A 54524-nucleotide genomic window follows, 5' to 3' on the forward strand; every position below is an offset into this window, starting at 1 on the left:
CTTGGACTTCGGCGCGCGCAGGTCCAGCGACAGGCACAGCTGCAGGCAGTCGGCCTCGGGCCGCCAGGCGAACCACAGCTCGTAGTCCTTCCAGTCGCCCTTCAGCGCGAAGGCGAGGTCACCGTCCTCGGTGCGATCGAAGGTGAGATTTTCGGCCGACAGCACATGCTCGACGACCTCGAGGGGATCGAGGGCGAGCAGGACTTCGTCGTCTTCCGGTTGGGTGTCCATGAAAACCTATGTCCCCGCCGGCGAAGGCGGGGGTTAGCCCCACCATGAATCGCTCACGTACTGGGGACACTAATCTGCTTCGCGGCGTTCGTCTCAACCCGCTTCACGCCGGAAGCGAGCGACGATTCGCCTATTCTGAGGCCGGAGCCGCCTTTTTGACCGGAGCCTTTTTGGCGCCCTTCAGGGCCGCAACCTCTTCGCGCAGCGCTGCAACCTCGGCTTTCAGGACCTCGAAATCGTCGCGGCGGATCAGGTCGAACTCGGCAGCCAGACGGTCGGCCTGGCTCCGCATCGCGGTCTTCGCCTCCTCGCCGGCCGTCTGGGCGATGCCCATGGCCGCCTGGGTCAGTTTGGCGAATTCGTCGAGGAAGGGGTTCTGGCTGTGCATCGGCTTTCCACACGCCCGCGAATGGGCGAGCCGTCCTTATATGGGAAACAGGAGGTGAAAGCGAAGACCGAACCCTATAGGACTGCGACCATCTGTCCCCAGCGGAGCTTCGCGGCGTGATATTTCCCGATATCGACCCGATCGTTCACATCGGCCCTTGGGCTCTGCAATGGGGCCCCTTGGCCCTGCGCTGGTACGCGCTGGCCTATGTCGCCGGCATCCTCTTGGGCTGGCGCTTCGCCGTCCGTATGACCCGCACGGAGAGCCTGTGGGGCGGCCGCAAGCCCACCGCCACGGCGCTGCAGATCGACGATCTCGTTCTCTGGATCACCCTGGGCATCATCGTCGGCGGCCGTATCGGCTACATTCTCTTCTACATGCTGATGAACGACGACCAGCGCGCCTGGCTGTTCAGCCACCCCTTGGACGTCTTCAAGATCTGGGAGGGCGGCATGTCCTTCCACGGCGGCTTCCTGGGCGTGTGCGCAGCGGTGATCTTCTTCGCCCGCAAGAACGGCATGGACATGCTGAAGCTGGGCGACCTGGTCGCGCCGGTGGCCCCGATAGGCATCTTCTTCGGCCGCATCGCCAACTTCATCAATGGCGAGCTGTGGGGCCGCCAGACCGACCATCCGTTCGGCATCATCTTCTGCAACGACACCATCAAGGCCGCCCACCCGCAGCACCTTTGCCCGGCAGGCCCTTACCCGCGTCACCCCAGCCAGCTCTATGAAGCGGGCCTGGAAGGCGTGCTGCTGTTCGTCATCCTGGCCTTCGCCGTCTATCGCCTGAAGTGGCTGCAGCGCCGCGGCGCGATCGTCGCGACCTTCCTGCTGGCCTATGGCCTGTTCCGACTGTCGCTGGAGAATGTCCGCAATCCTGACGTCGGCATGCCCGAGTTCCCGCTGGGCCTGACCATGGGGATGATGCTGTCGGTCCCGATGATCCTGGTCGGCGGCTGGCTGCTGTGGAAATCGCTGCGCGAGCCTATTCAAACTGATGAGCCTGCTTGATCGCCTGAAGGCGCAGATCGCCCAGGACGGGCCGATCGGCGTTCCGGAGTTCTTCACCCGCTGCCTGCATGACCCGCGCGACGGCTACTACGCCATGCGTCCTGATCTGGGCGCCGGCGGCGACTTCGTCACCGCGCCGCTGGTCAGCCAGATGTTTGGCGAACTGATCGGCCTGTGGGCGATCGAGACCTGGACCCGGCTGGGCCGCCCCGCGCCGGTCCGCCTAGTCGAGATGGGCCCCGGCGACGGCACGCTGATGAGCGACCTGCTGCGGGCTGGGAAGCTGGATCCTGAGTTCCTGGCCGCAGCCGAGGTCTGGCTGGTCGAGGTGTCGGGCCCCTTGCGCGCCCGCCAAGCCGCGCGGCTGGGCGAAGGCCCGCGCTGGGTCGGCCGCCTCGACGAGGTCCCCGGCGGCGCGCCGATGATCCTGGTCGCCAACGAACTGCTGGACTGCCTGCCCGCCCGCCAGTTCGTCCGCACCGAAACCGGCTGGGCCGAGCGCGTGATCGGCCTGGGCGAGGACGGCGAGATGGCGTTCGGGCTGCGCAGTCTGGGCCAGCCGCCCATCGACGCCGAGGCAGAGCCGGGCAGCGTGTGGGAATCCTCTCCCGCCCAGGCCGCCCTGGCGTCCGACATCGCCCACCGCCTGGTCGCCGACGGCGGCGCGGCGCTCTTGATCGACTACGGCCGCGCCCAGCCCGAAGCTGGCGACACTTTGCAGGCGCTGCAGGCGCATAAGAAAGTCGATCCGCTGAAGACCGCGGGCCAGGCCGATCTGACCGTCTGGGCCGACTTTCCTTCGGTCGTCGCCGCCGCCCGCGAAACCGGCGCCAAGGCCGGGCCGATCCTGACGCAAGCCGAGTTCCTGCGCGCCCTGGGCATCGAGCAACGCGCCCAGGCCCTGGCGGCGGCGCGGCCCGATCGCGCCGAGCAGGTCGCAAGACAGCTTGATCGCCTGATCAACGCGGCGCAGATGGGAGACCTGTTCAAGGTCGCCTGCCTCTGCGCGCCCGACCTTTCCCCGCCCCTCTTCGAGGACGCGACCTGATGACCAAGATCGATCTGCCCACCATCCAGTCGCCGCTGCTGGCCAGCCTGCCCGGCGTGCGCCACGCCTTCTTCACCCGCCAGGGCGGGGTGTCGCGCGGCATCTATGACAGCCTGAACGTCGGGCGGGGCAGCAAGGACGAGCCGGCCGACGTAGTCGAGAACCGCGCCCGCGCCGCGGCCTGGTTCGGCGGCGCGCCGGAAGACCTCAACACCTGTTTCCAGATCCACTCGACCATCGCCATCACCGCCGACGGTTCGTGGGGCGACGTGCGGCCCGAGGGCGACGCGGTCGTGACCAAGACGCCCGGCGTGATCTGCGGCGCCCTGGCGGCCGACTGCGCGCCGGTGCTGCTGGTCGATCCCGAGGCCCGGGTCGTGGCCGCCGCCCATGCCGGCTGGCGCGGCGCTCTTGACGGGGTCGTGCAGGCCGCCGTCGACCGCATGGTCGAGCTGGGCGCCAAGCCGGAAAACATCACCGGCGTGGTCGGTCCTTGCATTGGGCCCAAGTCCTACGAGGTCGGGCTGGAGTTCCTGCACAGGTTCGAGGCCGACTGCCCCGGCTCGGGTCGGTTCTTCAAGCCGGGCGCCAGCGACGACAAGCGCTTCTTCGACCTGCCATCGTTCGTGCTGGACCGCCTGGAGACCGCCGGCGTCGAGCGCCGCGAGTGGGTCGGCCGCGACACCCGGATCGAGGAAGAATGGTTCTTCTCCAACCGCCGCGCCTTCCTGAAGGGCGAGGGCGACTACGGCCGCCTGCTGTCGGCGATTTCTCTCGAAGCCTGACCCCTCCACCGCTCATCCCCGCGAAAGCGGGGACCCAAGCGGCGAAGGGAATTGCTCAACGGCTGTCCCCAAACCCGCACGTCAGCTTGGGTCCCCGCTTTCGCGGGGATGAGCGGATGGGGTTGGAAATCGTGAGGCGCAGAGGACACGTCTACGATCCTCCGCGTACGGAAGCGAAAAAGTGTAGCCGTTAACACTTGTGTGCGGGGCGATCGCTGCTAGAAGGCCCCGCATCGGCCGCCCCCCACCCCCGAGATCATCATGAAGCTGCTGTCCGGCAACTCGAACCGCCCCCTGTCTCAGGCGATCGCGGAGTATCTCGACATGCCGCTGACCCGCGCCCAGGTGCGCCGGTTCGCCGACCTCGAGGTGTTCGTCACCATCGACGAGAACGTGCGGGGCGAGGACGTCTTCGTCATCCAGTCGACCAGCTACCCGGCCAACGACAACCTGATGGAGCTGCTGATCTGCATCGACGCCCTGAAGCGCGCGTCGGGCAAGCGGATCACCGCCGTGCTTCCCTACTTCGGCTACGCCCGCCAGGACCGCAAGACCGGCGGCCGCACGCCGATCTCGGCCAAACTGGTCGCCAACCTGATCACCCGTTCGGGCGCCGACCGCGTCCTGACGATGGATCTGCACGCCGGCCAGATCCAGGGCTTCTTCGACATCCCGACCGACAACCTGCTGCCCTCGCGCCTGCTGGCCGACGACATCATCCGCAACTACCCGCTGGGCGACGACCTGATGGTCGTGTCGCCCGACGTCGGCGGCGTGGTGCGCGCCCGCGCCCTGGCCAAGCGCCTGGACGACGCCGACCTGGCCATCGTCGACAAGCGCCGCTCGGGTCCCGGCCAATCGGAAGTCATGAACATCATCGGCGACGTCTCGGGCCGCCGCTGCATCCTGTTCGACGACATCGCCGACTCGGCCGGCACCCTGTGCAACGCCGCCCAGGCCCTGATCAATCACGGCGCCACCTCGGTCAGCGCCTATGTCACCCACGGCGTCCTGTCGGGCGCAGCGGCCGACCGCGTCGCCAACTCGGTCCTGACCGAGCTGGTGGTCACCGACTCGATCGAGGCCTCGGACACCGCCAAGGCCTGCCCGAAGATCCGCTACGTCTCGTGCGCGCCCCTGATCGGCGAGGCCATCCGCCGCATCGCCAACGAGGAGTCGGTGTCGAAGCTGTTCGACTGACCCCTGATCGACTGACGTTAAACATATCTCCGATCGCCCAACACCCGTATCGGGCATGAGGCCAGGCCGTCATCAGACGGCTTGGCCGCTGCGATCCTGTTGATTTTTCTGAATTAAGCGCGCTTCCTAAGTCGCCGAGCCACTCGGCTGGCGGGGGTATTGTCATATCCCCACTCGCCTCTCGCACGGCCCCGCTTGTAAAAGCTTGGTTAACGAGACGACAGTCACAATCTCGCCGACCCGGGCTGCTATCGGCGCCGCCAGACTTGATGGGGAAGTTCCTACAATGCGTTCCTTTTCGCGCACGCGCGCCGTACTGACGACGACCGCCGTCGCCTTTGCCGCGATCGTCGCCGCCTGTAGCGCGCCGGCTCCCCCGCCCGCGCCGGTCGTCCAGGCTCCGCCGCCGCCGCCGCCGATCACCCTGTCGGCCAGCGTTGTCGAGCGCGCCAGCGCCTTCCGCGGCTACATGGCCCGCGCCGGCGCCGTCTCGTCGGCCTTCCAGAACGGCGAGCAGATCCAGACCTCGCTGAAGGTCGCCGCAGCCTACGAATCCAAGTCGTTCATGAACGGCGCCGTGGCCTATGCCGCCGTCCTGGCCCTGCAGGACCCCACCTTCGTCGCCTCGGTGCGCGAAGTGGCCGCCAACCCGACCTCGCGCCAGGAGATGGTCAACAACATCTTCTCCAACCCGTCCTACGCCACCGTGTTTAAGGGCAGCGACAGCGCCGCGGGCCTGATCATCGACCAGATCGGCGGCGACGGCCTGAAGGTCTACATGGCCGGCAAGGCCGTGAAGCAAGCCGCCTATGACGTCCAAAAGGCCTCGTGGTCCAAGGGTTCGGTCGTCGATCGCGACGGTCGCCTGGCCTCGGCCAAGAGCCTGTCGGCCACCCCGGCCCTGGCCGAGAGCGCCGACATCGCCGTGCTGCAGAACGCCTCGACCGGCGGTCAGTCGCTGGGCTTCACGCCGCGCGTGGCACCGGCGCCGTACCAGCCGATCGTCATCCGCGGCCTGGCCGTGGCCGCCCTGGCCGCCCTGGGCGCCGCCGGCGACAACAACCTGACCTCGATCGACGCCCTCAGCGTCGACCCGATGACCAACAGCTGCCTGTCGATGGCCAAGCTGAACCTCTACCAGTGCCTGGCCGTGGCCAAGCCGCACTACGAGGACATCTTCTGCCTGGGCCAGCACATCCTGATGGACACCGGCGCCTGCATCGCCAAGGCCTCGGGCGCGGCCCTGCCGCCCGAACCGCCCCCGCCGCCGAAGATCACCCCGGCCTCGACCAAGAAGATCGTGGCCAAGAAGGCTCCGGCCAAGAAGGCGGTCGCCAAGAAGAGCTGATCTTTCTCTGAAATCCGAGCGAAAGGGCTGGGCGTTGCGTCGCCCGGCCCTTTTGTGTATGTAGCGCGACCCCAAAACGACCGGGCGAGCGTGGCAATACAGCCATAGGCGCTGGGTCCCAGCAGAGAGCATTCGGCTCTCTAGAAAGACAGTACGATGGCTGAGATCATTCTGAACGTTGAAGTCCGTGAAGGCGCCGGCACCGGCGCGGCCCGCGCCGTCCGTCGCGAAGGCAAGGTCCCGGGCGTCCTGTACGGCGGCGGCAAGGAGCCGGTGAACATCGCCGTGCGCGCCAACGAATTCCGCAAGTCGCTGTACACCGGCAAGCTGCTGGGTCACCTGGTGACGCTGCAACACGGCGACGAAAAGCAATCGGTCATCGCCAAGTCGATCCAATTCCACCCGGTCACCGACGAGCCGATCCACTTCGACCTGTATCGCGTCGACGAGCACCAGCTGATCAAGATCGAAGTTCCGGTTCACTTCAAGAACCAGGAAACCTCGGTCGGCCTGAAGAAGGGCGGCACGCTGGAAGTCATCCGTCACACCGTCGAGCTGGCCTGCCCGGCCGACAAGATCCCGGAAGAGCTGGTCATCGACCTGGCCTCGCACGACATCGGCGACGTCATCCGCATCTCGGAAGTGAAGCTGCCGGAAGGCGTGAAGCCGGCCATGGAACGCGATTTCGTCATCGCCAACCTGAAGGCCTCGTCGGCCGCTCAGTCGGACGCCGGCGACACCACGACCGAAGGCTAATCCGCTCGGTCTTCCGACCGAACCGATCTAAAGAGCGGGCGGGCCTCACGGTCCGCCCGTTTTTGTTTGTCCCCTCGAGACCTCCGCGATGCTGATCCTCGCCGGCCTGGGCAATCCCGAGCCCAAGTACGAGAAGAACCGCCACAACGTCGGCTTCATGGCCGTCGACGCGCTCGCACGGAAGTGGGGCACGGCGCCGTGGCGCGCGCGCTTCCAGGGCCTGGCGTGCGAAGGGCAGGTCGCAACGCCCGACGGTCCGGTCAAGCTGCTGCTGCTCAAGCCCAAGACCTATTACAATGAGAGCGGCCGCGCCGTGGGCGAGGCCATGAAGTTCTTCAAGCTGACCCCGGCCGACGTCATCGTCTTCCACGACGAGATCGACATGGCCCCGGGGCGATTCCGCATGAAGGCCGGCGGGGGCGCGGCCGGGAACAACGGCATCCGCTCGGTGACCAGCCAGGTCGGCGACGCCTTCCGCCGGGGCCGCATCGGCGTGGGCCATCCGGGCCACAAGGACGCGGTCATGCACTACGTGCTGGGCGACTTCCACAAGGTCGAGCACCAGTGGCTGGACCCGATGCTGGACGCCCTGGCCGACGCCCTGCCCTTCGCCGCCGTGGGCGACGACGAGCGCTACCAGGCCGAGGTCATGCGCCTGGCCCCCGCGCCCAAGGCCGATCCCAGAAAGCCTGCTTAGGGCAAGCCGGCTTAGGGTAAGCCCGCCTAGAGGCGGACGGCGAAATTCGGTAGAGGTCCAGGCATGTCAGCCCTGTTCTCGCTTCCCCTGCCCCTGCTGGGCCTGTCGCTGCTGTTTTCCATCGGCCTGTGCGTACACGTGGTGCGGACGCACCGCGAGATGTTCTGGCTGTGGATCATCCTGATCTTCCAGCCGCTGGGCGGAATCGTCTACCTGGCCGCCGTGATCGTGCCCGAGCTGCTGGGCGGCAAGACCGCGCGCAATGTCGGCAAGGCCGCCCGCCAGGCGCTGGACCCGCAGCGCGAATATCGCGAAGCCGCCCGCGCCGTCGATGACGCCCCGACCGTCGCCAACCGCGTGCGCATGGCCACCGCCGCCACCGAGCTGGGCAAGCATGCCGAGGCCGAACAGCTCTATGCCGACAGCCTGACGGGCATGTACGCCGACGACGCGCAGCTGCTGCTGGGCCGCGCCAACGCCCTGATCGAGCTGAACCGCCCGGCCGAGGCCCTGCCGCTGCTGGAGAAACTGGGCGAGCAACCCAATGCCGGCCGCACGCCCCACACCATGCTGGCCCTGGGCCGCGTCTATCACGCGCTGGGCCGCGAGGAGCAGGCCGACACGGCGCTGAGCTGGGCCGCCGACCACTATCCGGGCTTCGAGGGCATCGCCCGCTATACCGTCTTCCTGGCCCGCCAGGGCCGCAAGGACGAGGCCCGCGCCAAGTTGGCCGAGATCGACAAGCGCCTGTCCAAGACCCACAGCCACTTTCGCAAGGAAGCCAAGAGTTGGCGCGACCTGGCGGCGTCAGCGGTGGGGTGAGCCTAGCCCGCCGCCGGGCTCAGCAGCGCCACCAGGCGCGGTGATAGGACGGCGTGGCTCGCCGGTGTTGCGCAGGCCACCACCGGCGCCAGGACGCCGATCTCGCTCATCCTGAGGAAGTCGGCGTCGCTGGCGTCGCCGCAGGCCCAGTCATAGATCGCGCCCAGATAGTTGGAATAGATCGCCCGGCCCAGCCGGTCGGGATCGACGGCCGGCGCGATCTGGCCGGCGGCCTGGGCCTGGACCATGGCGCGGACGGCGGGATCGGCCGCATCGCGCCCGATGTGGGTGCCGTCGAACAGCACGCGGGGGATCCGGACCAGCACCTGCCGATAGAGCCCGGCGTCGTCGATATAGAGCTGGGCCGAAACCCGCGCGGCTTCCAGGGCCAGGTCGACGCCGGTCGCGGTCGTCTGGGCCAGCACGGCCTCGACCCGGTTCAGGGCCACGTTGATCACCGCCAGGCCGACAGCGTCCAGGCCACCAATCAGGTTATAGATCGTCTGCGGGGCCACCTCGGCGGCGGCCGCGATCTGGTTCAGCGACACGCTCTCGAACCGATGCTCACGCCACAGCCCCGACGCCGCCGCGACGATGTCGGCATAGCGTCGCGCCTTCCCCCGTTCGCGGAGGGAGCCGACCGATGATGGCTTGAGTTCCATTTTCATTGTGAGATCTATTTTTAGATTGTATTCCAAATTCAAGCGCGACGATAGTCGCGTCCTTATAGGCCGACTCGGAACACGCACTTGGGTCTCTTCAGTTCGCACTCCACCCTGGCGGCGCGTTACGCCGCCGCCCGCACGCAAGGCCAGATGCCGACCGGCGTGGTCATGGACCGGCTGTTGTCGGCTAGCGAAGCCATCATCAACGGCCGCCGGACGGTGACGGTCGGCACGCACAACTATCTGGGCCTGGCCTTCGACGAGACCTGCATCGAGGCGGCAGCCGCTGCCCTCCGCCTGGAGGGCACGGGGACGTGCGGCTCGCGGATCGCCAACGGCTCGTTCTCGGACCATGTAGCGCTGGAGCGCGAACTGGCCGAGTTCCACGGCCTGCGCCACGCCATGGTGTTCTCGACGGGCTACCAGGCCAATCTTGGGATCATCTCGACCCTGGTGGGCGCGGGCGACTTCCTGCTGCTGGACGCCGACAGCCACGCCTCGATCTACGACGCCTGCAAGCAGACCCAGGCCAGCGCCATCCGCTTCAAACACAATGACGCCGCTGACCTGAACAAGCGCCTGGGCCGCCTGGCCGGCGAGCCGGGCAACAAGCTGGTGGTGGTCGAGGGCATCTATTCGATGCTGGGCGACATGGCTCCGCTCAAGGCCATCGTCGAGGTGGTCAAGCGCCACAGCGCCTACATCCTGGTGGACGAGGCCCACTCCATGGGCGTGATCGGCGAGCGCGGTTGCGGCCTGGCCGAGCAGGAAGGCGTGCTGGATCAGGTCGACTTCGTGGTCGGCACCTTCTCCAAGAGCCTGGGCGCGGTCGGCGGCTACTGCGTCTCGAACCACGACGAGTTCGACATCCTGCGGGTGGCCTGCCGCCCCTACATGTTCACCGCCTCGCTGCCGCCGGCGACCGTGGCCTCGGTGCGGGCCGCCCTGGCGGCGGTGCGCGAACGCCCGCAGCTGCGGGCCCGGCTCTGGAGCAATGTCCACCGGCTGTACGACGCTCTGGACGCTGCAGGCTTCCAGCTGGGCGCGACGCCCAGCCCGATCGTCGCGGCCTGCCTGCCGTCCGAGGAGATCACCCTGGCGATGTGGCGCGCCCTGCTGGAGGACGGCTACTACGTCAATGTCGGCCTGCCGCCCGCCACGCCCTCGGGCGAAAGCCTGCTGCGCTGTGCGATCTCGGCGGCGCATTCGGACGCCCAGATCGACGGCCTGGCAGAACGGATGATCGTCAAGGGCCAGGCCTTGGGCGCGCTCTCGACGTCGCGCCGCGTCGCCCGGGCCTGACCGCTCACCCCCAGGGCGCGGCCTGCGCCGGGTCGTAGCTGAACACCGTCAGCGGCGGCCCGCCACGCTTGCGGCGCTTGGCGACCCACAGCTCGGTCGCCTTCAGGACCTGGGCCTGGGCTTCAAGCGGGTCCTGGGCGCGGACCGAGACGAAGACCTCGGACACCGCACCGTCGGCGATCTTCTCAAAGACGTGCTCGTCCTCGTCGCGCAGCGAGTGGCCGAAGACGAATAGGCTGGCGTCTGGGTCGGCGCAGGCGGCGGCCAGGCCGTCGGAGGCGGCAGTCAGATAGGCGCTCTCGGCGATGCGCACGCGCTTTTCCGGCGAAGAACCTTCCGAGATGAACAGCGGCACGTCGTCCCGTTCGATCCGTTGACCGACCGTGTCGACCAGGCGGCCAGGCACGGACAGCTTCTGGGTCACCCCGTCGGCCTCGAACAGATGCAGCGCCCCGTGCAGGTAGAAGATCGCCTGGGTCTCACGCCGCGTCCAGGTCAGCGGCCGGCCGCCGAAGCCGTCGGTGGCCGACAGGCCTTTCACCCGCCGCATCAGGGTCCAGTAGAGCAGCAGGTCGTAGTTGGTGGTGAACACCTGGCCGCGCAGGGGCTTTCGGCGATCGTTGCCGATGAACAGGGCCAGGAAGTCGGCGCAGGCCTCGATCCGGTCGTCCAGCTGGGCCGGCGCAGGCGGATGGATGCGGGTGATGGCCGTGACCAGCAGGCGACGCAGCGCGTGGTAGTCGGCCCCGACCGCGGCGATCAGGGCGGCGGTGTCGTCATGCACCGACAGCACCGCCTGGGTCTCCAGCAGGGCGCGCGCCACCCGCTCGAAGTCCACGGTCTGGAAGCTCATGAACAGCGCCTCCATCCGCGGGTTCTGGCCCGCTACAGTGGTGGCCAGCGCGCCGTACCGGAAGTCCGGCCAGGCCGCGATGCTGAAGCCGTTGCCCAGCAGCAGATGGCGGCGACGCTGGACGGTGCGCGCGAGCGCGTCTTCGAAGGCGATGGGGGTCAAGGCTCACTCCGGAGCCTTGACCCTACAACACCTGGCGGCGCTTAGAACCGCCCGCGCTGGAAGTCCTCGAACGCCTGCACGATCTCCTCGCGCGAGTTCATCACGAACGGGCCGTGCCAGAACACCGGCTCTTCGATCGGACGGCCGGCCAGCAGCAGCACGCGGGCGTCGGTGACGGCCTCGACCTCGACCGTGTCGCCCTTGCCCAGGAACACGCCCGACAGCGCGTCGACCGTCTTGTCGGCCACGCGGACCTGACCTTCGTAGACGGCGAGCATGGCGTTGCGGTCATCGCCCACGGGCTCGGAGAAGCGGGTTCCGGCCGGCAGCACGACGTCGAAATACAGTGCATCGACCGCGCCGCCTCCGATCGGACCGGGTGTGCCGGCATCGGTCGCGCCGGAGATCACCTTGACCGTGACGCCGCCATCGCGGGCTTCGACCGGGATGCTGTCGGCCTCGAACTCTTGATAGCCCGGCGCGGTCATCTTCAGCTTGGCGGGCAGGTTGACCCACAGCTGAAAGCCGCGCATCCGGCCCTCGTTTTGCTCGGGCATTTCGGAGTGGACGATGCCCTTGCCGGCCCGCATCCACTGGATGCCGCCGGGACCGATCACGCCCTCGCGGCCAGTGTTGTCGCGGTGACGCATCCGGCCTTCCAGCATGTAGGTCACGGTCTCGAAGCCGCGATGCGGATGGTCGGGAAAGCCGCCCATATAGTCCGACGCCTGGTCGTTGTCGAAGCAGTCCAGCATCAGGAACGGGTCGAACATCTGGGCTTCCGGGGTGCCCAGCATGCGGGTCAGGCGCACGCCGTCGCCGTCCGAGGCGGGCATGCCCTTCACGATCTTCAGGACGGGTCTAACGCTCATGGGGAAGCTCCTTTCGCGCATTGATATCAGGTCTGGTTGCAGTTCTTGCAAGGGGCGGCTCCGGTTCGCCTTTCGCGGTCATCCGTGCTAATCGCCGCGCCAACGAAATCCACGAGAGTTCCATGGCCCTGAAAGTCGCCATCGTCGGCCTGCCCAACGTCGGCAAGTCCACCCTGTTCAACGCCCTGACCCAGACGGCGTCGGCCCAGGCCGCCAACTATCCGTTCTGCACCATCGAGCCGAACACCGGCGACGTCGCCGTGCCCGAGCCGCGCCTGGACGCCCTGGCCAAGATCGCCGGCTCCAAGGAAATCATCCCGGCCCGCATCACCTTCGTCGACATCGCCGGCCTGGTGCGCGGCGCGTCGAAGGGCGAAGGCCTGGGCAACCAGTTCCTGGCCAACATCCGCGACTGCGACGCCGTGGCCTTCGTGGCCCGCTGCTTCGAGGACGACGACATCACCCACGTCGAGGGCCGCATCGACCCGCTCAGCGATCTCGAGATCATCGAGATGGAGCTGATGCTCGCCGACCTGGAAAGCCTGGAAAAGCGCCTGCCGGCCATCGAGAAGAAGGCCAAGTCGGGCGGCGACAAGGAAGCCGCCAACACCCTGCGCCTGATCAACCTGGCCCTGGCCCAGCTGCGTGAAGGCCGCCCGGCCCGCGCCGCGACCGTGGACAAGGAAGACGAGAAGGCCTGGCACATGCTGCAGCTGCTGACCTCGCTGCCGGCTCTGTATGTCTGCAACGTCGAGGAAGGCAGCGCCGACAAGGGCAACAAGTACAGCGACCTGGTCGCCGAACGCGCCGCCCGCGACAACGCCAAGGCCGTCGTGATCTCGGCCCAGATCGAGAGCGAGATCGCCCTGCTGGACTCTGAGGAGCGCACCGAGTTCCTCGAGACCCTGGGCCTGGAAGAGCCCGGCCTGAACCGTCTGATCCGCGAGGCCTACAACCTCCTGGGCCTGCAGACCTATTTCACGGTCGGCCCCAAGGAAGCCCGCGCCTGGACCATCCACGTCGGCGACACCGGCCCGCAAGCGGCCGGCGTCATCCACACCGACTTCGAGAAGGGCTACATCCGCGCCGAGACGATCGCCTTCGAGGACTTCGTCAAGCTGGGCGGCGAAGCCGGCGCCAAGGAAGCCGGCAAGATGCGGGCCGAAGGCAAGGAATACGTCGTCAAGGATGGCGACGTGATGCACTTCCGCTTCAACGTCTGATCCGAGCCACCCCGGCGCGGCTCGCGCCGGGGTGGTATCTCGACGACGTTCTTAAAAGGTGTAGTCTCGCTTCAGGAGAAGGGGACTACTCATGAAAAAGCTCATTCTGGTCGTCGCCATGGTGATGACCACAGGCCCGGCATGGGCCCAGCAGTACACCGGCCCACGCGCTGTCACGCCCAACTACACCACCGGCGGCTATCAGGCCTCGAACTTGAACGGTCGGTATGCCGAACCGGGCAACCCGCTGCAGCAGCGCGCCGCCGCCAATCTGGCCGCCCAAGCCGGCATCGAGTGCAATATGGCCAGCGCCGCAGTCCTCAAGGAAACCCATAAGGGCGGGATCAACTCGGTAGTCTACGAGATCGCCTGCAAGAACGACTTCGGCTGGATCCTGACCAAGTCCGGCGAAGAGATCACCGCTTACGAATGCGTGGCGCTGGCGGCTTCGGAGAAGGCGGCCAAGGGCAAGCTGGTGACCTGCCGACTGGCCGAGAATGTCCTGGCGGCGAACGCCGGTCTGGCGAAGCTGGCCGGCAAGGCGGGTCTGACCTGCACGCCGGTGCAGGGCAATTATCTGGGCGGCGGCGGCGCTCCGCCGATCTCCCGCTATGAGGTGCTGTGCGACAACGGCGCCGGCTACATCATCGATACGCCTCAACCCAAGTCGAGCGCCTCGGTGATGGCCATGTCTTGCGCCAAGGCCAAGGCCGCCGGCATGGGGACCTGCGCGCTGAAACCCGCCAGGGGTTGAGATCCGGAGCCATCACGTAAAGCGGCCCGCGAACGCTCGCGGGCCGTTTTTCGTTGTTCCTTCGCGCCCGGCGTCTAACCTGCGGCCACCAGCCGGAGACGCACCATGCCCGAGATAATCACCCTGACCGCCGCCCATGACGGTTTCGGCTTCACGGCCCTGCACGCCCAGCCGCAAGGCGCGCGAAAGGGCGGGGTGATCGTGATCCAGGAGATCTTCGGCCTCGATCAATACATCCAGGAAGACGTCGCTCGCTGGGCGGCGCGGGGCTTCGAGGTCTTGGCGCCGTCGATGTTCGACCGTCAGGAGAAGGGCTTCACCGCCGGCCACGACGAGGCCGGTTTCGCGACCGGCGTCACCTACGCCAAGGCCAACGGCCCCGACAACGCCATGGGCGACATCCAGGCCTGCATCGATTTTCTGAAGGACCGCGGGCCGGTGTTCGTGGTCGGCTACTGCTATGGCGGCACCATGGCCTGGCTGGCGGCCGCGCGGCTGCAGGGACTGTCGGCGGCGTCCAGCTACTATGGCGGTCAGGTCGTCGGCATGGCCAAGTTCGAGCTCAAGGCCCCGGTCATCGTCCACCTGGGCGCCAACGACCCGCACATCCCCGCCGAGGAGGTGAAGGCCGCCATCTGGACCGCCCATCCCGAGGTCCCGGTCCACGTCTACGAGAACAGCGGCCACGGCTTCAACAACGACGGCCGGCCCGACAGCGACCTTGCCGACGCCGAACTGGCCCGCGAACGCACCGTCGCGTTCTTTGCCGAGCACGGAGCCGCCTGATGGGAGAGCGCATCGCCCTGGCCTGCCGGGAGGACGGCTCGCCCTTCGCCGTCTGGCATTCGCCGCCTCAGGAAGCCCGTCGCGGCGGCATCGTCATGCTGCACGCCATCTGGGGCGTGACCCCGCACATCCGCGCCCTGTCCGACAGCCTGGCCGAGCAGGGCTATGAGGTCATGGCCCCCGCCCTGCTAGACGCGGCCGACGCCGACTTCCCGGTCGAGGACACCACGCCAGCGATCCTCGACGCGCGCATGGCCCTGGGCAAGGCGACCGGCTGGGGCGTCTCGACCCTGCCCCGCGTCCAGGCCTGCATCGAGGCGATGGAGGGGCCGGTGTCGGTGATGGGCTTCTGCTTCGGCGGCACCACGGCCTGGCTGGCGGCCTGCCGCTGCGAGGGCGTGCAGGCGGTGTCGGCCTTCTATGGCGGCGACATCATCGCCTACAAGGACGAGCCGCCTAAGGTCCCGACCATCCTGCACTTCGGCAAGACCGACCCGATGATCCCCCTGGCCGACGTCGAGGCGATCCGGGACACGCACCCCGAGCTGCCGATCCACCTCTACGAGGCCGGCCACGCCTTCGTGGCCCCCAGCGGCCACCATGCCGACAGCGCCCGGCTGTCCCTGCTGCGGACCCTGCAGCTGTTCCAGCGCTCGGGCGGGCGCAAGGGCGAAGCGTGATGGCCGGCCACCGCATCTACACGACCAGCTTCGCCAGCGTTTATCCGCTGTACGTCGCCAAGGCGGAGAAGAAGGGGCGGAGCAAGGCCGAGGTCGACCAGATCTTGCAGTGGCTGACCGGCTTCAGCCAGGAAGCGCTGGACGCCGAGATCGCGGCCAAGACCGACTTCGAGACCTTCTTCGCGAAGGCCCCGAAGCTCAATCCCGCCCGCGCCGAGATCAAGGGCCTGATCTGCGGCGTGCGCGTGGAAGAGGTCGCCGAGCCGCTGATGCGCGAGATCCGCTACCTGGACAAGCTGATCGACGAACTGGCCAGGGGCAAGGCGATGGACAAGATCATGCGGGGCTGAAGCCTATTTCGGCCCCACCTCGCCCGCGGTGGGCCAGGCGCTGTCGCCCACGCGCTTGAGGTTCATCTCGAAGAACTGCACCGGCGCCTGGCCTGGCACGATCCGCTCACCGATCTCGCGCCAGGCGCCGTCCTTCATCACAGCGGTGTAGCGAATGGTCATCGGTCCGGCCGGGATCTCCCAGGTATAGCCGTCGGCGGTCAGGGCCAGCTTGAAATCGCCGGCCTGGCCCATGGCGTAGGAGCGCATGCTGTACACGCCGGTGTTGGGCTCGAAGGAGATCACGCCCAGGGCATTGAAGCCGGTCGAGCCGTCGGGATTGTAGCCGCGCCCCTCAACCACCTTGACCGAGCCGCCCAGCAGCGGGCCGATGCGTTCGGCCTGGGTGATGTCGTGACGGCCGGTGGGGCCGACGTTCCAGGCCGGGCCGCGCCAGGTTCCGTCCATCCACGAGAGCTTCTTCATCGCCTCGGTCTGGGCGGCGATCCGCACAGCCGGATCCGGCGGCATCTGGGCCTGGGCGGCGCCCGCGACGGCGGCGGAAGCAAGAAGGACGGGCAGCAGGCGTCGCATAGAATTCCCCGGAATGAGTTTCGAGAACCTTGTTACGCGGGCGACGTCCCGTCAACGGGCTGGCGGGCGATCAGCCGCGCGCGCACGCCAATCGCTGCGGGAATGAGCCAGTAGGCGAAACCGGGCAGCCACGGGACCTTGGCGAAAGGCCCCAGCGTCAGGCCAGCCGACAGCAGGCCGCTGGCGGCGGCGATCAGCCAGATCTCGTGGCCGGCCCGGATATCGGCCCGCCGCTCGACCGGCACCTCCAGGCGGTCGGCATGATTTCTGGCGCGGGCATAGAGCGCCGCGAACAGTCCCGCCAGGACCGCGAAGCCGACGCCATAGATCCGGAAAAGGTCGTGCAGATCGCCCGCCGAGCGGATGATCTCGGCGCCCGGCAGCCAACCGCGCGACACCCAATGGAAGCCGGTCTCCAGCAAGATCCTCAGCGGGAAGACGTAGACCAGCACCGTGAAGACGATGGCCAGGGCGTTCAGGGTCGACAGGCCGTCCCGGCGGGGGACCAGGCGGCCATATTCGCGATAGGCCAGCCAGAACATGGCGATCAGGGCGAAGGCGCCCAGCGAGGCGGGGATCCTGCCCAAGGCGCGCCATAGGGCGTCGAGGCTGGTGGTCGGCTCGGCACCGGCGATGATCAGCAGAGTGACGGCGAAGGCGAAGGCCGCGTCGACAAAGGCGTCCAGCCGCTTGCCGGTTTCCAGCTCCGGATCGTGCGCCATGTTCGCCCCCTGCCCCAAGTCGCGCAGCATGACGACGAAGAACAGCGTTTGTCGAGCGCCTCTGTCGCGCGGACCGCACAGCTGCGCTAGGCTGATTGCATGCGTCGTCGCACCGCTCCTCTCGCCCTGGCGTTCTCGTTGTCCCTGACGGCCGCCGCGCACGCCGGCGAGACCGCCTGCTGGTTCGAGAACGGCGCGGTCGTGGCCCCGGCCGTGATCGGCGACATGGCCGGCGACTACGTCATCGACCTCTCCGCGCCCCGCACCCTGCTGCACGAGACCAAGGCCCAGATGGCCGGCATCGTGGAGCCCGAGCTAATCCTGCCCGTCCAAGTCGCCGGGCTGAAGGCGCCGTCGGTGTCGGTGGCGATCGCCGACCTGGACGCGCGCGGGGCTGGCTTCGTCACCCCGATCGCCGGCGTCATCGGCATGGACGTGCTGGCCGGCCACAGCATCGAGATCGACTTCGCCGCCTGCCAGGTGCGGATCGACCGTCCCTGGCGCGCCCGGACGCAGGCCGTGCTGCCCGTGGAGGTGGTCGACGGCCTGCCCACCGTGGTCGCCAGCGTCAGCGACGGCCCTCGTGTGCTGCGCGGCGCCTTTGCCATCGACACCGCCTCGCGGGCCATGGTGCGCCTCTCCAGCCGCGACGGGGCGGCCAGCGGCAAGCTGGATCCCAAGGCCCGCCACAAGGCGCCCGCGTCCTTGCGCGCCCTGTCGCTGGGCGGGGTGCTGGCCGAGAACGTGCCCGCCACCCTCGCCGAGGACCTGCCCGCGGGCGTGGCCGGAACCCTGGGCGCGGGCCTGTGGGCCCGCCACCGCCTGCATCTGGCCGCCGACGCCCGCACGCTGTCGGTCGCCCCCTGATGCTGGTCGAGGCTACGGCCGAACATTTCGCCGCCCTGCTACGCGATCAGGCGCCAGAAGGCCTGACGCTCTGCGACAGCCCCCTCGCCCCGCCCGAGGTGCTGGAGATGCTGGCCGGGCTGGCGGACCAGATCCGCCCGCTGTTCTGTCCCGCCGCCTGGATGATCGTCGAGGATGGCGAGATCGTCGGCCTGCTATCGCCGACCCGGCCGCTGGACGCTCGCGATCGGTCCCTACACATCGGCTACGGCGTCGCCCCGACGCGGCAGCGGCGCAGCGTCGCCACCCGCGCCGTCGCCGACCTCATCGCCTGGGCCCGCCAGGACGACCGCGTTCTGGCCCTGACCGCCGAGACCTCGGTCGACAATCCCGCCTCCCAGGCCGTGCTCTCGCGCAACGGCTTTCAGGCCGTCGGAGAACGGGTCGACGACGAGGACGGACCCGTCATCGCCTGGCGACTGGACCTATAACCGACAACGAAAAAGGCCCGGCGTTTCCACCGGGCCTTTCCGTATTCGGTTGCGGACGTGTCGCCCGGAGAGCGTCAACGCGCCCCATCTTTAGGGCTGAGCCCGCTCAGGCAGGCTCAGTGCGACTCGTTGCGCCACACGGTCTTGTAGCTGGCGTAGAGCAGACCCGACAGAATGATCAGGTACAGCAGGACGGCGAAGCCGGTCTGCTTGCGCTCTTCCAGCTTGGGCTCGGCAGCCCACATCAGGAAGGCCGAGACGTCCTTGGCCTGCTGTTCGACGGTCGACTTGGTGCCGTCGTCGAAGGTGACCAGATCGGCCTTCAGCGGCGGGGCCATGGCGATGAAGCCGCCCTGCGGGACGTTCTTGTGATCGCCATGCCAGGCCGAGGTCAGGTCGCCCGGGAAGTACGGGTTGTAGTGACCGCCGGTCGGGACCGTCAGGCCCTTGGGCGGGTTCACGTAACCGGTGACCAGCGAGTAGATGTAGTCCGGACCGGCCGAACGGGCCTTGGCCAGCAGCGACATGTCCGGCGGCAGGGCGCCGCCGTTCGAGGCGCGGGCCGCGGCGTCGTTGGCGAACGGCGCGGGGAAATAGTCCGCGCTGGTCGCCGGACGCTTGATGGCGTCACCGGTCTCGCTGTCGATGTCGTTGACCTCGTAGTCCTTGGCGATCGCCTTGACCCACGGGTTGTCGTTCGGGTTCGGGTACTTCTTGCTGAAGAACGGCGCGCCCTTGTCACCGAGGTTGCGGAAAGCCACCAGCTTCATCGAGTGGCAGGCCGCGCAGACTTCGCGATAGACCTTGTAGCCGCGTTGCAGCTGGGCCTGGTCGTACGAGCCGAACGGGCCTTCGAACGACCAGTGGACGTCCTTGGCGTGCTTGGCGCCGCCGTTGGCGAGGGCCGGGCCGGCGATGCCGGCCGTCAGGATGCCGACCGCCGCCGCGATAACCGAGAGTTTGCGGAGCATCGGGATCAACCCTTCTTGGCGTCGGCCGACAGGGCCGGCGAGGCGATCGAGTCCGGAACCGGCAGGGTCTTTTCGACGAGACCCAGGACGGGAAGAACGACCAGGAAGAAAGCGAAGTAGTAGAGCGAGGCGACGCGGCTGAGCCACACGAAGCTGTTCAGGTCGGAACCCATCAGCTGGAACGTGGTCAGGTGCGGGATCACCGGATCGTCGGGCAGCTTGGCGCCGCAGAAGCCCAGGATGATGCAGACCACCAGGAAGAACACGAAGTAGATCTTCGCGGTCGGGCGGTAGCGCATCGAGCGCACCTTCGAGGTGTCCAGCCACGGCAGGGCGAACAGGCAGGCGATGGCGCCGAACATGGCCAGCACGCCCATCAGCTTGTCCGGAACGGCGCGCAGGATCGCGTAGAACGGCAGGAAGTACCATTCCGGAACGATGTGCGACGGCGTCACCAGCGGGTCAGCCGGGATGTAGTTGTCGGCGTGGCCCAGGGCGTTGGGCATGTAGAAGACGAAGAAGGCGAAGAGGATCAGGAAGACGCTCATCGCGAAGCCGTCCTTCACCGTTGCGTACGGCGTGAAGGGAACGGTGTCGGCCTTCGACTTCGGGTCAACGCCGGTCGGGTTGTTCTGGCCGACCACGTGCAGGGCCCAGATGTGCAGGATCACGACGCCCGCGATCATGAAGGGCAGCAGGTAGTGCAGCGAGAAGAAGCGGTTCAGGGTCGGGTTGTCGACCGCGAAGCCGCCCCACAGCCAGGTGGTGATGCTCTCGCCCACCAGCGGCAGCGCGCCGAACAGGTTGGTGATGACGACGGCGCCGTGGAACGACATCTGGCCCCAGGGCAGGACGTAGCCCATGAAGGCGGTGGCCATCATCAGCAGATAGATCACGCAGCCCAGCAGCCACAGCACTTCGCGAGGCGCCTTGTAGGAGCCGTAGTACAGGCCGCGCAGCATGTGGATGTAGACGGCGATGAAGAACATCGACGCGCCGTTGGCGTGCATGTAGCGGATCAGCCAGCCGTAGTTCACGTCGCGCATGATGTGCTCGACGGAAGCAAAGGCGCCCTGAGCGCTCGGGTTGTAGTGCATCACCAGGATGATGCCCGTGATCAACTGCGAGGCCAGGCACAGCGACAGGATGCCGCCGAAGGTCCACCAGTAGTTCAGGTTACGCGGCGTGGGGTAGTCGACGAACGAGTCATAGCCCAGGCGCACGATCGGCAGACGGGCGTCGAGCCAGCGCTCGATACCGGTCTTCGGTTGATAGGTCGAATGTCCGCTCATATCGCTTAGCCGATCTTGACCTTGGTGTCGGTGAGGAAGGCGTATTCCGGAACCACCAGGTTCGTGGGCGCGGGGCCCTTACGGATACGACCCGAGGTGTCGTAGACCGAGCCGTGGCACGGGCAGAACCAGCCGCCGTACTCGCCACCGCCGAAGGTCGGCACGCAGCCCAGGTGGGTGCAGTTGCCGCCGACGATCAGCCAGTTGTCCTTGCCCGGCTTCACGCGCGAGGCGTCCGTCGCCGGATCCTTCATCGAGGCGCTGTCGTCAGCCACGGCCTTGGCGATCTCAGCCTTGGTGCGGTTGCGCACGAAAAGCGGCTTGCCGCGCCACTTGACGGTCACTTGCTGACCTTCGGCGACCTTGGTCAGGTCGAACTCGACCGAGGCCAGGGCCCGCGTATCGGCGGAGGGGTTCATCTGATCGATGAACGGCCACACCAGCGCCGCACCGCCGCCAGCGGCGGCTGCGACAGCAGCGATGTGAATGAAGTCGCGCCGGGAGGGATCGCTCCCGTGTTCCGGCTCAGTCGTTGCGCCCACGGCGGTGTCGGCCACCCAAGTCACCCTTCAATTCAGCCGGCCCGCGAACGGCCCCGCTAGGAGGAGCGTCTTGCGACGCTACATAATTGCTCGACCCGCAAGCGGATCTCCACCACAAGGCAGCGGTTGGCTCGACCTATCGGACGCGCGGACGAAGTCCGCAAGCCCTTTCGATTCGTGGCAAAGCCCCTGCTGCCTTTGTGGTTGGATCGCTTATTATGCGCATCGCACTTTTTCAACCAGGCATTCCCCAAAACGTCGGGGCCGCCATCCGTCTGTCGGCCTGTTTCGGGGTCGGCCTGGATGTGATCGAGCCCTGCAGTTTCCCGTTGGACGACAAAAGCTTGAAGCGCGCGGCCCTGGATTACGGGCCGCTTACGCATCTTCAGCGTCATGACAACTGGGAGACATTCCTTAAGGCGCCGGAACGGGCCGAGGGCAGGCTGCTGCTGTTCACCACCCGCGGGGCCACGCCCTTCCACAGATTTGAGTTCCAGGCCGGCGACACCCTGCTGTTCGGCAACGAGAGCCGCGGCGCGCCCGAAGAGGTGCACCAGGCCGTCCAGGGCCGGATCGTCATCCCGATCCGGGCGGACACGCGCTCGATGAACCTGGCGACGACGGCCGCCATGGCGCTCGGCGAGGCCCTGAGGCAGACGGGCGGGTTTCCGGAGTAGGCAGCAAGCGCCCCCTCCGGCCCTTCGGGCCACCTCCCCCGCTCCCCAGGGGAGGAAAGGTTTCATCCTCCCCCGAGCACGGGGGAGGTGGCGGCGAAGCCGACGGAGGGGGCGCTCAGCCGCTCTCAGTGATCCCCGAAATCCACGTCGCGGCGCGCGGCGACGATGGTCACGATGAAGCCTGCCAGCACGTCCAGCAGCACCATCAGGGTGACCAGGAAGAAGGTCGAGGTGGCGAAGGCCGGCAGCAGCAGGAATTCCACCAGGCAGATGATGAACAGCACCATCGACAGCGAGTGGTTGATGATGGCGATCCGGCGGCTGGTGGTCGATTTCAAGAGCTCGACGAACAGCACCACCAACGAGGCGGCCAGCAGCAGGTCGCCCAGGCTGACGGCCCACTCGGCGCGCGAGGTCATGTGGATGGTGAACAGCGTGTCGCCCATCCTCAAACCCGCGTCGGCGGCCTTGAAGCCGCCCGCCAGGGTCAGGACGATCAGGTTGTAGATCAGCACCGGCAGGGCCAGCAGCGGAACCGCGGCGAACATCGAGCTTCCCCCTTTGGCACGCGGAGAGATCGCCGTGCCATGGTTAAGCCGTAGCCGGAATTTCGCCCCCGGTGAAGTCCGCTCGCGTACCGCGCGCTACGCCTCGTCCACACCCTGGGGATTGCGAGCTCGGGTCTGCAGCCACATCACGCCCATCAGGTCCGACACAGAGGCCTTCAGGCGGCCGAAGTTGGTGTATTTCGACACGCCCGTTTCGCGGTGGCGATGGTTCACCGGCTGGAAAGCCACGTCATAGCCCTCGCGCAGCATCAGCGCCGGGATGTAGCGGTGGATATGATCGAAGTACGGCAGGCGCAGGAAGGCCTCGCGCTTGAAGGCCTTCAGCCCGCAGCCGGTGTCGTTGGCCGTGTCCTTCAACAGCCGCTTGCGCACGCCGTTGCCGAACTTGGAGGCGAAGCGCTTGGCGTTGCTGTCCTGGCGCTTGACCCGCTCGCCGCCGACGAGCGCGAGGTTCTCCGGACCGGCCTGCAGCGCTTTTGCCAGACGGGGCGCATCGGCAGGGTCGTTCTGGCCGTCGCCGTCCAGGGTGACGACGATCGGGGCGCGGGCGGCCAGCACGCCGCTGCGTACGGCGCGGCTCTGGCCCGAGTTCTTGCGATGGCCCAGCACGCGCAGCTGCGGGATCTCGGCCTTCAGCGCCACCAGCAGGGCCTTGGTGTCGTCGCGACTGGCGTCGTCGATGAAGATCATCTCGTAGTTCTCGCCGGCGAAGGCGGTGGCGATCTCGCGCGCCAGGCTGGGCGCGGCGCCGCCTTCGTCGAAGACGGGCACGACGACGGAAAAGTCGGGGGTAGCGGTCATCGCCCTCTAATACCGGAAAAATTCGCCAAAGCCTGTCCTTTTCAAAAGCACGCTTTTGAAAAGGATAAACAGGATTTGCTTCAATAACTTAGAGCGCGATTACCGCCGAAACCGGCCTCCACTTTCGGCTATCGCGCTCTGACGAAAGGATCGTGCTAAAGCTCATCCTATGACGCTTGAATCTCGCCTGGATGACTGGAGCCGTGGGTGGCGCGGCCCCCTGTTCGCCGCGCTGGTGGCGCTGATCGCCAGCCTGCCCGGCCTGATCGCCATGCCGCCGCTGGACCGCGACGAGTCCCGCTTCGCCCAGGCCACCTCGCAGATGCTGGAAACCGGCGACTACGTCGTCATCAAGTTCCAGGATCAGCCGCGGTTCAAGAAGCCGGTCGGCATCCACTGGATGCAGGCGGTGAGCGTCAAGGCGTTCTCCGACGAGGAAGACCGCCGGATCTGGGCCTATCGCCTGCCCTCGCTGCTGGGGGCGATGCTGGCGGCCGCGGCCCTGGCCTGGGGCGCAGCGGCGCTGTTCGACCCGCGCACCGGCCTGATCGCCGGTTCGATCCTGGGCGCGACCTTCCTGCTGTCGACCGAGGGCCTGATCGCCAAGACCGACGCCATGCTGTGCGGCACGACCACCCTGGCCATGGCGGCCCTGGCGCGGGTCTACGCCGCCCAGCTGAAGGGCGAGATGGCCGGCAAGTGGACCAAGCTGGCCTTCTGGATCGGCATGGCCCTGGCGGCGCTGATCAAGGGGCCCGTGGGCATGCTGGTGGCGATCTTCGCTCTGGTCGCCCTGGCCATCTGGGACCGCAAGGCGCGCTGGATGAAGGACCTGGGCTGGACCTGGGGCCTGATCCTGTTCGCCGCCATCGTGCTGCCCTGGGCGATGATGATCACTGTGGCCACCGACGGCGCCTTCTGGGGCGCAGCGGTCGGGGCGGACCTGGCCCCCAAGCTGGCCGGCGGCCAAGAGGGCCACTCGGGTCCGTTCGGCTATCACGCCCTGCTGGCGCCGCTGCTGACCTTCCCCGCCACCCTATTGCTGCCGGCCGCCTTGGTGCTGGGCTGGATCAAGCGCGACGAGCCGGGCGTGCGTTTCGCCCTGTGCTGGCTGATCCCGACCTGGCTGATGTTCGAGATCCTGCCGACCAAGCTGGTGCACTACGCCCTGCCCGGCTACGGCGGCTTGGCCATGCTGATGGCTGCGACCGTGCGTGAGCCGTTAGGCCCGCGCGTGCGCTGGATCGGCGCGGGCCTGTCGGTCTTCATCGGCGCCCTGCTGGCCGCCGTCGCCGTCTATGGCCAGGTGACGTTCGGGACCAACGGCGATCTGGTCTGGACCGCCCTGGCCGCTCTGCTGGCCCTGGCCGCTGGGATCACCGGCGCCGTCCTGCTGTTGAAGAAGGGCTCGGTCCGCGCCCTGGTCACGGCCGGCGCCCTGGGCATCGCAGCCCACATTGCCCTGACCGCCGGCCTGATCCCGCGCCTGCAGCCGCTGTTCCTGTCCAAGGACATCACCCAGGCCCTGGACCAGGCCCGCCTATCGCCGCGCTCGGGCGCCGCCGGCCCCGTGGCGGTCACCGGCTATGCCGAGCCCAGCCTGATCTTCCAGCTGGGCACCGCCACCGAGCTGACCACCGGCGAAGGCGCCGCCGACGCGATCGCCGAGGGCCGCCCCGCCGTGGTCGAGGCGCGCGAGGACAAGCCGTTCCGCGACGCCCTGGCCGCCCTGGGCCTGACCCCGCGTCCAGTCGCCACCGTCGAGGGCCTGAACTATTCCGACGGCGATCAGGAAAAGCTGACCATCTATCGCGGCGAGCCCCGCGCCCTGCCGCCCGAAGAGGCTGTTGAAGAAGAGGTCACCCGATGAGCCGCTTCATCGAGATCGTCGAGGTCGGTCCGCGCGACGGCCTGCAGAACGAGAAGGCCCTGCTGTCGGTCGATGAGAAGCTTGACCTGATCCGCAAGCTGGAGGCCGCCGGCGCCCGACGCACCGAGGTCGTGTCATTCGTCAATCCGGCCCGCGTGCCGCAGATGGCCGGGGCCGAGGACATCATGGCCGCCCTGCCCCAGGACCCCATGCGCTCGCGCATCGGCCTGGTGCTGAATATGCGCGGCTGGGATCGCTGCATCTCGACCGGCTGCGACGAGGCCAATGTCGTGGTCTGCGCCTCGGACGGCTTCGGGGTGAAGAACCAGGGCGCAACCGTCAGCCAGCAACTGGATGCGCTGGCCGCCATCGCCGAGCGCCGCGCCGTGGAAGGCGGACCGCCGATCACCGCGACGATCTCGGTGGCCTTCGGCTGCCCGTTCGACGGCGAGGTGTCGGAAGACCAGGTCGTGGCCATCGTCCGCGAAGCCGCCGCCCTGAACGTGGCCGAGATCGCCATCGCCGACACCATCGGCGTCGCCGATCCCTGGACCGTCCGCCAGCGCATCGCCGCCGCCAAGGCCGCCGCGCCGGACACCAAGCTGCGCATGCACTTCCACGACACCCGCAACACGGGCCTCGCCAACGCCTATGCCAGTGTCGAGGCCGGGATCGACGTGCTGGACGCCTCGGTCGGCGGCCTGGGCGGCTGTCCGTTCGCGCCGGCCGCCACCGGCAATATCGGCACCGAGGATCTGGTCTACATGCTGGAACGGGCCGGCTTCGAGACCGGTTACGACCTTGCGGCCCTGATCGCGATCGGCCGTGAGATCAGCGAACGCCTGGGCAAGACCCCCGCCTCGTCCCTGGCCCGCGCCGGAGGCTTCCCCGCATGATCCGCCTGCCCGTCCTGCTGCTGCCCCTCGCCCTCACCGCCTGCGCGGCGGCGCCGATCGAACAGCCGGTGGTGGGCCGGTGCGACGTGACGATCAAGTTCGGCAGCTACGGCATGGGCATCGACCAGGACGTCTCGACCCGCGTGACGGCCGCCGTGAAGACCGACCGCGACGTGGCCGGCAGCGAGAGCAAGCCGTGGGGCAAGGAAGGCGAGTACGATCTCTGCCTTGCGACGAAGCCGGGTCGAGCCGCCGCAGTGTACGAACGCTATCGCGCGATGCTCCCGCCGCGCGGCCTGAAGGCCCCGACCTCTATCGAGGGTCCGGATGGAATGAGGTTCGAGTCGATTGCGCCGATGTAGCGCCTAGATCGGCCGCCCGGTCAGCTTCCACAGCAGCGGGCGCGAGATCGACATCAGCACGATGGCCGGGGCCAGCAGCACGGCGGCGGCGAACAGCTGCAGGCTGTCGGCGCGCTTGATGAAATAGCGGGTCAGGCCCACGCCCTTGTGGAACTCTACCTTCATCGGGTGTTCCAGGCTGGTGTGACCCAGGTGGATGACCTCGGCCTGCGGCTGGAACAGCACCTGGCCGCCGGCCCGGCGCGCGCGCCAGCACAGGTCGATGTCTTCGACGTGCAGGAAATAGCCTTCGTCAAAGCCTTGCAGGGCGTCGAAGTCGTCGCGGCGCATGGCGAAGCAGGCGCCGGAGATGGTCGGCATCGGCGCGGGACCGGCCGGCAGCGGCTCGTTCTCGCGGTGGATCTCGAAGCCGGCCAGCTTGGGATAGCGGCGGGTCAGCTGGCCGAAGCTCAGCACGGTGGTGACCGGGGTCACCTCGCCGCGCCGGCCGCCGCGCTGCTCGCTGCCGTCGACGTTCATCACCCGCGCGCCGACGATGGTCGGGGTCGGCTGGCCCTTGAAAGCCGTGACCAGGGCCGCCACGCAGCCGGGCTGCAGGTTGGCGTCGGGATTGAGGAAGACGATGTGCTCGCCGCCGGCCGTGATGGCGCCCAGGTTGGCGCCGCGGGCGAAGCCCACATTGCCATGCCCCTGGCGCAGCACCACGCGCGGCTCGGTCAGGGCCAGCGAGCGCAGCATGTCGGCGTCCTCGGGCGAGGAGCCGTTGTCGACGATGACGAACTCATCGACCAGCGCCTCGGCCAAGACATGCCGGATGCTCTCGGCCAGCGCTTCCCCCGTCCAATAGACGACCATGACCACGGACACGTTCGGGCGCGCCGGACGAGCGCCGGCGGTGAAGGTCGTCATGGACGGGAGAATGCTGTTCATCAGGCGGTCGCCGCCTCCGCTTGGGCCTCGGCGCGGGCGCGCTTGACGTCCGGCGGGGTGGCGTCGTCGGCCAGCACGCGCAGAGCGTCTTCCAGGGACAGAATGCTCTGGCCTTCGCCGCCCAGGCGACGCAGGGCCAGATGCCCCGTTTCAGCTTCCTTACGTCCGATCACCGCGATCACAGGCACCTTGGCGAGGCTGTGCTCGCGAATCTTGTAGTTGATCTTCTCATTACGCAGATCAAGCTCCGCGCGCATACCCAGTTTGGTCAACTTCTCGACGACCTGGCGGGCATAATCGTCGGCGTCGGAGGTGATGGTGGCCACGACCACCTGGGTCGGCGCCAGCCACACGGGCAGAGCGCCCGCGAAGTTTTCCAACAGAATGCCGATGAAACGCTCGAAGGACCCCAAGATGGCTCGGTGAAGCATCACGGGACGCTTCTTGGAACCATCTTCCGCAACGTATTCGGCGTCCAAACGTTCCGGGAGAACGAAATCAAGCTGCAGCGTGCCGCACTGCCAGACCCGGCCGATGGCGTCCTTCAGCGAGAACTCCAGCTTCGGGCCGTAAAACGCGCCCTCGCCTTCCTGCAGCACCAGCGTCTCGCCGGCCGACTCGGCGGCGGCCGACAGGGCGGCCTCGGCCTTGTCCCAGACCTCGTCGGTACCGGCCCGCAGCTCCGGACGCGTCGAGAACTTGGTGTCGGCCAGCTGCATGCCCAGGTCATCATAGACACTGCGCAGCAGCTCGATGAAGCGGGCGCTTTCTTCCGTCACCTGCTCTTCGCGGCAGAAGATGTGGGCGTCGTCCTGGGTGAAGGCGCGCACCCGCATGATGCCGTGCATGGCGCCCGACGGCTCGTAGCGGTGGCAGGCGCCGAACTCGGCCATGCGCAGCGGCAGCTCGCGATAGCTCTTCTGGCCGACATTGAAGATCTGGATGTGACCCGGGCAGTTCATCGGCTTGACCGCCAGGATCTCGCCCTCGGCGCTCTCGCACATGAACATGGCGTGGCCGAACTTCTCGGCGTGGCCCGACTTCTCCCACAGGCTGCGATCCAGGATCTGGGGGGTCTTCACTTCCTTGTAGCCGGCCGCGTCCAGGCGACGGCGCATGTAGTCTTCCAGCACGCGGTACAGGGCCCAGCCCTTGGCGTGCCAGAACACCATGCCCTTGCCCTCTTCCTGGATGTGGAAGAGGTCCATGCTGCGACCCAGCTTGCGGTGATCGCGCTTCTCGGCTTCCTCGATGCGCTTCAGGTGCGCTTCCAGGTCGGCTTCCGAGGCCCAGCTGGTGCCGTAGATACGCTGCAGCTGGGCGTTGTTCTGGTCGCCGCGCCAGTAGGCGCCGGCCAGCTTGGTCAGCTTGAAGGCCTTGCCGACATGCTTGGTCGACGGCAGGTGCGGCCCGCGGCACAGGTCCTTCCAGTTGCCCTGGCGGTAGACCGTGATGGTGTCCGTGCCCGGCAGGTCACGGATGATCTGGGCCTTGTACTGCTCGCCGATGCCGTCGAAGTGGGCGATGGCTTCGTCGCGGTCCCAGACCTCGCGCGTGATCTTCTCGTCGCGATCGACGATCTCCTTCATGCGCTTTTCGATCTTTTCCAGATCGTCCAGGCTGAACGGCTCGTCGCGCGCGAAGTCGTAATAGAAGCCGTCCTCGACGTTCGGACCGATCGTCACCTGGGTGCCGGGGAACAGCTCCTGCACCGCCTCGGCCAGCACGTGGGCCGTGTCGTGGCGGATGGTGTCGAGCGCCTCGGGCGCCTCGCGCGTCAGGATCTCGAACTTGCGCTCGCCGGTCAGCAGGTCAGGCGTCAGGGCGCGGTCCAGGTCCAGCACCTGGCCGTCCAGCTTGATCAGCAGCGCCTTCTTTTCCAGCGACTTGGAGATGGCGGCGGCGACGTCGCGTCCCGTCGAGCCATCGGGGTACTGACGCGCCGAGCCGTCGGGGAAAACCAGATCGATCATTCTTCACATATCCACTTGCGTGGCTGGCTTCGCGGCGGCGGCGGGTCATAGCCCGAACCCCCAAACGGATTGCAGCGGCAAATCCGGTGTAAAGCCAACCAGGAACCCTTGAGCGGGCCATGATCCTTGAGGGCGGCCGCCGCGTACTCCGAACAGCTCGGCGCGAAGCGGCACTGACGCCCGATGAGAGGCGAGAGCGTCGTCTTGTAGGCCCGCAGGCCCAGGTCGACGGTGCGTTCGTAGAGAGTCATGCCGGCGCGCGACTGTTTGTTGCAGTGCGGTTACACCACCCCGGAGGGGGCAGGATCAAGCCGCGCCGGCGGTGCTAGTTCGTGTTTGGGGCGCGGCTGTGGCCTTCTGGACAGCCTCGACCGTCGCCTCGAACGCCAGAAGCGTCGAGGCGTGACGAGCGGGATAGTCCTTGACCGGCTCCAGCACGGCGAGCTCCGCAAACCGGCCCACAGGGTGCGAACCGTTCGACTTCAGCATAGCGGCAAGCGAGTCGCGCGCCAACTCGATGTCGGAAAGACCTGCGCCAATGACGTTGGCGCCCAGAACAGCGGCGGCGGCCTGGCCCAAGGCGCAGGCCGAAACGTCCTGGGCGAAGTCGGCGACCTTGCCGTCGGCGTCAAGCATCACGTCGACCACGATCGTGCTGCCGCACAGCTTGGCCGTCTTCTCGGCGCTGGCGTCCGGCGCGGCCAAGCGTCCGGCGCGCGGCATATTGGCCACGAGCGTCAGGATCTTGGCGCTGTAGAGATCGTCGATCATCCCAAACCTTGAGAAAGGAGCGTCCTTAAGATGGGGTGCTCTGGCGCTCGATCCAGAGCGCTTCGGCGCGGTCGCGCACGGCCTCGCCCATCTGCGTGAAGGCCGCTTTCAGCTTGCGGCGGTCGTCGCGGCTGACGAAGCGCAGCAACAGCCCCATGAACAGCTCGCCGTTCGAGAAGGTCGAGCTGGTCGGCCCCATGTTCTCGATCTCGAGATAGCGGATCGCGGTGACGAACCCGCCCAGGCGCTTGGACCGCCAGTGCAGCTGTTCGTACGGCACCCAGTCCTGGACAATCGGCGCGATGACGATCGGGGTCTCGCCAGGCAGGTGCTGCTCCAGGCTCAAGGCCGTGCCGATCTTCAGCTGCCCCTCGGCCTTCTTGTACAGCGGGTTCCACTGGTGCCAGGTCTCGAAGTCCGAGACGATCTCCCAGACGATCTCAGCGGGAGCCTGGACCCCGATACGGTGTTCGACGGCGCGTTGCATGGCTGGGACTTAGCACCACCTCCAACTCCGGCTCAACGCCTTCCCCCAAATCCGCTCATCCCCGCGCAAGCGGGGACCCAAGCCGAGATTGCCAGCGAATAACGTTCGCCATACGTTCTCACCATGATCTTCGCAGTCTACATTCTGGCGAGCAGGCCGTACGGCACGCTCTACTGCGGTCACACGGATGATCTGACCAGGCGTATCTGGGAGCACAAGCAGAAGGTGCGTGGGGGCTTCACCACAAAATACGGCGTGGATCGGCTCGTCTGGTACGAAATGGGAGACACGCGTGAAGGCGCCTTCGCCCGAGAACGACAGATCAAGAAGTGGAACCGGGCGTGGAAGATCGAACTGATCGAAACGCTGAACCCGACTTGGGCCGATCTCTATGAGACCCTGAACTGTTAGCTCGGCTTGGGTCCCCGCCTGCGCGGGGATGAGCGAGTTTTGGGGATTGGAAAGGTGGAACGGGTCTCTAGTCCCTCACCAGCCCGCCATCCACCACCAGATTCTGGCCCGTCACCGCCCGGCTCCAGGGTGAGGCGAAGAACAGGACGGCGTCGGCGAATTGCGCCGGGGTGGTGACCTGGCGCAGGGGTGTGCTCTGGGCGATCAGGTCGAAGATGGCGTCGGGCGTGGCGGCGCTGGCGTCGGTCGTGCGCAGCAGTCCGCCCGAGACCATGTTTACGGTGATCCCAGACGGACCAAGGTCCGCGGCGGCCGTGCGGGTCAGCGACAGCAGCGCGGCCTTGGCGGCGGTGTAGTCGTGATAGGGCACCACCGGGTTCTGGAACAGGTTGGTGCCGACATTGACGATGCGGCCATAGCCGGCGGCTTCCATCGCGGGCGCGGCGGCCTGGATCAGGTTCAGCGCGCCGCGCAGGGCCACGTCGATCTGGCCCGCGAAGTCGTCCCAGCCGATCGTCTGGATTTTCTCGCGGGCGTCGCCGTTGAAGCTGAAGTCGCCGATGGCGTTGTTGATCACCGTCGTGATGTGGTGGCCGAAGTGCTCGGCCGCCGCATTGACCAGGCGGCGGGCCTGGATCGGGTCGGCGACGTCGGCCTGGATGGCGACGGCGCGCTGGCCCAGGTCCTCGACGAGCGCTTTCGCCTTCTCCTCGCTGCGGCGGTAATTGACCACCACCTGGGCGCCGTTCTCGACGAAGGCCCGGGCGATCGCCGCCCCCAGGCCCCGGCCGGCGCCGGAGACCAGGACGACCTGCTGTTCGAAGGTCATGCGGCTTAGTCCTTCATGCGCCAGGTGGCGCCGGCCGGACCGTCCATGACCACCACGCCCAGGGCGTCGAGTTCGCCGCGGATGGCGTCGGCGGCGGTCCAGTCCTTGGCGGCGCGCGCCGCGACGCGGCGGGCCAGCAGATCCTCGACCTGGGCCTTCAGCTCATCGGAGGCGTCGCCTTCGAACCAGCTATCGGGATCGGCCTGCAGGAAGCCCAGCAGGGCGCCGGCCTCGATCAGCCGGGCCTTGTTGGCGGCGATGGCGGCGGTGTCGCCAGCAGTGACGGCCTTCTCGATCAGGCTCGACACCTCGAACAGGGTCGAGGTCGCCAGCGGCGTGTTGAGGTCGTCCATCAGGGCCGCGATCGTGTCTTCCGGAGCCTCCATCGCCTGGTCCATCGGCACGTCCTTGGCGCGGCGCAGGGCGCCGTACAGGCGGTCCAGCGACTTCTTGCTCTGCTCGATCAGTTCTGGCGTCCAGTCCAGCGGCTGGCGGTAATGGGCCGACAGCAGCGCCCAGCGGATCACCTCGCCCGGCACCGTCTTCAAGAGCTCGTGCGGGATGATGACGTTACCCAGGCTCTTGGACATCTTCTCCCCGCCCATGTCGAGGAAGCCGTTGTGCAGCCAGTAGTTGGCCAGCACCGGCGCATCATGGGCGCAGCGGCTCTGGGCCACTTCGTTCTCGTGGTGCGGGAAGGTCAGGTCGATGCCGCCGGCGTGGATGTCGATGGTCTGACCCAGGGTCTTGTCGATCATGGCCGAGCACTCGATGTGCCAGCCCGGACGGCCCGCGCCCCAGGGGCTTTGCCACTCGGGCTCATTCTCCTTCGACGGCTTCCACAGCACGAAATCGGCTGGGTGGCGCTTGTAGGGCGCGACCTCAACGCGGGCGCCGGCGATCATCTCGTCCAGGTCGCGACCCGACAGCTGGCCGTAATCGGCGAAGCTCTGGGTGTCGAACAGCACGTGGCCCTCGGCGGCGTAGGCGCTGCCGTTCTCGACCAGCTTGCCGATCATCTCGACGATCGCGCCGATGTGGTCGGTGGCCTTGGGCTCCAGATTGGGACGCAGCGCGCCCAGCGCGTCGGCGTCCTCATGATAGGCGGCCAGGTAGCGGTCAGTGATGACCTTGATGTCGACGCCTTCGTCAGCGGCCTTCTTGTTGATCTTGTCGTCCACGTCCGTGACGTTGCGGGCATAGACCACCGCGTCCTCGCCGTAGAGGTGGCGCAGCACGCGATACAGGACGTCGAACGCCACCACGGGGCGGAAATTGCCGATGTGGGCGTAGTTGTAGACCGTGGGTCCGCAGACATACATCGTCACGCGATTGCGGTCGGCGGGGACGAAGTCGCGCTTCTCGCGCGCCATGGTGTCGTGGAGCTTCAGGGTCATTGGGTCGCGGCAACCTGACGTAGGGTAGTGGTTGCTCCGGATGGAGCACGGCCCCATATAGCTTCCAGATACGGTCAGGGCCACGTCGCGATGCGTCTAATTCGCTCGGCCGACCGTATGAGAAACGGGTGGCACGCGTAATTCCGGGGCGATGGGCGTTCCGGCGCAACTCAGCCCGTGGAAAGACCCCCTCATCACATGGACGCACTGACCCGCGAGCGAACCCTGATCGGCGCTGAAGACAACGCTGCTCTTGATCTTGAACCCGCCCAGCGCCCCACCAAGGACGAGGCCATGGCCGCTGTCCGGACCCTGCTGGCCTGGGCCGGCGACAATCCGGATCGCGAAGGCCTGCTGGACACGCCCGAGCGCGTCGTCGAGGCCTATGGCGAGTGGTTCGCCGGCTATCACGGCGATCCAGCCAAGGAACTGAGCCGCACCTTCGAGGACGTGCAGGGCTATGACGACATGGTCATGCTGCGCGGCATCGATGTGCAGAGCCACTGCGAACACCACATGGCGCCGTTCCTGGGCAAGGCCTGGGTCGCGTACATGCCGACCGGCAAGGTCGTGGGCCTGTCGAAGCTGGCCCGCCTGGTCGAGATCTACGCCAAGCGTCTCCAGACCCAGGAGACCATGACCATGCAGATCGCCGACGCCATCGAGGACCACCTCTCGGCCGCCGGCGTCGCCGTGCTGATCGACGCCGAGCACCAGTGCATGTCGACGCGCGGCGTGAAGCACCACGACGTCTCGACGATCACCACCCAGTTCCGCGGCGTGTTCAAGACCGACAAGGTCCTGCAGCAGCGGTTCATGGATTTGGTGAAGAAGTAGGATCAGCTTCTGGCCCCCTCCGCGCTTCGCGCTCCTCCCCCAGAGGGGGAAGACGGATCACCGTCTGCCCCCTTCGGGGGCGGACGACCGCGAAGCGGTCAGGTGGGGGCGAGTAAACTCTAGGCCGCTCGCCAGATCCCCTCGCGCAGCCGCGCCACGCACGCATCGACCGGGCGGTGCACCAGCGTCACCAGCACGAAGCTGATCAGCATCAGCAGATACCAGGCGCCCATCTTCTCGAACGGCACCATGTGCCAGCCCGCCGTCTGGCTGGGATAGATCCAGGCCCCGGCGAAGGTGCCCAGGTTCTCGGCGAACCAGATGAACAGCGACACCAGGGTGAAGCCCATGATCAGCGGCATCCGGCGTGGCGTGACGTCCGGCGTGAACACCACCCAGCTGCGCCCGAACAGCACCGCCGACAGGGCGAACAGGCCCAGCCGCATGTCCGGCATGTAGTGGTGGCTGAAGAAGTTGACGTAGGTCAGGACCGCCAGGATGTGGGCGCTCCAGAACGGCGGGTAGCGGATGAAGCTGAAGTCGAACAGTCGCCAGACACGCGCGATGTAGCTGCCGACGCAGGCGTACATGAAGCCGGTGAACAGCGGCACGCCGCCGATGCGCAGCAGGTTGTCCTCGGGATAGATCCACGAGCCATGGGCGGTCTTGAACAGCTCCATGACCGTCCCGACCACGTGGAAGATGAAGATCACCAGGGCCTCGTCCCAGCGCTCCAGCTTCAGCGCCAGCAGCGTGGCCTGGATGGCGACGGCGGCGATGACCAGGAAGTCGTAACGCGCCAGCGGCGCGCCCGCCGGCCAGAACAGATGCGTGCCGACCAGCAGCGCCAGCATCAGCCCGCCGAACAGGCAGGCCCAGGCCTGTTTCAGCCCGAACAGCAGGAACTCGTAGGCATAGCCGTTCCAGCGCGATCGACGCGCCCAAGGCCGGGCCCAGACATCCAGCGCCGCGACGGCCGCCTTGATGCGATCTTTAAGGTTCATCTCTTCCCCGCAAGAGTGCGCGGAACCTAGCGCAAACACCCCCTCCTGCGCCATATGTGGCCCATGAGCACCGCCCTGTTCCCCGAAATCCACGACAAGCACGACCTGGAGCGCGGCAGCGCCCTGGCCCCGCGCTTCAATGCCGACGGCCTGATCGTGGCGATCGCCCAGCACGCCGACACCGGCGAGATCCTGATGCTGGCCTGGATGAACGACCAGGCCCTGAAGCTGACGGTCGAGACCAAGATCGCCCACTATTTCAGCCGCTCACGCAACGCACTCTGGAAGAAGGGCGACACCAGCGGCCAGCTGCAGGACGTGGCCGAGCTGCGGGTCGACTGCGACCAGGACGCCGTGCTGCTGAAGGTGCGCCCGCGCGGCGACGGCGGCGCCTGCCACGTCGGGTTCCGCTCGTGCTTCTATCGCGTCTGGGAAGACGGCAAGCTGGTCGAGCGGGAGCTGCCGCCACCGGGAGACTGCGGCCATGACCACACCTGAGGCCCTGATCGCCTTCACCCTGGCCGCCGGCCTGCTGACCCTGACGCCGGGCCTGGACACCGCCCTGGTGATCCGCACCGCGGCGGCCGAGGGTCCGCGCCGGGCGGCCGGGGCGGCGATCGGCATCGGCCTGGGCTGTTTCATCTGGGGCGCGGCCGCCGCTTTCGGGGTCGGGGCGCTGCTGACCGCCTCGGAGATGGCCTACACCGTCCTGAAGTGGACCGGCGCCCTGTTCCTGACCTGGACCGGGATCCGCATGATCCTGAAGCCCCGCGACCAGTTCGAGCCCGGCGAGATGAAGGCCATCGACGCCGGCCCCATCGCGGCGCTGCGCCGGGGCCTGCTGACCAACCTGCTCAATCCCAAGGTCGGGATCTTCTACGTCTCGTTCCTGCCCCAGTTCATGCCGGCGGGCGTGGATCCCGCCCGCTTTGGCCTGTTGCTGGCGGCGATCCACGTGGTGCTGGGCCTGGCCTGGTTCGCCGCCCTGATCGCCGCCACCGTCCCGATCGCCGGCCTCCTGCGCGTGCCGGTCGTGGTCCAGTGGCTGGACCGCGTGACCGGTTGCGTCTTCGTGGCGTTCGGCCTGCGCCTGGCGCTGGAGCGCCGCTGAGCTAGACCTCCTTCAGCGCCTCGACGCCGCCGTCCGCCGCCGGGGTCACCTCGAAGCGTTTCAGCACGCTGGTGGTGTAGGTCGGCTCGTAGATCGTCGAGACGGCCATCATCTCACCGGTGGCCTTGCCGTGCTCCAGGGTCAGCAGCAAGAAGCCCTTGGCGCTGGCGTGGGCGTATTTCACTTCCTTGTTGCGCTGGATGATCGCCTCGGCGACCGGCACGCCCGGCAGGGCGTCGCCATAACCGGGCGAGGTGATCGAGGTCGCGCCGAACTCGGCCGCCACGCGGGTCTTGCCCGCGTCGTCCCACAGCTCGTTGGCCCAGAACATGTGGCTGTCGCCGGCCAGCACGATCGGACGGGCCTTGGCGGCGGTGAAGATGTCGTAGACCCGCTGGCGGTCGGCCGGATAGCCGTCCCAGGAGTCGAGGTTCGACGGGACGTCATAAGCCGAGATGGCGACCGACTGCAGCACGGCCTTGCGGGCGTAGTCGTTCAACTTGCCCAGCAGGGTGTTGAAATTAGCCTCGCCCATGGTGGTCTTCAGGTTGGGCGCGGCGACGCGGGCCATGACCACCTGGTTGCCCAGCACCTGCCAGGCGGTGTTGTTCTTGACCGAGGCGCCGACCTGGCTGGCCAGCCACTTCTGCTGGTCCTGGCCCATCATCCGCTGCTCGGGCGATTTCCACTTGGCCACGAAGCCTGCGACGTCGGGCTTGCCGTCCACGATCTTCAGGTCGGCTTCGTAGGTCAGCTCCTGGGTGCGGCCCGACAGGCGGGTCTCGACCATCAGCAGGCTGGCCACGTCGCCGAACTGGAAGTCGCGCCAGGCGGCTTCCGGCAGGCTGCCGTGCGCCTCGCGGATGGGCATCCACTCGTAATAGGCCTTCAGCGCCGCGGCCTTGCGCACCGCCCAGTCGCCTTCGGTCTTGGGATCGTGGTTCTCGGCCCCGCCAACCCAGCTGTCATTGGCGGTCTCGTGGTCGTCCCAGACCACGATCCACGGCGCGCGCGCGTGGGCGGCCTGCAGGCGGGGGTCGGACTTGTACTGGGCGTGACGACGGCGATAGTCGTCCAGCGACAGGATCTCGGTCGCCGGCTGGGGCGCGCGCGCCTTCGAGGTCGGCGAGCTCATGCCGTAGTCGTCGGCCGCGCCGCCGTATTCGTAGATGTAGTCGCCCAGGTGCAGCACCGCGTCGACGCGCGGCAGCTTGGCGATGGCGTCATAGGCGTTGAAGTAGCCGTTCGGATAAAGGGCGCACGACGCCACCGCCAGGACGACGTCCTTGGTCTTGCCCTGGGGCAGGGTGCGGGTGCGGCCAACGGGCGAGACCACGCCGCCCGACTTGAAACGGTACCAGTACTCGGTCGCGGGCTTAAGGCCCTGGCCGTCCAGGTCGTGCTTGACCGTCCAGTCGCGGCTGGCCCGGGCGCGCAGGCCCTTGCTGGTGCGCACCAGGGTCTTGAAATCGGGGTCGGCGGCGACTTCCAGCATGACGTCGATGTCGCCGGTCGTGGCCGTCTTCGGGGTTACGCGGGTCCAGAAGATCGCGGACGTCGCGCTCGGATCGCCGCTGGCCACGCCATGCTCGAAGGCCACCGGGCCCTTGTACTCGCCGACCGTCTGCGCGGCCGCTTCGCCGGCGGCGACGGTGGTCAGGCCCAGCAGGCCGAGCAGCTTACGTCGATCAATGGCCATCATTCGTTTCCCCGTGCATGGCGCCGCTTCGGCGTCCTGTGCGTTAGCGCTTCGACACAACAGGAAGATGACGCTTCCAGGAGCCGAGATGTCGAGCGAAGATCTGCACGTTCCCCGCGAAAAGCTGAGCAAGCGCACACTGAATCAGCACTACGCCATCACCTCGTTGATCGAGGAGATGGAGGCCGTCGACTGGTATCGTCAGCGTGCGGACGACTGCGACGACCCCGAACTGAAGAAGATCCTGCTGCACAACGCCCGCGAGGAGTTGGAGCACGCGGCCATGGTGCTGGAATGGCTGCGCCGCAGCGATCCGGAGACCGACGAGCAGCTGCGGGAGTACCTGTTCAAGGAAGGGTCGATCACCGGCCACGAGGAAGAGGCGACCGGGAAATAATTGTCATCCCGGCCGCAGCGAAACGGAGAGCCGGGACCGCAGAAAGCTAGGCGCTCCCTGTGGTCCCGGCTCGGCGCGCTGCGCGCTTGGCCGGGATGACAGTCTCTAAGGCTACCGGCGGAGCGTGAAGCCGATGCCCATGAAGCGCGGCTTGCCGGCGATGAAGGTCGGGATGCCGAAGCTGTCGCCGGTGTTGCCCGCATCCTTCAGGTAGCTGACGTTGCCGAGGTTCTCGACAAACGCCTCGATGCGCCAGCGATCATCGACCGCGCCGAAGCCGATGCGGACGTTGGCCAGGCCGTAGCCGTTCTGGAACTCGTCGACCTTGGTGTCGGGGAACAGGCCCGACGACTGCAGGTCCGAGCGGTCGTTGTCGTCGTCGAAGAACATCTTCGAGCGCCAGGTGTAGGTCGGGGTGAAGGTGAGCTTGCCGCCCAGGGCTTCGCGGCTGAACGCGGCGCCGACCGAGAAGGCGTGGTCGGGCGACAGGCGGAAGCTGTTGCCGTCGCGCAGGCCGGTGCTGAGGCGGGCGTGGTTGTAGGCGTAGGTCGAGAACAGGGTCCAGTACTCGCCGGCCTGCAGGCGGGCCTCGCCTTCGAAGCCGTAGGCCTTGGCCTTGCCGGCGTTCAGCGTCACGACCTGGGCGCCCTGGCGGAAGCTGGTGGCGAAGTTGTCGTAGTCGTAGCGGAACACGGCGCCCGACAGGAACAGGCGCCCATCGAACAGCTTGCCCTTGGCGCCGGCTTCGTAGCTGTCGACCGTTTCGGCGTCGACGACGTTCAGACGCGCCGCGCCCAGCGGGACGGCCGGGCCGCTGGCCGAGATCACGTCCGGACGACGGCCGCGGGCGTAGGAGGCGTAGAACGACAGGTTCTCGGCGGCGGCGTAGCGGCCGACCAGGCGCCAGGTCAGGCCGTTGTCCTTGATCTCACGACCGAAGGTCTGGCCGTTGCCGGTCGTCGGCTGGGCGATCAGGCCCACCGACGGCAGGGCCGGGTTGTTCACCGCGTTCGGCTGCGAGGCCAGGAAGATGTTGGTCGCGGTCGGGGCGGCCAGCAGCAGGCCCAGGATCGAGCGGCCGTTGTCGACGCGCGAGCTGTAACCCGCCCAGCGCTCTTCGCTGGTGTAGCGGATGCCGGCCGTGATCTCGAACTTGTCGGTCAGCTTGAACGTGCCGTCGGCATAGACGTCGTAGGCGGTGTTCTCGCTGTAGTTGGCGAAGGTCTCGCGGTGCACCGGCTTGAGGTTGGCGGCCAGGCCTGGCGCCAGGGCGGCGGGGACGCCGAAGCCCAGGTTCAGCACTTGGGCCAGGTAGGCCGGGTTGGTCAGGAAGGCCAGCGGCTGCGGGTTCGGACGGCTGATGCCCAGCGGCGACGTGCCGGCCAGCAGGGCCAGGACCAGGCGCTCGTCGAACTGGCCCGGGATGCGCCACGAACCGGTCTCGTGGAAGTAGTTGGCGCCGACGAAGCCGGTAAAGCGGCCGCCGTTGTCGTAGTTCAGGCGCAGTTCCTGGCTCTGCTGACGGCCTTGCGCGTCTTCGGCGAAGGTCAGGATCGGCAGGCTCGTGCCGTCCGGATCGAACACTTCCACCGAGTGGAAGCGGCGACCGGCGGTGATCGACGACAGGGTCAGGCTGTCGCTGAGCTTGAACTCGGCCAGGGCGGTGACGCCGTAGACCTTGCGCTCCAGGCCCAGGGGCTGGCCGCCCTCGAAGCCGGCGCCGGCCGACAGGGTTGCGCCCGACGACACGCCGGTGTCGCCCAGCACCTGACCGGTGACCGGGTTGGTCGGGTTGAAGGTGTGGCTCTTGAACGAGGTGCCGGTGGTGCTGTCTTCCTGATAGTTGCCGATCAGGTCCAGCTTGAAGCGTTCGCCCAGCTCGACGTGATAGGCGGCGCGGAAGGCCTGGGTGTCGGTCGAGTTGTAGGGATCGCCGCCGGCGGCGTCCTTGACGTAGCCGTCGTTCTGGCGAACGCGGACGGCCAGGCGCAGGGCGCTGGTGTCGCTCATGGCGAAGTTCACCATGCCTTCGCCAACCGTGTAGCCGCGGGTGCCGATCTCGGCCTTCATCATCCAGTCATTGCTGACCGGGTCAGCCTTGTTTTGCACCAGGTTCACGGCGCCGATCAGGGCGCCGCGGCCGAACAGCGTCGACTGCGGACCCTTGGCGACTTCGACGCGCTCCATGTCGAACAGCTCGACATACGAACCGCGCGAGCGCGAGATCGGCACGCCGTCCTGATAGATCGAGACGCGGGTCTCATCGGTGGCCGAACCCGAGTCCGAGGTGATGCCGCGCATCACGAAGCCGGAATTGTTGTTCGACTGGTTCTGGACCAGGAAGCCGGGGGTGAAGGCCGACAGCTCGTCGAACGCCTTGACGCCGATGGCTTCCAAGAACTCGCCCGAATAGGCGGTGACCGAGATCGGCACGTCGACCGGGTCCTGGGCGCGCTTCTGGGCGGTGATGACCAGCTCGCCCAGCGTGGCGGCGCCGGTGTTGGAGCCGGCCTGTGGCTCGTCTGCCGCCATGGCGGGCGCGGCGGCGACAAGGGCCAGAAGGCTGGCGGTCAACAGCGTGGTGGTGCGGAAGGCGCGCATCGATTATCCCCTCGATACAAATACTCGAACTGGGCCGTAGGGACGGCCCGTGTCGCTGACGCGACGAGCGTGTGACGGAGCAGTGAAACCCCCGGTGGATGGCGCGCAGGACACAGTTGATGACGACCTCCTGGACGACGCCGCCGCCGAAACGGACGATTCCGGTGAACTGCTGACCGCCGACCTCCCCGAGTCGCTGGCCGGCCAACGCCTGGACAAGGTCCTGGCGCCGCTGTTCCCTGATCTGTCTCGCGCCCGCCTGCAAGCTCTGATCGGCGAGGGCCGCCTGTCCCTGGACGGCCAGCCGGTGACCGACGCCGCGCGCAAGGCCAGGGCCGGAACCTATGTCCTGCGCGTTCCGCCGCCGGCCCCGGCCGAGCCCGAGCCCCAGGCCCTGCCGCTCTCCATCCTCTATGAGGACGAGCACCTGATCGTGGTCGACAAGGCCGCCGGCATGGCCGTGCACCCCGCGCCTGGCACGCCCGACGGCACCCTGGTCAACGCCCTGCTGCACCACTGCGGCGACAGCCTGTCGGGCGTGGGCGGCGTGGCCCGGCCCGGCATCGTCCACCGCCTGGACAAGGACACCTCCGGCGTCATGGTCGCCGCCAAGAGCGATGTGGCCCACCAGGGCCTGTCGAAACTGTTCGCCGCGCACGACATCGACCGCCTGTACGTGGCCCTGGTGCGCGGCGCGCCCAGCCCTCTGGCCGGTACGATCGAGACCCAGCTGGGCCGCTCGACCAGCGACCGCAAGAAGATGGCGGTGCTGAAGTCCGGCGGTCGCCTGGCGATCACGCATTATAAGGTGGAGGCGACCTTCGGACCGCCGGAACGGCCGCTGGCCGCCCGGGTCGCCTGCCGGCTCGAGACCGGCCGCACCCACCAGATCCGCGTGCACATGGCCAGCAAGGGTTCGCCCTGCCTGGCCGATCCCGTCTACGGCGCCAGCCAGCCCGCCCAGCCCGTGCGCGAACGGATCGCCGCGGCCGGCCTGGCGCGCCAGGCCCTGCATGCGGCGGTGCTGGGCTTCGTGCATCCGGTGACCGGCGAGACCCTGCGCTTCGAGACCCCCCCTCCCGCCGACATGGCGACGCTGGAGGCCAGCCTGGCGACGCTCTGATCCCGCAGGTCGGCCAAGCTTGCGCGACCGCAACAAAAGCGCCCTAATTGCGCTGACCTGCCGGCCTACTATCTCCGTCTGGTCATTCTGGAGCGTACTATGCGGCCCTCTCTCGCGATCCTCGCCCTCAGCGCCGCTGCCGTCCTGGCCACGCCCGCCCTGGCGACGCCCTTCCTGGCGACGAATGGCGACGACGAGGTCATCAGCACCGCCCAGGCCAAGTCCAGCGTCCAGGCCCTGACCGCGACCGCTCCGCCGCCCCCCGTCGTGGAGACGACGGTTCGGCAGCTGACCACCCAGGAACAGATCGACGCCTTTCTGGCGCCCGCGAGGGCCGCCGATGCGCGTCAGCGCGTCCTGCTGAAGCCCAGCCACGACTTCGCCGACTACTACGTTGAGGACGGTCTCGACGACCGCGACGCCGACGGCAAGCGCAAGATCCACGGCCAGATGAGCGTGTCGGTCGGCACCGGCGGCTATCGCAGCGCCTCGGCCTCGGCCCTGATCCCGGTGGGCGAGACCACAACGGTCGGCATCGCTGTCTCCAAGACCGACTTCGGCCGCAACGGTGGCTGGGCCTATGGCGACGGCTTCTACGGCAACGGCGGTTATGGCTACGGCGGCTACCCGATGCGCATGCGTGGCGGCCAGAGCCAGTCGCTGGCCGTCTCGGTGATGGGCGGCAGCGGCGCTCGCCGCAGCACCGCCGTCCCCGAGGGCTGCGCGCCCGGCTTCCGCGATGGCGGCCGCTATGTCGAGCCGCTTTGGGTCGGCGACATGCGCGACGGGGCCCACCCGTGCTCGGCCGCCGAGCGCTAGAGAACTCATACTGGGTTTTACGGGGAAGTTGCGCTGCGTCTAAGCGCCGCTGTTCGCCGATGTTTAACGGCTTGCGCTCATGGTGCCCCGCATCGGGGACTGAGGCAGATTGATGCAGCCGGAAATCATCGCGTACCGCCATCCGTCGACCGGAACGGTGACCTATCTCATCGTCGACCCCGCCACCTTCCTGTGCGCGATCGTCGACCCGGTCCTGGACTTCGATCCGGTCACCGAGACCGTCGACACCAGCTTCATGAACCGCATCATCGCCGAGATCCGCCAACGCGACCTTGGCCCCACCTGGATTCTCGAAACCGGCCTGCACACCGGCCACGTCTCGGCCGCCGGCCATGTGAAGTATGAGACCGGCGCGTCGGTCTGCATCGGCGCCGGCGTGGTCGAAAGCCTCAAGCGCCTGGCCCCCGTGCTGGGCGAGGACGGCGTCGACCTGGACGGCTGGGACTTCGACAAGCTGGCCCAGGACGGCGAGGCCCTGCCGATGGGCGGGCTGGAGATCACCGCCATCGCCCTGGAAGGCCGCCTGCCCGGCGCCCTGGCCTATCAGCTGGGCGACGCGGTGTTCACCGGCGACCTGGTGCTGACCCCGGGCGAGGGCGCGGGCCGCTGCGACGTCCCCGGCGCCGACGCTGGCAAGGCCTATGACGACGCCCGCAAGCTGCTGGGCCTGCCGCCCCAGACCCGGGTGCTGCCCGGCTCGTGCGCCGGCGAGCCCTGCGAGTCGACCATCGCCGAAGAAAAGGCCGCCAACGTCCAGTTGAAGGACGCTGTGGACCGCGACGGCTTCATCGCCCTGCGCAACGCCGCCGACGCCGCCCTCCCCGCGCCGACCCTGGCCCCGGCCGCGCTGCGGGTGGCCATCCGCGCCGGCAAGCTGCCGCCCGAAGTCGAGGCCGGTCCGCGCTTTGCGCCGGTCGATCTGCGCGCCCTCTAGGCTACTGAATTTCTTTTCGAAACGCACTTGCCCATCGCCGGGCCAGCGCCCTATGGTTCGCACGCGAAACATAGGAGCCCGCTCGCATGGCCGAGGATTTCAGCGCCAAATTGACCGCCGGCCAGGCGGGCACTCTGCCCGACCTGCTGGGCCTGCAATGGCTGGAGGCCAAGCCCGGCCTGGTGCGCGGCCGCTTCGACGTCGACAAGCGCCACATGGCCCCCAACGGCTTCCTGCACGCGGCCAGCGTCATCGCCCTGGCCGACTCGGCCGCCGGCTATGGCTGCGTCATTTCCCTGCCCGAGGGCGCGACCGGTTTCACCACCATCGAGCTGAAGTCCAACTTCCTGGGGACCGCCCGCGAGGGCGGCGTGGCGGTCGAGGCCAAGCTGGCCCACGGCGGCGGCAGCACCCAGGTCTGGGACGCTGTGGTGACCAACGAAACCACCGGCAAGACCATCGCTCTTTTCCGCTGCACGCAGATGATTTTGCGCCCCAGGGCCTGACCGAAAAGAAAGCTGAAGAGAGGGCTTGCGTCCCGGCGGCGACGCCGCTAGTTATCGCGCCCTCGACCTCGGGGGCCCAAAAAGCCTTCGGAAAAACACCTGTGGAGAGGTGGCAGAGTGGTCGAATGTACCGCACTCGAAATGCGGCGTGCCTGGAAGGGCACCGTGGGTTCGAATCCCACCCTCTCCGCCACCCCCTCTTTCGCTGATTTCCGCAGACATCCGCAGAAGCGCGAAAAATCCCAATAAAACCAGGGCTTATCCGGAAGCGCCGTTCAGGGCCGCTTGCGCACGTTCGCTCAAATCCGCATTCTACATGTGGGTGAAAATGTGAGTGAAAGTGTGGGTGGATAATGGCGCGTCTCGTTGATCGCCTAACCGCGCTGGAGGTGAAGCGTCTCGACCGGGTCGGGATGCACCCCGATGGACGGGGCCTCTACCTGCAGGTTCACGCCGGCGGATCGAAATCGTGGATCTATCGGTACACGCTCCATGGACGGGTGCGAGCCATGGGCCTTGGCCCGACTCATCTCGTGTCCTTGGCCGAAGCGCGCGGAATGGCGCAGGAGGCCCGGCTCCTGAAGAATCAGGGCGTTGATCCGATCGACGCGCGCGCAGCCTCAAGGCCAGCGCCCGAGCCGCCGCCCGAGGTCGATCGAGGACCGAGCTTCAAGAACGCCGCGGCCGCCTATATCGACGCCAACAGCGCCGCTTGGCGAAACGCCAAGCACGAGGCCCAGTGGTCAAGCACGTTGCAGACCTACGCCTATCCGGTGTTGGGCGATCGCCCCGTCGATGAGATCGACACCGCCCTCGTCCTCAAGGTCTTGGAGCCGATCTGGTCGACCAAGGCTGAGACCGCCAGCCGCCTGCGCGGCCGGATCGAGTCGGTTCTCGATTGGGCCAAGGCGCGCGGTCATCGCGAGGGCGAGAACCCTGCGCGCTGGAAGGGCCACCTCGACAAGATCCTCCCCGCCAAATCGAAGGTCGCCCGCGTCGAGCACCACGCCGCCCTACCCTTCAAGGCCGTGCCCGCCTTCATGGGTGACCTGAGAACCCGCGACGGCGCCGCCGCCCGCGCCCTGGAGTTCGCGATCCTGACGGCCGCCCGCACCGGCGAGGTGATCGGCGCGCAATGGTCGGAGATCGACTTCGAGGCGCGGGTCTGGACCCAACCGGCGACGCGGACGAAGACCCACAAGGAACACCGGGTGCCGCTGTGCGATGCGGCGATGGCGGTCCTGGAGGCCATGCGGGACGCGTTCCTGGAGGGCCGGCGTGAATTTCTCAGCCTCTACGGCAAGCCGATCCCCAACGACATCGCGCTCGAAGGCTTCATTTTCGCCGGCATGCGCCGCGGCAAGGGCCTGTCGAACATGGCCATGCTCAAGGTGCTCGAGCGGATGGGCTATCCCGATCTCACCACCCACGGCTTCCGCAGCACCTTCCGAGACTGGGCGGCGGAGACGACGGCTTATCAGAACGAGGTCGTCGAGATGGCCCTAGCCCACGCAATCGCCGGCAAGGTGGAAGCGGCCTATCGCCGTGGGGATTTACTCGAGAAGCGCCGGGAGTTGATGCGGGACTGGTCAGCGTACTGTGCATCATCAACGGCAGGAACCGCGTAGGGCGCTCGTCTACGCGCGCTCGCTCTTTTCAAGCTGCCCCTGGACCCACTCGGCGCGCTCCGCGAAACACAGCACAAGCTTGTCGTTAAGCGCATGCGGGGCGCCGTCGACGGCGATCTGATTGCGCACGCTTGTGGCGTAGTCTGGCAGCTTGGCGCCGATGTCGGCAATCCGATCTCGCACCGCTTCGTAGTCGAGCCGATTTTCCTCCGCGAAGCGGCGCCATTGCTTCAAGCCTATGTCCCGCAAGCGGTATTCCCCTCCTATCCTCATGGCCAATTTGACGTCCTGAAACTGCACCTGCGGGCTGTAGGGGAGGATGCTGGCGACATCGTAGATCGGCGCCAGACGGTGCGCGCCTGCCGCGCCCAGCAGCAGGGAGAAGTTCTTTGCGTGCGCGTCCGAACCACCGATGATCCAATTCACGATGGAGGCTGTAACGAGCGTGTCGATGTCTTCTCGCGCGTTGGCCGATACTTCGCGCAGCAGGCTAACCAAGTCCTTGAGGCCTGGTCCGCCCTGGTTCTGGTATTTCCGGTCCGGCATCGCGCCGAGAGCTTGGCAGAAGTCCTCCTGATGGATGCGGCGCACAATGCCGCCCCGCCCTTCAAATCGGTCGTAGCGCTCCACGACGATTGCGACTTCCTCGCCGAACCTCCGCACACGCGATGCGGCGACCGGAAGACCAAAACGCCGCAGCAACGAAAGACAGAAATGCTCGTTCTCGGCTTGAGCTTCGATATCGACTGAAGGCGGCTTCAGGATGTGGGTTGTCGGCACGCGGCCTGAGGGCACGCCCCATCGTCCCCCCTGCTGGATAAGTGCGATCTTCGGCTGAGCGCCAGCAAGGCTGAACTGGCCCAGGTCGCCAGATCTACGCCACGCGCCTCTATTGGTGCGCAGGTCATTGAGACGGGCGCCAACCTCTTCCTCGCCGATCCACTCCACGCCATCGCGGTCACCGCTGAGCACCGCGTCCAGCCGTTCCGGCTGGATGAACTGCACCGCCCCCGCGCAATCTTCGCCCACGGCGCCGATCAAGCCGAAGGGTTGGCGCGCACTGACCTGAAACTTGCTGGCCCAGTCGCGGATGATCAGTTCGTTGTCCGGCAACAGTCCCCAAAGAAAGGCCTCCACCACCACGCCGGAATGAGCCTCCGCCGTCAACGGCATCGACAGCGAGATCGGCGCGGCTTCGCGACGACCTCTCCAGGAGTCGGCGTAGGTCAGCGTCAGACGCCCACGCTCATAATCGAGCCGACCAGCTTCGAGGCCATTCATGAGCACGACGAGATGGCTCATTGCGAGCCCTCCTTACGAAGGCGATTCAGGATCGCGCTAGGGTCGGGCAGATCTAGGATTTCGTCGCTGTCGCTTGCCAGCTGGTCAGGACCATCCAGCGCAAGGCGCATGCCTAGGACGTTGAGCAGTCGCAGCACGAGGCCCAGAGCTACGCCGGGCTTGCCGCCCTCAACCTGGATCAGCCATTGGCGACTAACCCCCGCGCGCGCAGCCAATTCCGCCTGACCCAGACCAAGCTGCTTTCGCCGCTCCTTGATCGCAGCGCCTATGTCACGTGGCGTCGTGATCAACATGCTCATGTCCACGATCGATTACATCGAAAAATGTCATCTATCGTGGACATGAATCTTTGTCAATGATGGTAGACATTTCACAATGTCATCGATCGATGACTCTAGCTCCCGCATGGGATGCTCGACGACGCGTTGGTGGAATAGCAAGGAAGTTCATGGCCAACTGCCAACACGCTGCAGTTGAGATCCCATGGCAGACGACCTCTATTCACCGCAGGCCCCGTTAGGCGAACCCGAGTACCAATCGGTCTACACCTACTTCAACCAGACCATGGGGATGGAGGTTGCGGTCTACACGTTCAACCCGGCGAGTGTCGGTGCGGCGGCGGAGCTCAACCGCGCGGACTGGATCCGGATGAGGGACGCGCTTGATCTGATCGGTGCGAGCCCGGCGTTTTCTGCGGAGGCAGCGGAGGAGAAGCTGATATCGGCGCTCAAGGCGGCGTCAGTGATCGCAATCCATGGCCGCGTCATCCGGGTCGCCGCGCGCGATGGCGGCGACACCCCCACATTCGATCGCTCCTACCAATATGTGTTCCCAAAGCAGTGGGCCACCTGCATGGGCCTGAATATCGACGAGGACAGCATCAGCCTAGCCGACGGCGCGCCCCTGGTGGACATCTACCTGAACCGCAAGGATGTACTTTTCTGGATCGAGGTCAGGGCCAATCCCGCCTCGCCGCTCAAGGATGATCCAGACTATCTGCGCCGATGCGACCAACGCATCCACGAGATCGGCAATCCCGACGCGGATCTCCGCTTCGATCCCAAAGCGCCCGCGCCTTCGAAGGGCGGACGGCCCCGGGATTATCTCTGGGAGCAAGCCGTCATCCACCTGATGGTCAATGCCGTCTATCACGGCGGCAGGCTGAACGCGGCCACCTCCAAGGCAGAGATCGGCCGCCTCCTTTTGGGCGCGCTCAACGAAATTGGTCCAGAAGTCCATCCTTCGCACGACGTCCTGTCGACGCACGCAAAGCTGATCTGGGACGCGTTCGATCGAGCAGAGGCCGTCAACGCGCGCGCCCCGCACGACAGAGTTAAGGCCGGTTAGGCCAATCCCTCCGGCAACGGGTTTCCGGGCAAGCCGGATGCCGCCCGCCCCAGCCTGCGGTTGACTCAGGACGTTCGCGCAAGACCGCCGAACGCTGGAGTTGACGATGATCGACGAAAACGAACCCCATCCCCGCATGGCCATCTCGGTGGCCGAGTTCTGTCGGACCTTCGCGGTCGGCAAGAGCTACTTCTACGAAGAGGTAAAGGCGGGCCGGCTGCGCGTGCGCAAGGCCGGCGGCCGGACCCTCGTGCCGACGGCCGAAGCTCGCGCCTGGTGGGCGAGCAAGGACCGCCGATAGCGCCTTGGGCGCAGCTCGCTCCGCGAGCACTTCCCCTCGAAACCTCAACTCAACGGACCGGCCCACAGCCGGTCCAAAGGAGCCATCATGGCTAAACCGCTATGCGGCCGCCTTCGTGCGCCCGATCCACGCCCCGTCGAACCAACGGCGAGGCGCCAACGACAACCTTCCTCAACCATGGCCATCCGTATCGACGAGACGTCGTCTCGTCGAAGGATTGGAAGAACACACCCCACGCACGCGTGCCTACCGGTCCACAAGGGTTTCCAGAGCCCGCCAATGGCGTGCGGACCATGGGCGACTCGGAAAAGTCCAGCGAGTTCTGAGCGCTATGCGAACGCTGTCGGCGTGCTCAACGGCGGAGGCGTCCTATGAACAAGGTGACGGTTTCCCTCCGCATCCCCGCCGCCCTGAACGCGGTTCTGGCGGATTACGCCAAGGGGCCCGGCTATTGCAGCCGCTACCAGGCCGCGATCCGCGCCCTTGAAACAGGTCTCGGCGTCCTGGTCGGCTCCGCCCATCTTGGCGCGGCCGACGATGAGGTGGCCGACGGCCTAGGCGAGCTGCTCGCCCGAGCGGCGCGCCTAGAGGCCATGATCGACCGGACGCTCTTCACCGCCAGCGCGGCCTACGCCTATGCGCGGCGCGGCGTCGTCCGGTCCGAAACCGACAGCAAAATGGATCAACTGATCGCGGAGGCGGCGCAGGATGCGTACCGCCGCCAACGCGACCTCGCGCGAGGCGCTCAACAATGACCAGCTATCATCAGAACCTGTCCCGCGGCCAAGCGCTGTTCGCGGGATCAATCGGCGACATCCTTCGCCGAGCTCGCGGCTACTTCAACACCTGCGTCGTCTCAGCGGCGGCCGGCGCCGTCATCGGTGTTCGGTACTTCTCCGAAGACACCTGGCGCTTCGCCTTGGACTACGTCCTGGCCAAGGCGGCCCTGCACATTCCGTTCAACGACAAGGCCACGATCGACCGCTACACCCCGAGCGGGCTGGAAACGGTCAGCGCCCATGCAGTAACCGCATCTCCCGACTATCAGCATTTCGCCGACCAAGCGTTTTTGCAGATGCAGCTTGGCGCCGTCGCGGGGCTACTGGTGGGTATCGGGCTCTGCATCCTCTGGGCCCACTTTGCGGCCGAATGGGGTCGCAGCGCGGGGCAAGACAATGCTCGCCGCGGCTCCAGTATCGTCTCCGAGAAAGCCTTGGCTCGTAAAACGCGGAAGCGCGCTGGGCAGGACCCCGTGTATCTGGCCAGCGTTCCTATTCCCCAAGACCTAGAGACACGCCACGTCGCGCTGATCGGGTCCACGGGGTCAGGAAAAACGACCGCGCTGCGCCAGATGCTCGACGACATCGAAGCGCGGGGCGACACGGCGATCGTCTACGACACCAGCGGCGAGTTCATCGCCCACTACTACCGGCCGGAACGCGGCGACATCATTCTCAACCCGTTCGACGCCCGGGGCGCCTTCTGGTCTCTGTTCGATGAGATCGAGCACCCCGCCGACGCAGATCACATCGCTCACCAGCTGATCGCTTCGACAGGCAGGTCCGATGAAAACACCTGGCTTGAATCGGCTCGAATATTGGTCGCAGACATTCTGCGAAAGCTCCATGCCGAAGGTCGCACCGATCTCACTACGCTGATCGACGTCCTAAATCATGGCTCTCGCGAGGAACTCGCGGAATGGCTTTCGGACACCTCCTCTGCTCGCCTGTTCGAGCCCGGCGCCGAACGCGCCACCAGCAGCGTACTGTTCATGCTGCCCCGGTGCGCTCAGGTCCTGCAGTTCCTCCGGGGGGCGCCCAACCAAGCGAAGGTCTTCAGCTTCCGGGAGTACTTCTCGACGCTGGACGAAAAGCGTGGGTTCCGGCCGTGGATCTTCCTTCCCCGGCAGGAACAGTACTTCGCCGCAACCCGTCCGCTGCTGGCCTGCTTCCTGGAATGCGCGGCGACCGCAATTCTGGGCCTCAATCCGCACCCGTCCCGCCGTGTCTGGTTGATGCTGGACGAATTGGCGGACCTGCCCAAGGTCGAGAACCTTTCTCGCCTCCTGCCACAAGGTCGCAAGTTCGGGGCGTCGGTTGTCCTGACTTTCCAAGCGATCGGACAGATGCGCGACCGGTACGGACAGGATGGCGCCGAAGCCCTGCTCGCCAACGCCAATACCAAGCTCTTCCTGCAGCTTGCTGACTCGGCCACCCGCCAATGGGCCAGCCAGGCGACCGGGACGGTAGAGACGGAGGTGCGCGGCGCTTCAGAGAACCTCGACCATCAGGTCGGCAAAGGCCGGACGTCTCTCGGCAGTAGCCGCCAAATCCTGCCCCTGCTCCTGGAGAGCCAGTTCCGGCTTCCGCCGCACCACGGCTTCCTGCAGCTGCCTGACGGCTATCCGGTGGCGAGCGTCATCCTGCGCAACGACCACATCGTTCGACGGGGGCCGCCGCGCCGTAAGGGCTTCGTCGCCATTGACGTCAAACAGACGCTCTGGGGCCGTCCCAAGCCTCCGCCCCCGACGGCTGAAACGCCGCTGAACGACGGCGGGCCGGTCTAATGGTCGCCTCCCTCTCCAGCCTCTCGAGCTCGGCCCAAGCCGCCAGCTATTACGAAGCCGACGACTACTACGCCGAAGACGGCGCCGCGCCGAGCCTTTGGCAGGGATCCGGCGCCGCGCTCCTGGGGCTGGAGGGGGAGGTCGATCCCGAGCAATTTCGTCGATTGCTCGAAGGCCACCTTCCGACCGGGCAGACGCTGGGCGCGCATCGTGAGGGCGGCCGGCAGCATCGCCCCGGCTGGGACCTGACCTTCAGCGCGCCCAAGTCGGTATCGATCATGGCGCTCGTCGCCGGCGATCGCCGGCTGGACGCGGCCCACGCCCAAGCCGTGGCGGCGGCGCTGTCCTTCGCCGAGCGTCACGCGGGCGGAACGCGCATTCGGGAAGGCGAGCATGTCGCGCACGTCCGCACCGGCAACTTCGCCGCGGCGACCTTCCGCCATGACACCAGTCGCGCTCAAGACCCGCAGCTCCACACCCACGCCGTCATTATGAATATGACTCTCGACAGAAACGACGGCTGGCGCAGCCTGGACTCGCGGCCGCTCTATCAGCTCCAGAAAGCGATCGGCGAAGTCTACCGCCAGGAGTTGGCGGTCGGCGTTCGTCGCCTGGGCTATGAGATCGACATCGGTAAGGAGTCGATGTTCGAAATCCGCGGGCTTTCCGCGCCGCTGCTTACCGCCTTCAGCGAACGCGCCCAGCAGGTGGAGGCGCATCTGGCGGCGCGAGGCCAAACACGCGCCACCGCCAGCGCCGAGGAAAAGCAGCTCGCCACATTATATACGCGCGCCGCGAAAGGCCGTGGCGACCGCGCGGAGCTCGGCAAGGCCTGGCGCGCCGAGGCCGAGGCTCTCGGCTTTGACGCCAGCACACGGCGCGTAATGGTCGCTGAAGCGACGAACCGATCGAAGCGTCTGTCACTCGCGGCTCAAGGCGAAGCCGAGCTGATCGCCCAAGAAGCGGTGCGCTTCGCCGCCGATAAGCTGGGCGAGCGTCAGGCGGTCTTCTCCCGCGCCGACCTGGAGCGCGAGGCCGGGCGCAAGGCGCTCGGCAAGGTCGCGAGGGATCAGCTGGCGCGCGCCTTGGAGAAGCGTCTGGCGTCGCACCAGCTAGAGGCCCGAGCCTTACGCAATACGATTGGCGTGGATCTGGAGGGTTTCGCGACTGACCGCGCGATCGCCCATGAGCGGCGGATGATCGAGATCGAGCGCCTCGGCAGAGACAGGCTCGTCGCTATCGCGTCTCCTGTCTTGGCCAGCCGCATCGTGGCCGAGGCTAGCCTTCAGACGGGGGAGCGCGGTCTGACCTGGTCGGACGATCAACGGCTTGCGACGCGAAAAGCTCTGACGAGCCGCAATGCCGTAGTCGGCGTTCAGGGTTATGCGGGCTCGGCGAAGACAACCACCGTCCTGGCGACGGTGGCCGAAGCCGCGCGGTCCCAAGGCTATGAGGTCAAGGCGCTGGCCCCGTCGGCGTCAGCCGCCCTTACGCTCGGCGAAGCGCTGGGCATGGAGGGGCGCACGATCGCCCGTCACCTCCTGGAGCCCTCGGCGACGCCCAAGGGATCACGCCAGCTTTGGATCGTTGACGAGGCCTCGCTGGTGTCCGCCAAGGACATGACCCGCCTGCTTGAAGACGCTCGGCGCGTCGGCGCGCGGACCCTGCTCGTCGGTGACACGCGCCAGCTCGGCTCGGTCGGCGCGGGCGCGGCTTTCCGCCAATTGCAGGAGGCCGGTCTTGAGACGGCCCACCTGACCAAGATCGTCCGACAGTCGAACGCCCTGACTCTGGAGGCGGTGGAAGCCTCGATTGTCGGCGATGCTCGCAAGGCGCTCGACGCGCTAGACCGAGGGGGCGGCCGGATCGTCGAGGTCTCTCAGGCTCAAGACCGCTACGCTTTGATCGCGGCGCACTATGCCGGCCTCGACACGGCCGCACGCCGGAACACGCTCGTCATCGATCCTTCGCGAGAGGGGCGCGACCTCCTTACGGCTCGTATTCGTGCGGATCTGATCAAGAGCGGACAGCTTGGCGATGCGGCGGTGACCATGAAGGCGCTGGTCGCCAAGGACCTCACGCGCGCGGAAGCCAAGAACGCTGGCAGTTATGCCGCGGGCGATGTCGTCATCTTCGCCAAGTCACTCGCGAGCAGGTCGATCACCAAAGGCGCCGCCTACACGGTCCAGCACATCGACACCGAGCGACGCGTCGTCGCGCTCGCTGATAGTAGCGGCCGCCGGCTTGAATGGGCGCCACATCGCTGGGGCCGCGCCGAGGTCTTCGAGGTCGCCGATCGGGAGATCCGCGCTGGCGACCGGGTAGAGTTCACTCGGAACGACCGTCGCTCAGGACGAGTGAATGGCCTTCAAGCCGAGGTCGTCTCGGTCGACGCTCGCAGCCATGAGGTCGTTGTGCGGGACGAGCGGGGGCGCGTCCGCCAGCTCTCGCTCAATACCGTCGAGGATCGCTACATCCGTCACGCCTATGTGCAGACGGCGTTCGCCGCTCAAGGCCGCACCACCGACCAGGTCCTGTTCCACGCCGAGAGCAAGCGGAGCAATCTTGTCGACCAGGCCACGCTCTATGTCGCGATCTCTCGCGCCCGGCGCGGCGCGACCATCGTCACCGACAATCGCGAGAAGCTGGTGCGCGGCGTCGAGGCGCGCTCTGGCCTGCGCCTCACCGCGCTGGGCCATCCGGGCAAGGCCGCGCGAGCGTCTTTGGATCATGGCGCCGAACTCTAGATCGGCTCGAGGCTCCTACAGCGCACGTGATTTTCCATTGCCCGGCCGAGCCCGGTCTGATAGCCAACGCCCCTCTTCGCCAACGCTCTGCGTTGACCCGGATGGCCCGGTGGCGGAGTGGTGACGCAGCGGACTGCAAATCCGTGCACGCCGGTTCGATTCCGGCCCGGGCCTCCATTGCTCTCGAGCTCTAAGCGCCTCCGCGACTAGCATCGGGTGCACTTCCTTTCAGACCT

General features: G+C 67.1%; 59 protein-coding genes and 2 tRNA genes (1 of these 61 running past the window's edge). 37 read left to right on the plus strand and 24 right to left on the minus strand.

Features of this window, described 5'->3' with window-relative positions:
• Positions 1-231: the start of a YbjN domain-containing protein gene (locus ABDW31_RS02460; RefSeq protein WP_184716346.1), read on the minus strand. Its footprint begins 276 nt before the window's first position; the window shows 231 of its 507 coding nt (coding positions 1-231); it begins with the start codon at positions 229-231; its stop codon lies beyond the left edge, outside the window.
• 130 nt (positions 232-361) lie between these two features.
• Entirely contained in the window at positions 362-619 is a 258-nt protein-coding gene (locus tag ABDW31_RS02465; RefSeq protein ID WP_184716344.1) for an accessory factor UbiK family protein, read from the minus strand.
• A gap of 116 nt (positions 620-735) precedes the next feature.
• Here ABDW31_RS02465 and lgt point away from each other — a divergent pair, with 116 nt between their 5' ends.
• The 8 genes from lgt (at position 736) to ABDW31_RS02505 (ending at position 8288) form a co-directional block, all read left to right on the plus strand.
• Positions 736-1632 carry a prolipoprotein diacylglyceryl transferase gene (gene lgt / locus ABDW31_RS02470; protein WP_184716342.1) on the plus strand — a complete coding sequence of 299 codons (897 nt, stop codon included), beginning with the start codon at positions 736-738 and terminating at the stop codon, positions 1630-1632.
• Positions 1619-2680 carry a class I SAM-dependent methyltransferase gene (locus ABDW31_RS02475; RefSeq protein WP_184716340.1) on the plus strand — a complete coding sequence of 354 codons (1062 nt, stop codon included), beginning with the start codon at positions 1619-1621 and terminating at the stop codon, positions 2678-2680. The genes lgt and ABDW31_RS02475 overlap by 14 nt, the downstream gene beginning before the upstream one ends.
• Positions 2680-3465, plus strand: a complete 786-nt coding sequence (gene pgeF / locus ABDW31_RS02480; protein WP_184716338.1) for a peptidoglycan editing factor PgeF — start codon at positions 2680-2682, stop codon at positions 3463-3465. The genes ABDW31_RS02475 and pgeF overlap by 1 nt, the downstream gene beginning before the upstream one ends.
• 261 nt (positions 3466-3726) lie before the next feature.
• On the plus strand, positions 3727-4665 hold the full coding sequence (locus ABDW31_RS02485; protein ID WP_184716336.1) for a ribose-phosphate pyrophosphokinase: 939 nt from the start codon (positions 3727-3729) through the stop codon (positions 4663-4665).
• A 286-nt stretch (positions 4666-4951) separates the two neighbouring features.
• Entirely contained in the window at positions 4952-6013 is a 1062-nt protein-coding gene (locus ABDW31_RS02490) for a hypothetical protein (RefSeq protein ID WP_184716334.1), read from the plus strand.
• A gap of 156 nt (positions 6014-6169) precedes the next feature.
• Positions 6170-6769: a 50S ribosomal protein L25/general stress protein Ctc gene (locus ABDW31_RS02495; RefSeq protein ID WP_184716332.1), complete on the plus strand. Its 600-nt coding sequence runs from the start codon at positions 6170-6172 to the stop codon at positions 6767-6769.
• A gap of 88 nt (positions 6770-6857) precedes the next feature.
• Positions 6858-7466, plus strand: coding sequence for an aminoacyl-tRNA hydrolase (gene pth / locus ABDW31_RS02500; protein WP_184716330.1), 609 nt, complete (start codon positions 6858-6860; stop codon positions 7464-7466).
• Positions 7467-7538: 72 nt separating this feature from the next.
• The gene (locus tag ABDW31_RS02505; RefSeq protein WP_184723611.1) at positions 7539-8288 is read left to right on the plus strand and encodes a tetratricopeptide repeat protein; all 750 of its coding nucleotides are present in this window, start codon (positions 7539-7541) and stop codon (positions 8286-8288) included.
• 2 nt (positions 8289-8290) lie between these two features.
• On the opposite strand, the gene ABDW31_RS02510 is transcribed toward ABDW31_RS02505, so the two are convergent.
• Entirely contained in the window at positions 8291-8956 is a 666-nt protein-coding gene (locus ABDW31_RS02510; protein WP_343698258.1) for a TetR/AcrR family transcriptional regulator, read from the minus strand.
• An 81-nt stretch (positions 8957-9037) separates the two neighbouring features.
• Between ABDW31_RS02510 and ABDW31_RS02515 the strand changes: the two genes are divergently transcribed.
• Positions 9038-10255, plus strand: a complete 1218-nt coding sequence (locus ABDW31_RS02515; RefSeq protein ID WP_221444612.1) for an aminotransferase class I/II-fold pyridoxal phosphate-dependent enzyme — start codon at positions 9038-9040, stop codon at positions 10253-10255.
• Positions 10256-10259: 4 nt separating this feature from the next.
• Here the strand turns inward: ABDW31_RS02515 and ABDW31_RS02520 are convergent, their stop codons facing one another.
• Positions 10260-11270, minus strand: a complete 1011-nt coding sequence (locus ABDW31_RS02520; RefSeq protein ID WP_184716327.1) for a DUF4917 family protein — start codon at positions 11268-11270, stop codon at positions 10260-10262.
• A gap of 41 nt (positions 11271-11311) precedes the next feature.
• Positions 11312-12142: a pirin family protein gene (locus tag ABDW31_RS02525; RefSeq protein WP_184716324.1), complete on the minus strand. Its 831-nt coding sequence runs from the start codon at positions 12140-12142 to the stop codon at positions 11312-11314.
• Between the two features lie 122 nt (positions 12143-12264).
• Here ABDW31_RS02525 and ychF point away from each other — a divergent pair, with 122 nt between their 5' ends.
• The 5 genes from ychF (at position 12265) to ABDW31_RS02550 (ending at position 15935) form a co-directional block, all read left to right on the plus strand.
• The gene (gene ychF, locus ABDW31_RS02530) at positions 12265-13365 is read left to right on the plus strand and encodes a redox-regulated ATPase YchF (RefSeq protein WP_184716322.1); all 1101 of its coding nucleotides are present in this window, start codon (positions 12265-12267) and stop codon (positions 13363-13365) included.
• A gap of 91 nt (positions 13366-13456) precedes the next feature.
• Positions 13457-14119 carry a hypothetical protein gene (locus ABDW31_RS02535; RefSeq protein ID WP_184716320.1) on the plus strand — a complete coding sequence of 221 codons (663 nt, stop codon included), beginning with the start codon at positions 13457-13459 and terminating at the stop codon, positions 14117-14119.
• Between the two features lie 105 nt (positions 14120-14224).
• A complete protein-coding gene (locus tag ABDW31_RS02540; protein ID WP_184716318.1) occupies positions 14225-14905 on the plus strand; it encodes a dienelactone hydrolase family protein in 681 nt (226 codons plus the stop codon).
• Entirely contained in the window at positions 14905-15585 is a 681-nt protein-coding gene (locus ABDW31_RS02545; protein ID WP_184716316.1) for a dienelactone hydrolase family protein, read from the plus strand. The genes ABDW31_RS02540 and ABDW31_RS02545 overlap by 1 nt, the downstream gene beginning before the upstream one ends.
• On the plus strand, positions 15585-15935 hold the full coding sequence (locus tag ABDW31_RS02550; RefSeq protein WP_184716314.1) for a DUF2200 domain-containing protein: 351 nt from the start codon (positions 15585-15587) through the stop codon (positions 15933-15935). The genes ABDW31_RS02545 and ABDW31_RS02550 overlap by 1 nt, the downstream gene beginning before the upstream one ends.
• Positions 15936-15938: 3 nt before the next feature.
• Here the strand turns inward: ABDW31_RS02550 and ABDW31_RS02555 are convergent, their stop codons facing one another.
• A complete protein-coding gene (locus ABDW31_RS02555; protein WP_184716312.1) occupies positions 15939-16508 on the minus strand; it encodes a DUF1579 domain-containing protein in 570 nt (189 codons plus the stop codon).
• A gap of 32 nt (positions 16509-16540) precedes the next feature.
• Positions 16541-17230, minus strand: a complete 690-nt coding sequence (locus ABDW31_RS02560) for a TMEM175 family protein (RefSeq protein ID WP_184716310.1) — start codon at positions 17228-17230, stop codon at positions 16541-16543.
• A gap of 99 nt (positions 17231-17329) precedes the next feature.
• On the opposite strand from ABDW31_RS02560, the gene ABDW31_RS02565 reads away from it, so the two are divergent.
• Together ABDW31_RS02565 and ABDW31_RS02570 are read left to right on the plus strand one after the other, a co-directional pair.
• Positions 17330-18097, plus strand: coding sequence for a hypothetical protein (locus ABDW31_RS02565; RefSeq protein ID WP_184716308.1), 768 nt, complete (start codon positions 17330-17332; stop codon positions 18095-18097).
• On the plus strand, positions 18097-18567 hold the full coding sequence (locus tag ABDW31_RS02570) for a GNAT family protein (RefSeq protein ID WP_184716306.1): 471 nt from the start codon (positions 18097-18099) through the stop codon (positions 18565-18567). Before ABDW31_RS02565 ends, ABDW31_RS02570 begins: the two co-directional genes overlap by 1 nt.
• 116 nt (positions 18568-18683) lie before the next feature.
• On the opposite strand, the gene ABDW31_RS02575 is transcribed toward ABDW31_RS02570, so the two are convergent.
• Genes ABDW31_RS02575 through petA form a run of 3 tightly spaced genes read right to left on the minus strand, consistent with a single transcriptional unit; the run spans position 18684 to position 21387 of the window.
• Positions 18684-19538, minus strand: coding sequence for a cytochrome c1 (locus ABDW31_RS02575; RefSeq protein WP_184716304.1), 855 nt, complete (start codon positions 19536-19538; stop codon positions 18684-18686).
• A 5-nt stretch (positions 19539-19543) separates the two neighbouring features.
• Positions 19544-20830 carry a cytochrome b/b6 gene (locus tag ABDW31_RS02580; RefSeq protein ID WP_184716302.1) on the minus strand — a complete coding sequence of 429 codons (1287 nt, stop codon included), beginning with the start codon at positions 20828-20830 and terminating at the stop codon, positions 19544-19546.
• Between the two features lie 5 nt (positions 20831-20835).
• Complete coding sequence (petA, locus tag ABDW31_RS02585; RefSeq protein WP_184716300.1) at positions 20836-21387, minus strand: ubiquinol-cytochrome c reductase iron-sulfur subunit; 552 nt, start codon at positions 21385-21387, stop codon at positions 20836-20838.
• Positions 21388-21590: 203 nt separating this feature from the next.
• Between petA and ABDW31_RS02590 the strand changes: the two genes are divergently transcribed.
• On the plus strand, positions 21591-22049 hold the full coding sequence (locus ABDW31_RS02590) for a tRNA (cytidine(34)-2'-O)-methyltransferase (protein ID WP_184716298.1): 459 nt from the start codon (positions 21591-21593) through the stop codon (positions 22047-22049).
• 125 nt (positions 22050-22174) lie between these two features.
• Here the strand turns inward: ABDW31_RS02590 and ABDW31_RS02595 are convergent, their stop codons facing one another.
• A complete protein-coding gene (locus ABDW31_RS02595) occupies positions 22175-22597 on the minus strand; it encodes a hypothetical protein (protein WP_172269934.1) in 423 nt (140 codons plus the stop codon).
• Between the two features lie 96 nt (positions 22598-22693).
• Positions 22694-23419 (minus strand): glycosyltransferase family 2 protein, encoded by a 726-nt coding sequence (locus ABDW31_RS02600; protein ID WP_172269936.1) that lies wholly within the window; start codon positions 23417-23419, stop codon positions 22694-22696.
• Positions 23420-23588: 169 nt separating this feature from the next.
• On the opposite strand from ABDW31_RS02600, the gene ABDW31_RS02605 reads away from it, so the two are divergent.
• The 3 genes from ABDW31_RS02605 to ABDW31_RS02615 are packed head-to-tail and all read left to right on the plus strand — an operon-like array spanning position 23589 to position 26547.
• Positions 23589-25289, plus strand: coding sequence for a glycosyltransferase family 39 protein (locus ABDW31_RS02605; protein ID WP_184716296.1), 1701 nt, complete (start codon positions 23589-23591; stop codon positions 25287-25289).
• On the plus strand, positions 25286-26185 hold the full coding sequence (locus ABDW31_RS02610; RefSeq protein ID WP_184716294.1) for a hydroxymethylglutaryl-CoA lyase: 900 nt from the start codon (positions 25286-25288) through the stop codon (positions 26183-26185). Before ABDW31_RS02605 ends, ABDW31_RS02610 begins: the two co-directional genes overlap by 4 nt.
• Positions 26182-26547: a hypothetical protein gene (locus ABDW31_RS02615; protein ID WP_184716292.1), complete on the plus strand. Its 366-nt coding sequence runs from the start codon at positions 26182-26184 to the stop codon at positions 26545-26547. The genes ABDW31_RS02610 and ABDW31_RS02615 overlap by 4 nt, the downstream gene beginning before the upstream one ends.
• Before the next feature lie 3 nt (positions 26548-26550).
• Here the strand turns inward: ABDW31_RS02615 and ABDW31_RS02620 are convergent, their stop codons facing one another.
• Genes ABDW31_RS02620 through ABDW31_RS02640 form a run of 5 tightly spaced genes read right to left on the minus strand, consistent with a single transcriptional unit; the run spans position 26551 to position 30708 of the window.
• The gene (locus ABDW31_RS02620) at positions 26551-27477 is read right to left on the minus strand and encodes a glycosyltransferase family 2 protein (protein ID WP_184716290.1); all 927 of its coding nucleotides are present in this window, start codon (positions 27475-27477) and stop codon (positions 26551-26553) included.
• A complete protein-coding gene (gene thrS, locus ABDW31_RS02625; protein ID WP_184716288.1) occupies positions 27477-29450 on the minus strand; it encodes a threonine--tRNA ligase in 1974 nt (657 codons plus the stop codon). Before thrS ends, ABDW31_RS02620 begins: the two co-directional genes overlap by 1 nt.
• Entirely contained in the window at positions 29447-29701 is a 255-nt protein-coding gene (gene yidD, locus ABDW31_RS02630; protein WP_184716286.1) for a membrane protein insertion efficiency factor YidD, read from the minus strand. Before yidD ends, thrS begins: the two co-directional genes overlap by 4 nt.
• A 55-nt stretch (positions 29702-29756) precedes the next feature.
• Positions 29757-30221: an iron-sulfur cluster assembly scaffold protein gene (locus tag ABDW31_RS02635; protein WP_184716284.1), complete on the minus strand. Its 465-nt coding sequence runs from the start codon at positions 30219-30221 to the stop codon at positions 29757-29759.
• Positions 30222-30246: 25 nt separating this feature from the next.
• Complete coding sequence (locus tag ABDW31_RS02640) at positions 30247-30708, minus strand: SRPBCC domain-containing protein (protein ID WP_184716281.1); 462 nt, start codon at positions 30706-30708, stop codon at positions 30247-30249.
• Between the two features lie 123 nt (positions 30709-30831).
• Between ABDW31_RS02640 and ABDW31_RS02645 the strand changes: the two genes are divergently transcribed.
• Complete coding sequence (locus ABDW31_RS02645; protein WP_184716279.1) at positions 30832-31119, plus strand: GIY-YIG nuclease family protein; 288 nt, start codon at positions 30832-30834, stop codon at positions 31117-31119.
• A 67-nt stretch (positions 31120-31186) separates the two neighbouring features.
• Here ABDW31_RS02645 and ABDW31_RS02650 read toward each other — a convergent pair whose 3' ends face one another.
• Complete coding sequence (locus ABDW31_RS02650) at positions 31187-31948, minus strand: 3-oxoacyl-ACP reductase (RefSeq protein WP_184716277.1); 762 nt, start codon at positions 31946-31948, stop codon at positions 31187-31189.
• A gap of 5 nt (positions 31949-31953) precedes the next feature.
• Positions 31954-33345 carry a cysteine--tRNA ligase gene (gene cysS / locus ABDW31_RS02655; RefSeq protein ID WP_343698259.1) on the minus strand — a complete coding sequence of 464 codons (1392 nt, stop codon included), beginning with the start codon at positions 33343-33345 and terminating at the stop codon, positions 31954-31956.
• 198 nt (positions 33346-33543) lie between these two features.
• Between cysS and folE the strand changes: the two genes are divergently transcribed.
• Entirely contained in the window at positions 33544-34182 is a 639-nt protein-coding gene (gene folE / locus ABDW31_RS02660; protein WP_184716273.1) for a GTP cyclohydrolase I FolE, read from the plus strand.
• A 119-nt stretch (positions 34183-34301) separates the two neighbouring features.
• Here folE and ABDW31_RS02665 read toward each other — a convergent pair whose 3' ends face one another.
• The gene (locus ABDW31_RS02665; protein ID WP_184716271.1) at positions 34302-35186 is read right to left on the minus strand and encodes a DUF817 domain-containing protein; all 885 of its coding nucleotides are present in this window, start codon (positions 35184-35186) and stop codon (positions 34302-34304) included.
• 63 nt (positions 35187-35249) lie between these two features.
• Between ABDW31_RS02665 and hisI the strand changes: the two genes are divergently transcribed.
• On the plus strand, positions 35250-35684 hold the full coding sequence (gene hisI / locus ABDW31_RS02670; RefSeq protein ID WP_184716269.1) for a phosphoribosyl-AMP cyclohydrolase: 435 nt from the start codon (positions 35250-35252) through the stop codon (positions 35682-35684).
• Positions 35671-36297, plus strand: a complete 627-nt coding sequence (locus tag ABDW31_RS02675; RefSeq protein WP_184716267.1) for a LysE family translocator — start codon at positions 35671-35673, stop codon at positions 36295-36297. The genes hisI and ABDW31_RS02675 overlap by 14 nt, the downstream gene beginning before the upstream one ends.
• A gap of 1 nt (position 36298) precedes the next feature.
• Here the strand turns inward: ABDW31_RS02675 and ABDW31_RS02680 are convergent, their stop codons facing one another.
• Positions 36299-37996 carry an alkaline phosphatase D family protein gene (locus ABDW31_RS02680; protein ID WP_184716265.1) on the minus strand — a complete coding sequence of 566 codons (1698 nt, stop codon included), beginning with the start codon at positions 37994-37996 and terminating at the stop codon, positions 36299-36301.
• Between the two features lie 88 nt (positions 37997-38084).
• Here ABDW31_RS02680 and ABDW31_RS02685 point away from each other — a divergent pair, with 88 nt between their 5' ends.
• Positions 38085-38393: a ferritin family protein gene (locus ABDW31_RS02685; protein WP_184716263.1), complete on the plus strand. Its 309-nt coding sequence runs from the start codon at positions 38085-38087 to the stop codon at positions 38391-38393.
• Between the two features lie 111 nt (positions 38394-38504).
• Here ABDW31_RS02685 and ABDW31_RS02690 read toward each other — a convergent pair whose 3' ends face one another.
• Positions 38505-40994 carry a TonB-dependent receptor gene (locus ABDW31_RS02690; RefSeq protein WP_184716260.1) on the minus strand — a complete coding sequence of 830 codons (2490 nt, stop codon included), beginning with the start codon at positions 40992-40994 and terminating at the stop codon, positions 38505-38507.
• A gap of 94 nt (positions 40995-41088) precedes the next feature.
• On the opposite strand from ABDW31_RS02690, the gene ABDW31_RS02695 reads away from it, so the two are divergent.
• The 6 genes from ABDW31_RS02695 to ABDW31_RS02720 all read left to right on the plus strand — a co-directional run bounded on the left by ABDW31_RS02695 (position 41089) and on the right by ABDW31_RS02720 (position 46025).
• A complete protein-coding gene (locus tag ABDW31_RS02695; protein WP_184716258.1) occupies positions 41089-42117 on the plus strand; it encodes an RluA family pseudouridine synthase in 1029 nt (342 codons plus the stop codon).
• Positions 42118-42216: 99 nt separating this feature from the next.
• On the plus strand, positions 42217-42936 hold the full coding sequence (locus ABDW31_RS02700; RefSeq protein ID WP_184716256.1) for a hypothetical protein: 720 nt from the start codon (positions 42217-42219) through the stop codon (positions 42934-42936).
• Between the two features lie 112 nt (positions 42937-43048).
• The gene (locus tag ABDW31_RS02705) at positions 43049-43891 is read left to right on the plus strand and encodes an MBL fold metallo-hydrolase (RefSeq protein ID WP_184716254.1); all 843 of its coding nucleotides are present in this window, start codon (positions 43049-43051) and stop codon (positions 43889-43891) included.
• Positions 43892-43977: 86 nt separating this feature from the next.
• The gene (locus ABDW31_RS02710; RefSeq protein ID WP_184716252.1) at positions 43978-44397 is read left to right on the plus strand and encodes a PaaI family thioesterase; all 420 of its coding nucleotides are present in this window, start codon (positions 43978-43980) and stop codon (positions 44395-44397) included.
• A 103-nt stretch (positions 44398-44500) separates the two neighbouring features.
• Positions 44501-44590: transfer RNA gene (locus ABDW31_RS02715), tRNA-Ser, on the plus strand.
• Positions 44591-44750: 160 nt separating this feature from the next.
• Complete coding sequence (locus ABDW31_RS02720; protein WP_343698260.1) at positions 44751-46025, plus strand: integrase arm-type DNA-binding domain-containing protein; 1275 nt, start codon at positions 44751-44753, stop codon at positions 46023-46025.
• Positions 46026-46034: 9 nt separating this feature from the next.
• Here ABDW31_RS02720 and ABDW31_RS02725 read toward each other — a convergent pair whose 3' ends face one another.
• Positions 46035-47327, minus strand: coding sequence for a type II toxin-antitoxin system HipA family toxin (locus ABDW31_RS02725; protein WP_343698261.1), 1293 nt, complete (start codon positions 47325-47327; stop codon positions 46035-46037).
• The gene (locus ABDW31_RS02730) at positions 47324-47626 is read right to left on the minus strand and encodes a helix-turn-helix domain-containing protein (protein WP_343698262.1); all 303 of its coding nucleotides are present in this window, start codon (positions 47624-47626) and stop codon (positions 47324-47326) included. The genes ABDW31_RS02725 and ABDW31_RS02730 overlap by 4 nt, the downstream gene beginning before the upstream one ends.
• Before the next feature lie 184 nt (positions 47627-47810).
• On the opposite strand from ABDW31_RS02730, the gene ABDW31_RS02735 reads away from it, so the two are divergent.
• The 6 genes from ABDW31_RS02735 (at position 47811) to ABDW31_RS02760 (ending at position 54465) form a co-directional block, all read left to right on the plus strand.
• Positions 47811-48674 carry a hypothetical protein gene (locus ABDW31_RS02735; protein ID WP_343698263.1) on the plus strand — a complete coding sequence of 288 codons (864 nt, stop codon included), beginning with the start codon at positions 47811-47813 and terminating at the stop codon, positions 48672-48674.
• A 106-nt stretch (positions 48675-48780) separates the two neighbouring features.
• Positions 48781-48975 (plus strand): hypothetical protein, encoded by a 195-nt coding sequence (locus tag ABDW31_RS02740; RefSeq protein ID WP_343698264.1) that lies wholly within the window; start codon positions 48781-48783, stop codon positions 48973-48975.
• Positions 48976-49346: 371 nt separating this feature from the next.
• A complete protein-coding gene (locus ABDW31_RS02745) occupies positions 49347-49730 on the plus strand; it encodes a hypothetical protein (RefSeq protein ID WP_066687440.1) in 384 nt (127 codons plus the stop codon).
• Positions 49727-51541, plus strand: coding sequence for a type IV secretion system DNA-binding domain-containing protein (locus ABDW31_RS02750; protein ID WP_343698265.1), 1815 nt, complete (start codon positions 49727-49729; stop codon positions 51539-51541). Before ABDW31_RS02745 ends, ABDW31_RS02750 begins: the two co-directional genes overlap by 4 nt.
• Positions 51541-54288, plus strand: a complete 2748-nt coding sequence (mobF, locus tag ABDW31_RS02755; RefSeq protein ID WP_343698266.1) for a MobF family relaxase — start codon at positions 51541-51543, stop codon at positions 54286-54288. Before ABDW31_RS02750 ends, mobF begins: the two co-directional genes overlap by 1 nt.
• Positions 54289-54391: 103 nt before the next feature.
• A tRNA-Cys gene (locus ABDW31_RS02760) sits at positions 54392-54465 on the plus strand.
• The last annotated feature ends 59 nt before the right edge of the window (positions 54466-54524 follow it).

It is taken from the genome of Caulobacter sp., from assembly GCF_039596335.1.
In the GTDB taxonomy this organism is placed as follows: Bacteria; Pseudomonadota; Alphaproteobacteria; order Caulobacterales; family Caulobacteraceae; genus Caulobacter.

Coding starts and splice junctions, on each gene's coding strand:
- ABDW31_RS02465 (WP_184716344.1), bottom strand. CDS start 619: ATGCACAGCCAGAACCCCTTCCTCGACGAATTCGCCAAACTGACCCAG.
- ABDW31_RS02475 (WP_184716340.1), top strand. CDS start 1,619: ATGAGCCTGCTTGATCGCCTGAAGGCGCAGATCGCCCAGGACGGGCCG.
- pgeF (WP_184716338.1), top strand. CDS start 2,680: ATGACCAAGATCGATCTGCCCACCATCCAGTCGCCGCTGCTGGCCAGC.
- ABDW31_RS02485 (WP_184716336.1), top strand. CDS start 3,727: ATGAAGCTGCTGTCCGGCAACTCGAACCGCCCCCTGTCTCAGGCGATC.
- ABDW31_RS02490 (WP_184716334.1), top strand. CDS start 4,952: ATGCGTTCCTTTTCGCGCACGCGCGCCGTACTGACGACGACCGCCGTC.
- ABDW31_RS02495 (WP_184716332.1), top strand. CDS start 6,170: ATGGCTGAGATCATTCTGAACGTTGAAGTCCGTGAAGGCGCCGGCACC.
- pth (WP_184716330.1), top strand. CDS start 6,858: ATGCTGATCCTCGCCGGCCTGGGCAATCCCGAGCCCAAGTACGAGAAG.
- ABDW31_RS02510 (WP_343698258.1), bottom strand. CDS start 8,956: ATGAAAATGGAACTCAAGCCATCATCGGTCGGCTCCCTCCGCGAACGG.
- ABDW31_RS02525 (WP_184716324.1), bottom strand. CDS start 12,142: ATGAGCGTTAGACCCGTCCTGAAGATCGTGAAGGGCATGCCCGCCTCG.
- ychF (WP_184716322.1), top strand. CDS start 12,265: ATGGCCCTGAAAGTCGCCATCGTCGGCCTGCCCAACGTCGGCAAGTCC.
- ABDW31_RS02535 (WP_184716320.1), top strand. CDS start 13,457: ATGAAAAAGCTCATTCTGGTCGTCGCCATGGTGATGACCACAGGCCCG.
- ABDW31_RS02540 (WP_184716318.1), top strand. CDS start 14,225: ATGCCCGAGATAATCACCCTGACCGCCGCCCATGACGGTTTCGGCTTC.
- ABDW31_RS02545 (WP_184716316.1), top strand. CDS start 14,905: ATGGGAGAGCGCATCGCCCTGGCCTGCCGGGAGGACGGCTCGCCCTTC.
- ABDW31_RS02550 (WP_184716314.1), top strand. CDS start 15,585: ATGGCCGGCCACCGCATCTACACGACCAGCTTCGCCAGCGTTTATCCG.
- ABDW31_RS02555 (WP_184716312.1), bottom strand. CDS start 16,508: ATGCGACGCCTGCTGCCCGTCCTTCTTGCTTCCGCCGCCGTCGCGGGC.
- ABDW31_RS02560 (WP_184716310.1), bottom strand. CDS start 17,230: ATGGCGCACGATCCGGAGCTGGAAACCGGCAAGCGGCTGGACGCCTTT.
- ABDW31_RS02565 (WP_184716308.1), top strand. CDS start 17,330: ATGCGTCGTCGCACCGCTCCTCTCGCCCTGGCGTTCTCGTTGTCCCTG.
- ABDW31_RS02570 (WP_184716306.1), top strand. CDS start 18,097: ATGCTGGTCGAGGCTACGGCCGAACATTTCGCCGCCCTGCTACGCGAT.
- ABDW31_RS02575 (WP_184716304.1), bottom strand. CDS start 19,538: ATGCTCCGCAAACTCTCGGTTATCGCGGCGGCGGTCGGCATCCTGACG.
- ABDW31_RS02580 (WP_184716302.1), bottom strand. CDS start 20,830: ATGAGCGGACATTCGACCTATCAACCGAAGACCGGTATCGAGCGCTGG.
- ABDW31_RS02590 (WP_184716298.1), top strand. CDS start 21,591: ATGCGCATCGCACTTTTTCAACCAGGCATTCCCCAAAACGTCGGGGCC.
- ABDW31_RS02595 (WP_172269934.1), bottom strand. CDS start 22,597: ATGTTCGCCGCGGTTCCGCTGCTGGCCCTGCCGGTGCTGATCTACAAC.
- ABDW31_RS02600 (WP_172269936.1), bottom strand. CDS start 23,419: ATGACCGCTACCCCCGACTTTTCCGTCGTCGTGCCCGTCTTCGACGAA.
- ABDW31_RS02605 (WP_184716296.1), top strand. CDS start 23,589: ATGACGCTTGAATCTCGCCTGGATGACTGGAGCCGTGGGTGGCGCGGC.
- ABDW31_RS02610 (WP_184716294.1), top strand. CDS start 25,286: ATGAGCCGCTTCATCGAGATCGTCGAGGTCGGTCCGCGCGACGGCCTG.
- ABDW31_RS02615 (WP_184716292.1), top strand. CDS start 26,182: ATGATCCGCCTGCCCGTCCTGCTGCTGCCCCTCGCCCTCACCGCCTGC.
- ABDW31_RS02620 (WP_184716290.1), bottom strand. CDS start 27,477: ATGAACAGCATTCTCCCGTCCATGACGACCTTCACCGCCGGCGCTCGT.
- thrS (WP_184716288.1), bottom strand. CDS start 29,450: ATGATCGATCTGGTTTTCCCCGACGGCTCGGCGCGTCAGTACCCCGAT.
- yidD (WP_184716286.1), bottom strand. CDS start 29,701: ATGACTCTCTACGAACGCACCGTCGACCTGGGCCTGCGGGCCTACAAG.
- ABDW31_RS02635 (WP_184716284.1), bottom strand. CDS start 30,221: ATGATCGACGATCTCTACAGCGCCAAGATCCTGACGCTCGTGGCCAAT.
- ABDW31_RS02640 (WP_184716281.1), bottom strand. CDS start 30,708: ATGCAACGCGCCGTCGAACACCGTATCGGGGTCCAGGCTCCCGCTGAG.
- ABDW31_RS02645 (WP_184716279.1), top strand. CDS start 30,832: ATGATCTTCGCAGTCTACATTCTGGCGAGCAGGCCGTACGGCACGCTC.
- ABDW31_RS02650 (WP_184716277.1), bottom strand. CDS start 31,948: ATGACCTTCGAACAGCAGGTCGTCCTGGTCTCCGGCGCCGGCCGGGGC.
- cysS (WP_343698259.1), bottom strand. CDS start 33,345: ATGACCCTGAAGCTCCACGACACCATGGCGCGCGAGAAGCGCGACTTC.
- folE (WP_184716273.1), top strand. CDS start 33,544: ATGGACGCACTGACCCGCGAGCGAACCCTGATCGGCGCTGAAGACAAC.
- ABDW31_RS02665 (WP_184716271.1), bottom strand. CDS start 35,186: ATGAACCTTAAAGATCGCATCAAGGCGGCCGTCGCGGCGCTGGATGTC.
- hisI (WP_184716269.1), top strand. CDS start 35,250: ATGAGCACCGCCCTGTTCCCCGAAATCCACGACAAGCACGACCTGGAG.
- ABDW31_RS02675 (WP_184716267.1), top strand. CDS start 35,671: ATGACCACACCTGAGGCCCTGATCGCCTTCACCCTGGCCGCCGGCCTG.
- ABDW31_RS02680 (WP_184716265.1), bottom strand. CDS start 37,996: ATGGCCATTGATCGACGTAAGCTGCTCGGCCTGCTGGGCCTGACCACC.
- ABDW31_RS02685 (WP_184716263.1), top strand. CDS start 38,085: ATGTCGAGCGAAGATCTGCACGTTCCCCGCGAAAAGCTGAGCAAGCGC.
- ABDW31_RS02690 (WP_184716260.1), bottom strand. CDS start 40,994: ATGCGCGCCTTCCGCACCACCACGCTGTTGACCGCCAGCCTTCTGGCC.
- ABDW31_RS02700 (WP_184716256.1), top strand. CDS start 42,217: ATGCGGCCCTCTCTCGCGATCCTCGCCCTCAGCGCCGCTGCCGTCCTG.
- ABDW31_RS02705 (WP_184716254.1), top strand. CDS start 43,049: ATGCAGCCGGAAATCATCGCGTACCGCCATCCGTCGACCGGAACGGTG.
- ABDW31_RS02710 (WP_184716252.1), top strand. CDS start 43,978: ATGGCCGAGGATTTCAGCGCCAAATTGACCGCCGGCCAGGCGGGCACT.
- ABDW31_RS02720 (WP_343698260.1), top strand. CDS start 44,751: ATGGCGCGTCTCGTTGATCGCCTAACCGCGCTGGAGGTGAAGCGTCTC.
- ABDW31_RS02725 (WP_343698261.1), bottom strand. CDS start 47,327: ATGAGCCATCTCGTCGTGCTCATGAATGGCCTCGAAGCTGGTCGGCTC.
- ABDW31_RS02730 (WP_343698262.1), bottom strand. CDS start 47,626: ATGAGCATGTTGATCACGACGCCACGTGACATAGGCGCTGCGATCAAG.
- ABDW31_RS02735 (WP_343698263.1), top strand. CDS start 47,811: ATGGCAGACGACCTCTATTCACCGCAGGCCCCGTTAGGCGAACCCGAG.
- ABDW31_RS02740 (WP_343698264.1), top strand. CDS start 48,781: ATGATCGACGAAAACGAACCCCATCCCCGCATGGCCATCTCGGTGGCC.
- ABDW31_RS02745 (WP_066687440.1), top strand. CDS start 49,347: ATGAACAAGGTGACGGTTTCCCTCCGCATCCCCGCCGCCCTGAACGCG.
- ABDW31_RS02750 (WP_343698265.1), top strand. CDS start 49,727: ATGACCAGCTATCATCAGAACCTGTCCCGCGGCCAAGCGCTGTTCGCG.
- mobF (WP_343698266.1), top strand. CDS start 51,541: ATGGTCGCCTCCCTCTCCAGCCTCTCGAGCTCGGCCCAAGCCGCCAGC.